Annotated in this window: 48 protein-coding genes and 6 pseudogenes (1 of these 54 running past the window's edge); 28 read left to right on the forward strand and 26 right to left on the reverse strand. The window is 70.1% G+C overall.

Annotated elements, in window-relative coordinates; genetic code table 11:
• Positions 1 to 98 precede the first annotated feature (98 nt).
• The 7 genes and pseudogenes from ACIBG6_RS36130 to ACIBG6_RS36160 form a co-directional block, all read left to right on the forward strand.
• Positions 99 to 223: pseudogene (locus ACIBG6_RS36130) on the forward strand (IS5/IS1182 family transposase); the annotation flags it as partial.
• On the forward strand, positions 193 to 750 hold the full coding sequence (locus tag ACIBG6_RS36135; protein ID WP_399226986.1) for a multiprotein-bridging factor 1 family protein: 558 nt from the start codon (positions 193 to 195) through the stop codon (positions 748 to 750). The pseudogene ACIBG6_RS36130 and the gene ACIBG6_RS36135, both read left to right, overlap by 31 nt.
• Before the next feature lie 221 nt (positions 751 to 971).
• Positions 972 to 1,619 (forward strand): Mu transposase domain-containing protein, encoded by a 648-nt coding sequence (locus tag ACIBG6_RS36140; protein ID WP_399226987.1) that lies wholly within the window; start codon positions 972 to 974, stop codon positions 1,617 to 1,619.
• Between the two features lie 57 nt (positions 1,620 to 1,676).
• Positions 1,677 to 1,952 (forward strand): ATP-binding protein, encoded by a 276-nt coding sequence (locus ACIBG6_RS36145; RefSeq protein WP_399226988.1) that lies wholly within the window; start codon positions 1,677 to 1,679, stop codon positions 1,950 to 1,952.
• Between the two features lie 226 nt (positions 1,953 to 2,178).
• Positions 2,179 to 2,658: a hypothetical protein gene (locus ACIBG6_RS36150; protein ID WP_399226989.1), complete on the forward strand. Its 480-nt coding sequence runs from the start codon at positions 2,179 to 2,181 to the stop codon at positions 2,656 to 2,658.
• A 315-nt stretch (positions 2,659 to 2,973) separates the two neighbouring features.
• The gene (locus ACIBG6_RS36155; protein ID WP_399226990.1) at positions 2,974 to 3,276 is read left to right on the forward strand and encodes a hypothetical protein; all 303 of its coding nucleotides are present in this window, start codon (positions 2,974 to 2,976) and stop codon (positions 3,274 to 3,276) included.
• A 102-nt stretch (positions 3,277 to 3,378) separates the two neighbouring features.
• A complete protein-coding gene (locus ACIBG6_RS36160; protein ID WP_399226991.1) occupies positions 3,379 to 4,254 on the forward strand; it encodes an IS5 family transposase in 876 nt (291 codons plus the stop codon).
• On the opposite strand, the gene ACIBG6_RS36165 is transcribed toward ACIBG6_RS36160, so the two are convergent.
• Together ACIBG6_RS36165 and ACIBG6_RS36170 are read right to left on the reverse strand one after the other, a co-directional pair.
• Positions 4,249 to 4,707 (reverse strand): hypothetical protein, encoded by a 459-nt coding sequence (locus ACIBG6_RS36165; RefSeq protein WP_399226992.1) that lies wholly within the window; start codon positions 4,705 to 4,707, stop codon positions 4,249 to 4,251. The two genes, ACIBG6_RS36160 and ACIBG6_RS36165, sit on opposite strands and share 6 nt — an antisense overlap.
• Before the next feature lie 563 nt (positions 4,708 to 5,270).
• A complete protein-coding gene (locus ACIBG6_RS36170) occupies positions 5,271 to 6,251 on the reverse strand; it encodes a hypothetical protein (protein WP_399226994.1) in 981 nt (326 codons plus the stop codon).
• Between the two features lie 377 nt (positions 6,252 to 6,628).
• Here ACIBG6_RS36170 and ACIBG6_RS36175 point away from each other — a divergent pair, with 377 nt between their 5' ends.
• The 4 genes and pseudogenes from ACIBG6_RS36175 (at position 6,629) to ACIBG6_RS36190 (ending at position 9,580) form a co-directional block, all read left to right on the forward strand.
• Positions 6,629 to 6,775, forward strand: a complete 147-nt coding sequence (locus tag ACIBG6_RS36175) for a hypothetical protein (RefSeq protein WP_399226995.1) — start codon at positions 6,629 to 6,631, stop codon at positions 6,773 to 6,775.
• Between the two features lie 234 nt (positions 6,776 to 7,009).
• Positions 7,010 to 7,768: a hypothetical protein gene (locus tag ACIBG6_RS36180; protein ID WP_399227117.1), complete on the forward strand. Its 759-nt coding sequence runs from the start codon at positions 7,010 to 7,012 to the stop codon at positions 7,766 to 7,768.
• 320 nt (positions 7,769 to 8,088) lie between these two features.
• Positions 8,089 to 8,718 (forward strand): annotated as a pseudogene (locus tag ACIBG6_RS36185) (cation transporter); the annotation flags it as partial.
• 79 nt (positions 8,719 to 8,797) lie between these two features.
• A complete protein-coding gene (locus tag ACIBG6_RS36190) occupies positions 8,798 to 9,580 on the forward strand; it encodes a sulfite exporter TauE/SafE family protein (RefSeq protein WP_399226996.1) in 783 nt (260 codons plus the stop codon).
• A gap of 14 nt (positions 9,581 to 9,594) precedes the next feature.
• Here ACIBG6_RS36190 and ACIBG6_RS36195 read toward each other — a convergent pair.
• Positions 9,595 to 9,749: pseudogene (locus tag ACIBG6_RS36195) on the reverse strand (hypothetical protein); the annotation flags it as partial.
• Between the two features lie 133 nt (positions 9,750 to 9,882).
• On the opposite strand from ACIBG6_RS36195, the pseudogene ACIBG6_RS36200 reads away from it, so the two are divergent.
• A pseudogene (locus tag ACIBG6_RS36200) lies at positions 9,883 to 10,538 on the forward strand (IS5 family transposase).
• 76 nt (positions 10,539 to 10,614) lie between these two features.
• Positions 10,615 to 11,661, forward strand: coding sequence for a hypothetical protein (locus tag ACIBG6_RS36205; RefSeq protein WP_399226997.1), 1,047 nt, complete (start codon positions 10,615 to 10,617; stop codon positions 11,659 to 11,661).
• A 114-nt stretch (positions 11,662 to 11,775) separates the two neighbouring features.
• On the opposite strand, the gene ACIBG6_RS36210 is transcribed toward ACIBG6_RS36205, so the two are convergent.
• Positions 11,776 to 12,900 carry a DUF2461 family protein gene (locus ACIBG6_RS36210; protein WP_399226998.1) on the reverse strand — a complete coding sequence of 375 codons (1,125 nt, stop codon included), beginning with the start codon at positions 12,898 to 12,900 and terminating at the stop codon, positions 11,776 to 11,778.
• Between the two features lie 110 nt (positions 12,901 to 13,010).
• Here ACIBG6_RS36210 and ACIBG6_RS36215 point away from each other — a divergent pair, with 110 nt between their 5' ends.
• Complete coding sequence (locus tag ACIBG6_RS36215) at positions 13,011 to 13,583, forward strand: hypothetical protein (protein WP_399226999.1); 573 nt, start codon at positions 13,011 to 13,013, stop codon at positions 13,581 to 13,583.
• Positions 13,584 to 14,541: 958 nt separating this feature from the next.
• Here the strand turns inward: ACIBG6_RS36215 and ACIBG6_RS36220 are convergent.
• Positions 14,542 to 15,309: a MerR family transcriptional regulator gene (locus ACIBG6_RS36220; protein ID WP_399227001.1), complete on the reverse strand. Its 768-nt coding sequence runs from the start codon at positions 15,307 to 15,309 to the stop codon at positions 14,542 to 14,544.
• A 353-nt stretch (positions 15,310 to 15,662) separates the two neighbouring features.
• Between ACIBG6_RS36220 and ACIBG6_RS36225 the strand changes: the two genes are divergently transcribed.
• The 5 genes from ACIBG6_RS36225 (at position 15,663) to ACIBG6_RS36245 (ending at position 20,276) form a co-directional block, all read left to right on the forward strand.
• A complete protein-coding gene (locus ACIBG6_RS36225; protein ID WP_399227003.1) occupies positions 15,663 to 16,631 on the forward strand; it encodes a hypothetical protein in 969 nt (322 codons plus the stop codon).
• A 236-nt stretch (positions 16,632 to 16,867) separates the two neighbouring features.
• Positions 16,868 to 17,425, forward strand: a complete 558-nt coding sequence (locus tag ACIBG6_RS36230; RefSeq protein WP_399227004.1) for an IS630 family transposase — start codon at positions 16,868 to 16,870, stop codon at positions 17,423 to 17,425.
• A gap of 552 nt (positions 17,426 to 17,977) precedes the next feature.
• Positions 17,978 to 18,979 carry a DUF6192 family protein gene (locus ACIBG6_RS36235; RefSeq protein ID WP_399227005.1) on the forward strand — a complete coding sequence of 334 codons (1,002 nt, stop codon included), beginning with the start codon at positions 17,978 to 17,980 and terminating at the stop codon, positions 18,977 to 18,979.
• Positions 18,980 to 18,981: 2 nt separating this feature from the next.
• Positions 18,982 to 19,419, forward strand: a complete 438-nt coding sequence (locus ACIBG6_RS36240; protein ID WP_399227006.1) for a hypothetical protein — start codon at positions 18,982 to 18,984, stop codon at positions 19,417 to 19,419.
• Positions 19,419 to 20,276, forward strand: coding sequence for an IS5 family transposase (locus ACIBG6_RS36245; protein ID WP_399227007.1), 858 nt, complete (start codon positions 19,419 to 19,421; stop codon positions 20,274 to 20,276). The genes ACIBG6_RS36240 and ACIBG6_RS36245 overlap by 1 nt, the downstream gene beginning before the upstream one ends.
• An 85-nt stretch (positions 20,277 to 20,361) precedes the next feature.
• Here the strand turns inward: ACIBG6_RS36245 and ACIBG6_RS36250 are convergent, their stop codons facing one another.
• Complete coding sequence (locus ACIBG6_RS36250) at positions 20,362 to 20,937, reverse strand: hypothetical protein (protein ID WP_399227009.1); 576 nt, start codon at positions 20,935 to 20,937, stop codon at positions 20,362 to 20,364.
• Between the two features lie 92 nt (positions 20,938 to 21,029).
• Entirely contained in the window at positions 21,030 to 21,716 is a 687-nt protein-coding gene (locus tag ACIBG6_RS36255) for a hypothetical protein (RefSeq protein WP_399227010.1), read from the reverse strand.
• Between the two features lie 298 nt (positions 21,717 to 22,014).
• On the opposite strand from ACIBG6_RS36255, the gene ACIBG6_RS36260 reads away from it, so the two are divergent.
• Positions 22,015 to 22,554, forward strand: coding sequence for an SMI1/KNR4 family protein (locus tag ACIBG6_RS36260; protein ID WP_399227118.1), 540 nt, complete (start codon positions 22,015 to 22,017; stop codon positions 22,552 to 22,554).
• A gap of 66 nt (positions 22,555 to 22,620) precedes the next feature.
• On the opposite strand, the gene ACIBG6_RS36265 is transcribed toward ACIBG6_RS36260, so the two are convergent.
• From ACIBG6_RS36265 to ACIBG6_RS36280, 4 genes and pseudogenes are all read right to left on the reverse strand, one after another.
• Positions 22,621 to 23,313: a transposase family protein gene (locus ACIBG6_RS36265; protein ID WP_399227011.1), complete on the reverse strand. Its 693-nt coding sequence runs from the start codon at positions 23,311 to 23,313 to the stop codon at positions 22,621 to 22,623.
• Positions 23,314 to 23,700: 387 nt separating this feature from the next.
• Complete coding sequence (locus ACIBG6_RS36270; protein WP_399227012.1) at positions 23,701 to 25,314, reverse strand: GMC family oxidoreductase N-terminal domain-containing protein; 1,614 nt, start codon at positions 25,312 to 25,314, stop codon at positions 23,701 to 23,703.
• A pseudogene (locus tag ACIBG6_RS36275) lies at positions 25,311 to 25,610 on the reverse strand (DUF5987 family protein); the annotation flags it as partial. The gene ACIBG6_RS36270 and the pseudogene ACIBG6_RS36275, both read right to left, overlap by 4 nt.
• A 294-nt stretch (positions 25,611 to 25,904) precedes the next feature.
• Positions 25,905 to 26,186 (reverse strand): annotated as a pseudogene (locus tag ACIBG6_RS36280) (DUF5987 family protein); the annotation flags it as partial.
• A 293-nt stretch (positions 26,187 to 26,479) separates the two neighbouring features.
• On the opposite strand from ACIBG6_RS36280, the gene ACIBG6_RS36285 reads away from it, so the two are divergent.
• The gene (locus ACIBG6_RS36285) at positions 26,480 to 27,262 is read left to right on the forward strand and encodes a helix-turn-helix transcriptional regulator (protein WP_399227013.1); all 783 of its coding nucleotides are present in this window, start codon (positions 26,480 to 26,482) and stop codon (positions 27,260 to 27,262) included.
• Between the two features lie 1,126 nt (positions 27,263 to 28,388).
• Here the strand turns inward: ACIBG6_RS36285 and ACIBG6_RS36290 are convergent.
• The 3 genes from ACIBG6_RS36290 to ACIBG6_RS36300 all read right to left on the reverse strand — a co-directional run bounded on the left by ACIBG6_RS36290 (position 28,389) and on the right by ACIBG6_RS36300 (position 31,917).
• Positions 28,389 to 29,657: a cytochrome P450 gene (locus ACIBG6_RS36290; protein WP_399227119.1), complete on the reverse strand. Its 1,269-nt coding sequence runs from the start codon at positions 29,655 to 29,657 to the stop codon at positions 28,389 to 28,391.
• 95 nt (positions 29,658 to 29,752) lie between these two features.
• Positions 29,753 to 30,880 carry a DUF1702 family protein gene (locus ACIBG6_RS36295; protein WP_399227014.1) on the reverse strand — a complete coding sequence of 376 codons (1,128 nt, stop codon included), beginning with the start codon at positions 30,878 to 30,880 and terminating at the stop codon, positions 29,753 to 29,755.
• A 47-nt stretch (positions 30,881 to 30,927) separates the two neighbouring features.
• Positions 30,928 to 31,917, reverse strand: a complete 990-nt coding sequence (locus ACIBG6_RS36300) for a DUF1702 family protein (protein WP_399227015.1) — start codon at positions 31,915 to 31,917, stop codon at positions 30,928 to 30,930.
• A gap of 179 nt (positions 31,918 to 32,096) precedes the next feature.
• Between ACIBG6_RS36300 and ACIBG6_RS36305 the strand changes: the two genes are divergently transcribed.
• From ACIBG6_RS36305 to ACIBG6_RS36330, 6 genes are all read left to right on the forward strand, one after another.
• Positions 32,097 to 32,903: a TIGR03084 family metal-binding protein gene (locus ACIBG6_RS36305; RefSeq protein ID WP_399227016.1), complete on the forward strand. Its 807-nt coding sequence runs from the start codon at positions 32,097 to 32,099 to the stop codon at positions 32,901 to 32,903.
• Between the two features lie 1,151 nt (positions 32,904 to 34,054).
• Positions 34,055 to 35,989, forward strand: coding sequence for a CRTAC1 family protein (locus ACIBG6_RS36310; RefSeq protein WP_399227017.1), 1,935 nt, complete (start codon positions 34,055 to 34,057; stop codon positions 35,987 to 35,989).
• Entirely contained in the window at positions 35,986 to 36,993 is a 1,008-nt protein-coding gene (locus tag ACIBG6_RS36315) for a hypothetical protein (protein ID WP_399227018.1), read from the forward strand. The genes ACIBG6_RS36310 and ACIBG6_RS36315 overlap by 4 nt, the downstream gene beginning before the upstream one ends.
• Positions 36,990 to 42,935: a type I polyketide synthase gene (locus ACIBG6_RS36320; RefSeq protein ID WP_399227019.1), complete on the forward strand. Its 5,946-nt coding sequence runs from the start codon at positions 36,990 to 36,992 to the stop codon at positions 42,933 to 42,935. The genes ACIBG6_RS36315 and ACIBG6_RS36320 overlap by 4 nt, the downstream gene beginning before the upstream one ends.
• Positions 42,936 to 42,942: 7 nt before the next feature.
• Entirely contained in the window at positions 42,943 to 43,458 is a 516-nt protein-coding gene (locus ACIBG6_RS36325; protein ID WP_399227020.1) for an acyl-CoA thioesterase, read from the forward strand.
• 5 nt (positions 43,459 to 43,463) lie between these two features.
• Positions 43,464 to 44,024 carry a flavin reductase family protein gene (locus tag ACIBG6_RS36330; RefSeq protein WP_399227021.1) on the forward strand — a complete coding sequence of 187 codons (561 nt, stop codon included), beginning with the start codon at positions 43,464 to 43,466 and terminating at the stop codon, positions 44,022 to 44,024.
• Positions 44,025 to 44,273: 249 nt separating this feature from the next.
• Here the strand turns inward: ACIBG6_RS36330 and ACIBG6_RS36335 are convergent, their stop codons facing one another.
• Complete coding sequence (locus tag ACIBG6_RS36335) at positions 44,274 to 44,921, reverse strand: TetR/AcrR family transcriptional regulator (RefSeq protein WP_399227023.1); 648 nt, start codon at positions 44,919 to 44,921, stop codon at positions 44,274 to 44,276.
• Between the two features lie 79 nt (positions 44,922 to 45,000).
• On the opposite strand from ACIBG6_RS36335, the gene ACIBG6_RS36340 reads away from it, so the two are divergent.
• A complete protein-coding gene (locus ACIBG6_RS36340; protein ID WP_399227025.1) occupies positions 45,001 to 46,344 on the forward strand; it encodes a carotenoid oxygenase family protein in 1,344 nt (447 codons plus the stop codon).
• A 129-nt stretch (positions 46,345 to 46,473) separates the two neighbouring features.
• Here ACIBG6_RS36340 and ACIBG6_RS36345 read toward each other — a convergent pair whose 3' ends face one another.
• The 11 genes from ACIBG6_RS36345 to hppD all read right to left on the reverse strand — a co-directional run.
• A complete protein-coding gene (locus ACIBG6_RS36345; RefSeq protein WP_399227026.1) occupies positions 46,474 to 47,013 on the reverse strand; it encodes a carboxymuconolactone decarboxylase family protein in 540 nt (179 codons plus the stop codon).
• A 131-nt stretch (positions 47,014 to 47,144) separates the two neighbouring features.
• Positions 47,145 to 47,660: a hypothetical protein gene (locus tag ACIBG6_RS36350; RefSeq protein ID WP_399227028.1), complete on the reverse strand. Its 516-nt coding sequence runs from the start codon at positions 47,658 to 47,660 to the stop codon at positions 47,145 to 47,147.
• 74 nt (positions 47,661 to 47,734) lie between these two features.
• Positions 47,735 to 48,295 carry a hypothetical protein gene (locus tag ACIBG6_RS36355; protein ID WP_399227029.1) on the reverse strand — a complete coding sequence of 187 codons (561 nt, stop codon included), beginning with the start codon at positions 48,293 to 48,295 and terminating at the stop codon, positions 47,735 to 47,737.
• Between the two features lie 109 nt (positions 48,296 to 48,404).
• Entirely contained in the window at positions 48,405 to 49,556 is a 1,152-nt protein-coding gene (locus ACIBG6_RS36360; RefSeq protein WP_399227030.1) for a putative PEP-binding protein, read from the reverse strand.
• A 50-nt stretch (positions 49,557 to 49,606) separates the two neighbouring features.
• Positions 49,607 to 51,490, reverse strand: a complete 1,884-nt coding sequence (locus ACIBG6_RS36365) for an FAD/NAD(P)-binding protein (RefSeq protein WP_399227031.1) — start codon at positions 51,488 to 51,490, stop codon at positions 49,607 to 49,609.
• A 193-nt stretch (positions 51,491 to 51,683) separates the two neighbouring features.
• Positions 51,684 to 52,187, reverse strand: a complete 504-nt coding sequence (locus tag ACIBG6_RS36370) for a hypothetical protein (protein ID WP_399227032.1) — start codon at positions 52,185 to 52,187, stop codon at positions 51,684 to 51,686.
• Positions 52,188 to 53,038: 851 nt separating this feature from the next.
• On the reverse strand, positions 53,039 to 53,758 hold the full coding sequence (locus ACIBG6_RS36375; RefSeq protein ID WP_399227033.1) for a DUF2306 domain-containing protein: 720 nt from the start codon (positions 53,756 to 53,758) through the stop codon (positions 53,039 to 53,041).
• A 68-nt stretch (positions 53,759 to 53,826) separates the two neighbouring features.
• A complete protein-coding gene (locus tag ACIBG6_RS36380; protein ID WP_399227034.1) occupies positions 53,827 to 54,600 on the reverse strand; it encodes an SDR family oxidoreductase in 774 nt (257 codons plus the stop codon).
• A 22-nt stretch (positions 54,601 to 54,622) separates the two neighbouring features.
• A complete protein-coding gene (locus ACIBG6_RS36385) occupies positions 54,623 to 56,146 on the reverse strand; it encodes an FAD-binding protein (protein WP_399227035.1) in 1,524 nt (507 codons plus the stop codon).
• Positions 56,143 to 57,069 carry a class I SAM-dependent methyltransferase gene (locus ACIBG6_RS36390; RefSeq protein WP_399227036.1) on the reverse strand — a complete coding sequence of 309 codons (927 nt, stop codon included), beginning with the start codon at positions 57,067 to 57,069 and terminating at the stop codon, positions 56,143 to 56,145. Before ACIBG6_RS36390 ends, ACIBG6_RS36385 begins: the two co-directional genes overlap by 4 nt.
• Positions 57,059 to 57,671, reverse strand: partial view of a 4-hydroxyphenylpyruvate dioxygenase gene (hppD, locus tag ACIBG6_RS36395; protein ID WP_399227037.1) — the 3' portion only. Its footprint extends 515 nt past the window's final position; the window shows 613 of its 1,128 coding nt (coding positions 516-1,128); the start codon falls outside the window, past its right edge; the stop codon is at positions 57,059 to 57,061. Before hppD ends, ACIBG6_RS36390 begins: the two co-directional genes overlap by 11 nt.

The following is a 57,671-nucleotide window of genomic DNA, read 5'->3' on the forward strand; positions in this document are numbered from 1 at the left end:
GCCGGATGACTGGGAAACCGTCATGTCCGGTTCGGCGGGAGGCCGCGCGGAACAGGACTCGCTCACAGCGGGCACCTCACCGCGCGGCCGACCCAGCCGCCTGGCTGCACCAGTTCAAACGGCTCCGTATTTCCGATACGAGCGACGCGCCGATCTCCACCAGGGCCTGCTCGAACTGGCCTGCAGCCTCGTATGCCTCCGCCGCCTGCGAACCTCATTCTGAAACGATCAGTTAGTGAGGAAGAACTGCTCGCCGCCGCTGACGAGTTGCTGGCGGAGGTGCCGCAATTTCCGTCCCCGGCAGAGCGTGCCCGTCTGCGTGAGGCCGCCGGTATCACCCGGGCCCGACTCGCGGCCGCGCTGAAGACCACGACGCAGACGATCAAGAACTGGGAGAACGGCAGGAGTGAGCCGCGCTCACCGCGTCTGGAGGCGTACCAGCGGATTCTGAGCGGCTGGGCGGCAAAGCACCCCACACACGGCACACCGACCGCAGCGCCGGCCCCCGCCCCGGCACCACAGCCGCAGGCACCGGCCGCGTTCAGCGGACCCGCCACCCCTACCTCGCAAGCGGAGCCTGTCACACCGCTACCGGCTCCCGCCGTGGCGAGCGCACCCGAGCATCCGATCGAGTCCGGGCGTCCGGTCAGACGCTTCGCGCCATCGCGGCTGCCGACGGTGAACAAGGCCGCCCCCGCCCGCCACATCAAGGGCGACGGCCACGACGCCGTCATGGACGAAGGCGAGTAACCCCACGGCCACCATGGCACCGGCCCGCCCCGAACGTCGGCAGAGGCCACAACCTCCCACGCACCCGCCCACTATCAACCTCTCCCCAAGCACCCACCACAGCGCGCGTCTCACCGGCACCAGAGGCCCCACGGCCCAGGCAAGGCGCGCGACCTGACCCCGCTCACCAGCCCTGGGCCCGGACACCCCCGCCCCCAGCCCTCCGAGGGGAGCTCAACCAGATGACCGGAGAGATCGACGACGCCCTGGAGCGCGCCGACCAGGAGCACTTCACCAGAGAGCACCTGGTCCCGGTCCCCGACGTCGACACGCTGGCCGATCTGAACTTGCGGATCGAGCAGATCGAAGTGGATGAGGATGCCCGGCACATCGACAACCGGCCCACGTCGGTGGGCTTCGACTTCGACTACGAGGCCCCGCTCCTGGCGCCGTTGCCGGTCGAGGAGTTCGACGTCGGGCTGACGCTCACGCCGAAGGTCGACAAGACCTCGCGGATCACGGTCCGCCAGAACAAGTACTCGGTGCCGGCCCGGTTCCTCGGCCAGAACGTCCGCGTCTCGCTGCGGGCGGACGAGGTGTGGGTCTTCGAGCGGCACGACCTCGTCGTCCGTCACCCGAGGCCGGCCGGCCGCTACGGCTTCCGGGATCTGCTCGACCACTACCTGGAGACCTGCGGACCTAGCCCGGATTCGCGGGCCGCGGCCAGGCCGGTGGAGTTCTCCAGGGCGCGGTCTGTTCACCCCGGTCCACGACGCGTTCTGGGCGGCCGCCCGCGAGGCCAGAGGCCGGGCGGAAGGCACCCGGGCCCTGATCGACGTCCTCCTGAGCGGGCGCGTCCGCTACACGACCGCAGCGAACCTGGTGAATGAGCTGGCCGAGGCCGCCAGTGACAGCCGCTGGGCCGCACGATCACGAAGTACGGCCGGGTGGACCTGTTCTGCCTGGACGAGCTCGGCTACGTCAAGCTCGACCGGCACGGCGCCGAGCTGCTGTTCCAGATCTTCACCGAACGCGAGGAACGGCACGGGATCGTGATCGCCTCGAACAGGCCGTTCACCGAGTGGGACCAGACTTTCACCGACAAACGGCTCTGCCAGGCCAGCCTCGACCGGCTCACCTTCGAGGCCCACATCATCGAGACCGGCACCCATTCCTTCCGCCTCGCCAGCACCACCGCCAAGCGCAGAGCGGCCGCGGCCTGATCACGAGAACGGACCCCCGCCGGGCTTACCGGCCCTCGACCAGCTAGACCCCGCGAGAGGGCGGGCGGCCACTTCAGGTTCCCCACGTATGCAGCTAGAGCATTACGTTCCGTGACGATTTCTTGATCAAGATGTAGCCCATGCGGTAGATGGCAGACCGTAGCATTCTCGGCCTCCGCCACTGCCCGAACCGCGAAGGCAGTGCTACGTCTCAGGAGTTATCGCTGTGAGTTCCGCCGTGCCCGCCGACGGGCGATCCGACTTCGACTTCATCTTCGGCCGCTGGCAGGTACGCAACCGCAAGTTGGTCGACGTCACCGATCCGACCTGCGAGGAGTGGATCGAGTTCGATGCGACGGCTGCTGCAGAGCCGATCCTCGGTGGTCTGGGGCATGTCGACCGGATCTGGACCGATGGCTTCGAGGGGTTCACGCTGCGGCAGTTCGATCCGGAGGCCAAGGTGTGGCGGATCTGGTGGGCTTCCAGCGGCCGGCCTGGGCACCTGGACCCGTATGTCGAGGGCTCTTTTATCAACGGCGTCGGCCAGTTCACCTGCGAGGACTACCTGGGAGGGCACGAGGTCAAGGTCCGATTCCAGTGGACCACCCTTGATCTGGAGGCCCCACGGTGGGAGCAGGCGTTCTCATACGACGGCGGAACCACCTGGCGCACCAACTGGACCATGGATCTCACTCGGGTCTCGTAGGCAGCCCCTTCACACTCGGTAACCGTTGGCGGCCGGATAGCTCCCCGCTATCTGGCCGGCAACGGGGAATGCCAAACTGGCCGCTGACACGCGAGGCCCGAGTGGCTCACTGGGAGACTGCAACGAGTTGAGTCTCTCGGGTGGGGGCGGGATATGAACCGAAGACTGTTCGGTCTGGCATGCACGCTGATCCTGGCGGCATCGGCGAGTGCGACCGGCTGCGGCCGCTACTCCCCATGCCCGGGGGCGGGCCAGCGGCCGGAGGGAATCAGCACGCAGGACCTGGTCGGCACCTATCAAAGCGCTGTCGGACGCGTGACTCTCAGCAACGACGGGACGTTCACCACACTCGGGTGGCCCGCAAGTCTCGAAGAAGCCACCGGTGACCCGCAGAGCAGAACCGGAAGCGGAACCTGGAAGCTAACTCCCACCGACGACTCCGACTGGCCTGTCTCCTTCACCTTCCACAAGATCAGCGGCTACTGGGACAGCGCTGTCAACGGTGGGTACTACGGAGACGGTCTTTACGTCAGCGGCAGTCGAGAGAATCCACACCTTTACGGATACGTCGGCGACCCCGACAGCTGTGACCTCGACACCTTCACGCGCAACCACTGAGACACGCTTCCCACGGCCTCTGCCGATGAACCTGGGCGTCGTTCGCACGTGAGCTAGGCCGTGTATCGAAAGTGGATCTTGGGCCGTGAATGATCTGAGGGCATGGGGCGGGGAGATCTCACGGACGAGCAATGGGCGGTGCTGGAGCCATTGGTGCCGAAGGGTGCCAGGGCAGGGCGGCCGCCGGTCTGGCCTCGCCGGCGGCTGATCGACGGCATACGGTTCCGGGTCCGGACCGGTGTGCCGTGGCGGGACGTGCCTGCCGAGTATGGGCCGTGGGGCCGGGTCTATGACCTGTTCCGCAGATGGCAGCGGGATGGCACCTGGCATCGGATCTTTACCCGTCTTCAATCCCTGGCCGACGGGAAGGGCGCGATCACGTGGGACCTGAGCGTCGACTCCACTGTGTGCCGTGCCCATCAGCATGCGGCCGGGGCCCGCAAGCGGGGCGACTTGCAGAAGGAACCGCCGGGCGGCGTGTTTGCCGAGCCTGGTGATCACGGGCTGGGGCGCTCGCGCGGCGGGTTCACCACCAAGCTGCACCTGGCCGTCGAGCAGGGCCAAAAGCCCATGTCGATCGTGGTGACGGCCGGGCAGCGCGGGGACTCGCCGCAGTTCGAGCCCGTGCTGGAGAAGATTCGCGTGCCCCGCATCGGGCCGGGCCGGCCACGCGTCCGGCCCGATCGCGTGCGGGCTGACAAGGCGTACGCCTCCCGCAACAACCGGGCCTATCTGCGCCGCCGCGGAGTCCGCTGCACCATCCCGGACAAGGCCGATCAGGCCCGCAACCGCCAGAAGCTCGGCTCTCGCGGCGGCCGGCCGCCGCACTTCGACCTGGTCGACTACCGCGAGCGTCATGCGGTCGAGTGCGGGATCAACCGCCTCAAGAGGAACCGCGCTGTCGCCACGCGCTATGACAAGCTGGCGGTTCGCTACGAGGCGACTGTGCTGGTCGCAGCGATCAACAAGTGGCTATGAGCCTGTCTCGCGCGTCATCACGTAGGTGTTCCCGCGGTCGGAATCGCCGTAGAAGAAGAACAGCTTCAACTCGTCGTGCTGATCGCGGTCCACATAGAAGGACCACGCGTATGTCGATGGGGGTTCAGGAGTCGAGGTGTCGGTGGCCGTCGCGGGGGAACGGCTCTCCACTCGGGTCCGGGCTGCCAGCGAGAGCCGGACGACCTGTCCGCCTTCGTCGTCGGTCAGTTGCCAGGTTCCCGTGCCGGAGAGGCGCCAGCCGTCCTCGAAGTCGAAGTCTTGCCCGTCGAGCTTTTCGAGAAGAGCCGATCCGTCTTTACGAAGCACCACGCGGGTCCCCTCGACGTTTTCCCAGCTCCCAGCGACTTCGGCCGCCGTGGCGTCGTGGAGCCCTGTTCCCTCGTAGTGCTGATAGGGGCCGGCGCACGCCGTCAGAGCGGCCAAAACCACCATCAAGCCACCGAGGGCCGCCCCCCCCACGTGCGCAGCCTGCTTCCGCCCGCCATCAGGACCTCCCCCTCAGCCCGCATCGGCCAACCGATAGGAGTGGGCCGTGGAGAGACACCTTGCCAGACCTATTGAACGCGTTCAACTCTGTGATTGAAGAGGTGGCACGTATCCCCGCGGCTCGCGCATCCAGTGCTGCCCGCAGCCACCGATGAGCACCGCGAACAGCGTTTTCGATACACGACCTCGTCGGCCACACCCAACAAGGCACGCCCGCGAAACGTCACCCGATCGAGGGGTGGGGCGCCGCGGAGCAGCTTGCGCAAATCGCCATCAGCCAACGGCAGTCTGAGGGATCGTGAGAGTCCTGTCGGAAACTACAGAAACGATCCGCCACCCATCCGGCACGGCCTCCCTCGGTAGGCAGGGTGCAGGGATGGCCTGGAGGGGCCTGGCGGCGCGGCCCGAGGTGTCGAGGTCGGCGGTCCACCGGTCCTACAGGCGCGGCGCTGTATCGCCGTACGAAGGAGGCCGCCCTCGGCCGGTCGGCCTTCTCCGTACGGGGTCTGTCAGTCGTCGGTGGCGTGAGGGAGGCCGTCGTCGAGAACGATGCGGATGGTTTCGCCCTGGCCGGTTACGTCTGCGAGTTCGTCGGCGATCCGGTGGTAGGAGGTCGTGGCCAGCGCCCAGTCGGCTCCCAGGGGAGCGGCGGTGGAGCGGGTGTTCCACAGCTCGATCAGCAGGGCGATGAGGGAGCGTCCGGACAAGACGGTCTGGACGCGGCCGTCCTTGATGTCCTCGACGGCGGGCGGGGTGTGGAAGTGGCCATGGTCGGTGGCCAGGCCGGAGAGCCATTCCCAGGTGTCGCGGTGCGCGACGACTTCGACGGAGGCGACGCCGGCGGCCAGGAGCAGCAGGACTCCGTGCCTGACCTCGGTGTTCTCGGACTGGATTCCGGGTGCGTGCGGCACGGTGGGGGAGGAGACCGCGAGGGCGTCGCCACCGTGATAGGCGGCCTCGATCGCGTTCTTGAGGGCGAGGTCCTGGTCGTCGCCCGCGAGTACGGTCTGCGGCTGCTGTGCGGTGTGTTCCACGGTCCCCCTCTGCGCTTCGGTCTCGGCGTGCTGGTGTGATTCGGTGGCAGCGGTATCCGGCCCGGATCCGCGTCGGGCCAGCGGCCAGGGGTCGTCTGGCTGGGCGGGGCGCTCCGGCTCTTCCTCCGGTTTCAGATCGTCGGCCTGCTCCGGATTGCGGTCCGGGGAAGTGGTGAGGGTGCGCAGGGTGCCCGCGAGGTCGAGTAGCTCGCGGAGTTCGCTGCGGGTCTCGTGGAGGTCGTTGATCATCCGGTCTTGACGGCGGCGTACTTCCCGGTTCTCCTCGCGCAGTCCGGTGACGCCCGTCATGACAGCTTCCTGGAGCTTGAAGCGGCTCTGCGTGATCTCGCCGTGCAGCGCGGCGAGCCCGACGGTCGGGTCGGTGAGGACGTCCAGATGCTCCCGAACAGACGCAAGCTGTCTCAGTGCCTCATCGAACGACGACTTCCACCCCATGCAACCTCCTGGTTACTCTTGGTTGACGACCGCTCGTATCTCCCCACAAGAACTTCGTATGACGCGGCGGTTTTCAGCCCTTCCCCTGACCGAAGGCAAGCTCTGTCAGCGAGACGCCGGCGGGGTGCTCGCCATCCGAGGGCGGGGCCAGCGCCTGGCCGTTCCCCTGTTCGTTCATCGCACCCTTGGTCTGTACGGTGCCGCGTCGACGTCGTGAAGCGGGGCGTGGCCTCGTAGGCCGGCACGTCGGTCCTCCAGGAAGCACGACGCCCCCGGCATCTGCCGGGGCGATGGGTCTCTGCCTGGGGTGAAGGGAGTCGGTGACGGGACCTGGAAGCGGCGTCATCTGCCGTCGTGCGGGGGAGTGGTGCGTAGGCATGCGCGGACTGCTGGCGGTACTACGTGCGCGGGCCTTCGGGGACCGTCGTCGTCCGGTCGGCGTGTCGATGGAGGACGGCCAGGAGCAGGCCGGCCTCCCGCCCCGGGCCTGTGGATGGGGCGCGGTCTGGTCGCCCTCGGTCTGACTGCCGGGGAGATGGAGACGGAGTGGCAGATGCGGCTGCTGTACGGGCAGGGCCAGCACCTGGACGCCGACCGCATCGAGGACGAGCTCCTGGGCGAAGGAAGCTTCTCTGGGCGATCGCTAGCACTGCGGGGCGGGAGGTGGTCATTCTGATGGCAGCGGGAACCCTGACCAGGTAAATTAGTGATCTTCGGCTGGCGAAAGCTGCCGGAGTCCCCAAAGGCGAACGCCTGTGATGAACCTCGATCCACCCCCCGCGCGCCTTCGTCTCGATGCCGCGCTGGACGGCCTGGCCGTCACCTTCCGCGGGATGACCGCTCACCCCGACGAGTCCAACTGCGAGTGCCACTGGGGTAGCGCGGAAGACCTCGCGCGGCTCAAGGTGGCGGACGAGGAGCTGGACTTCGACCTCCTGCAGCGCACGTGGCAGGCCACCGACTGGACGGACAAGGCGTCCGTGCTGCGCCGGATTCTGCCTCAGTTCGCCTCGGCTCTCGTCAGCGGCCTCATCGAACCCCTCTTCGGCATGGAGAGCGTCGGGCTTGCGTTCGCTCTTGGCAACTGGCAGGAGTGGCCTGGCGAGCAGTCCGCCGCAGTGGAGGAGTTCCTACAGGCCTGGTGGGCGTACACGCTGACCGATCCGGATCCCTCCGTGCCAGCGCATGACCTCCTTGTCCTGAGTGCCGAGGCCTCGGGCACGCTCACCCCGTGGCTCGACACCTGGGAAGCGGCGAGTGACCCTGTTGCAGACGGACACCTGGCCGAAGCGGCAGACCAATGGGAGTACGACCTGCTCGGTGACCGACTTCCCTGGAGCGCTTGGGAAGACGAGGAAGAGATGCGCGTCGAGCTGGCTTCCTGGCTTGTCCGCCACGCGCCTGCCCGCCTCCGTGCCCATGGCGCACCGACGGACCTCCTCCACCGGATACGCCTCCTCGGCGTCACCGGCCCCGACCGCTGGGAGGACCCGCACTGGCCCGGCCACCGCTACTGACCCCACCAAACCGCACGGCGCTCCCTCTCCACCAGCCAGGCTGCGTCACAAGATCAGCGACAGAGCCCGTTCGCTCGTACTTCCTTGAGCACATTCCTGAGTACGCCGAGACGAGACCGACACGCGCTCGGGGACCTCCCACCGCACCTGGCCTGGCCTGGCTCTGGGTGATCACCGGTTGTCAGGGGTGTAGGCGGCCGGTCTTTTCGGGGTGGGCGGCTTGGACGTAGCGCATGGCGGTGGAGTCGGCGATGGCGAAGCGGCGGATGAGGCGGAGATGGGGTCGGCGCTGTGGCGGGCTTCGGCGAGAATCCGGTCCCATCGAGGCCGTCGTCGCGATCACCGCGGGCACGATGGCCTCCTCCACGGCGCTGATCGGCTTCGGCCTGGACTCCGTCATCGAGGTGTCCTCCGCCGCAGCGGTCGCCTGGCAGTTCTCTGCCCGCGACCACGCCGTGCGTGATGCCCGGGAGAAGACGACCCTGCGGATCATCGCTGTCTCCTTCTTCGCACTGGCCGCGTACGTGGGCATCGACGCCGTCCGGGCCCTGGCCGGCACCGGCGAGGCCGTCCGCTCCGTCCCCGGCATCGTCATCGCCGCCCTGTCCCTGGCGATCATGCCGTTCCTCTCCGCCGCCCAGCGCCGCGCGGGCCGCGAACTCGGCTCCGCCTCGGTCGTCGCAGACTCCAAGCAGACCCTCCTGTGTACCTACCTTTCCGCCGTCCTGCTGGTGGGGCTGGTCCTCAACGCCACCCAGGGCTGGTCCTGGGCCGACCCGATCGCCGCCCTGGTCATCGCCGCCATCGCGGTGAAGGAAGGCCGCGACGCCTGGCAGGGCAAGGGGTGCTGCGCACCCACCGCCCACGCGCCCACTCCGGCGCCCGCCGGGAGCACCACGTCCGGCACGGACGCGTGCGGCTGCAAGCCGGGCTGCACCTGCTGCTCGTGAACATCTCGTTGCCACTTCTCGATCCCGCCACCGGCCACGTCGATACTGACGGGGCGATCAAGGAGCAGCGGGGGCAGCGGTGGAGTGGACGATCTGGGCAGGGTTCGCGGCCGCCCTGCTCATCTCGACGGTGACCGCTCCGGTCGGGGTGTCCGGGGCGGTCTTCCTCCTGCCGGTCCAGCTCAGCGTCCTCGGAGTGCCGAGCCCCGCGGCCACCCCGACGAACCTGCTGTTCAATGTCGTGGCCGGGCCCGGCGCACTCTGGCGCTACCGCCGCGACGGCGCTCTGCGCGGCGGCTTGGCCCGGCGCCTCGTCGCCTGGACGCTGCCCGGCGTCATCGCCGGCGCGGCCATCCGCGTCTTCGCTCTCCCCGGCCCCGGCGTCTTCCGCGTCCTGGTCGCCGCCTTCCTGCTCCCGCTCGGCGCGTGGCTGTGCCTGCGCACCCTGCGCCCCGCCCGGCGGCGGCCGGACGCGGCCGAGCCGTCGGCGCGCGTGCTCGCCGCCGTCGCCCTCACCGTCGGGGTGATCGGCGGGATCTACGGCATCGGTGGCGGTTCCCTGCTCGGGCCCGTCCTCGCCGCGCGCGGCATGCCGATGACCCGCATCGCACCGGCCACCCTCGCCGCGACCTTCACCACTTCCGTCGCCGGGGCCGCCGCCTATGCCGTGCTGGCCCTGATGAGCCCCGGGCCCGTCGCGCCCGACTGGTGGCTGGGCCTGGCCTGCGGCCTGGGCGGGCTCGTCGGCGGCTACCTCGGAGCCCGCCTCCAGCCCCACCTGCCCGAGACCGCGCTCCGGCTACTGCTCGGCGTCCTCGCCGCCGCCCTCGGCGCGCTGTACGCCGCCCAGGCTCTGGACTGACCAGGCGCGGCCGGTCAGTGGCCACGCAGGGCGGCCTGATGACCGCCATCCCGGTGAGGCAGACCAGCGCACCGATGACGTCAAAGCGGTCGGGGCGGTAGCCGTCGGCGACCATGCCCCAGGTGATGGAGCCAGCGACGAAGATACCGCCGTACGCGGCGAGGATCCGGCAAGGCGGGATGCAGAGACGCGGTCAGGATGCCGGGGCGAACCGCGTCAACCTCGACGCCGCCCAGCCTGCGAGCTTCTCTCTGCGCTGGCGCCCACCTAGGCAGTTTCGTTTGGATCAGTGGGACGTTGATCTGAGCGTGTCGCTGACTGATGCCCAATGGGCTCGGATCGAGCCGCTACTTCCGGACCGGACGCCGAAGAGGGGTGGCCGTTGGCGGGACCACCGTGAGGTGATCGACGCGATCGCCTTTAAGTTTCGGACGGGAACACAACGGGTCCATCTGCCGGAGAAGTACGGGAACTGGCGAGGCGTCTACAACCGACTGCGGATGTGGGCCTTCGATGGCACCTGGGAGCGGGTGTTCACGGCGCTGATGGCCCAGGCCGACGCCGACAAGGAGCTTGACTGGGTCGTCTCGGTGGACTCCACAATTGTGCGCGCTCATCAGCACGCCGCTGGAGCCCGGGCGACGCACCCGCCTTCATGGACGTCATGGCCGGCCTGCGTGTACCGCGTCGCCGCGGACGGCCCCGGACCAGGCCGGACGTGGTCATGGCGGACAAGGCGTACTCCTCTCGCGCGATCCGCGATCACTTGAGTAAGCGAGGCATCCGTGCGGTGATCCCCGTGCCGGCAGATCAACGTTACAAGCAGCGCAACACCGTCGAACGGTGCATCAACCGCCTGAAGCAGTGGCGCGGCATCGCCACGCGCTACGAGAAGACCGCGACCATCTACCTGGCCGGACTCCGTGTTGCTGGGATCTTCCTTTGGTCTGCCTGCTGACTCAGGCAACCTGTCTGGTGTCAGCTGACGGGGATCGGTACACCCATTGTCAGCGGTGGCTGGCAGCATCACCGCTATGAGCGCCATATTCACCACCCAGCCGCGGCCGTTCGACGTCACCGCGCTCTTCCCTCAACTGGCCCCGCTGGCGCGGACGGCGACCCGGCTGCACCCGCGGCCGGGGGCGCCGACCGTGCAGGACAGCTCCGTCGGAGGGCCGCTCCTGTGGCCCGCCGACGAGCCGTGGCCGTACTGCGAAGAACCGCACGACAGGCATGCGGCGCTCAGGACTAACTCCCCGGACGACATCCGGCTCCAGCGCCGCATCCTCGCCGCAGCGGCCGAGCGCCTTCACCTCGATCCCGAAGCACCCGAGCGGACCCCCGAGGAACAGGAGACCTTGGATCTGATCAGGGCGGGCCGCCCATGGTTCGACGGCCCGATCCCTCTCGTGCCCGTCGCCCAGTTGTACGCCCGCGACATCCCCTTCCCCTGCCCGTCCGACGCGGACCTGCTCCAAGTCCTGTGGTGCCCCTTCGACCACGAGATGGCACACCCGAAGACCGCCCTCTTCTGGCGGTCCTCCGCCACCGTCACCGACGTCCTCGACGCACCGCCCGAGCCGCCGATCGTCCAGGACGGCTGGTACCTCCCGGAGCCGTGCCTGTTCTCACCGGAGCAGGTCACCGAGTTTCCCAACCCCCTGGAGCTGGACAACGAGGTTCGGGACCAGCTGGACGACAGGAGCGGCTGGGAGACGATCGACCCCGAGCAGTACAACTCGTACGCGTACGATCCGGGCGAGCTCTACCTGAACAACCTCTGCACCGCCCCCGGCTGGAAGACCGGCGGTTGGACCCGCTGGAGCCCCACCGATCCCGTCGACCGCGCCTGCCCGGATTGCGGCACCGAGGCGGTCCCGCTCCTCACCATCGCCTCATCGGAATGGGACGGCGGCAGTGCGACCTGGATCGCCGACGAGGACCGACCGACCCCGGGCCCGCCGCCCCTGGGCGCCCGGGACGGCAACTTCACCTTGATCGACATCACCGGAGGCAACAACCTGCAGCTCCATGTCTGCCCGTCTTCTCCGTACCACCCCCACTTCGAACTGCTCCAGTGAGCGCGTGCGGAAGTCCTCCCCGCCGACGCCTACCCCACAATCGACACCGCGATCGACTCTCCGGTCAGCGGCCTTGACCAACTATCGAAGATCCAAACGACGGGCCCTAGATGATCATGCCCAGGAGCAGCGTGGATAGGCTCCATCCCACATCTTTCGCATCTTGGTCTCCGGGGCACAGCAAGGCACAGCCCTCCCGGGCGGGCCGCGAATGCAGGTCGCCCCGGGCACTGTCCTGACGCGGCGCTCGGGTCCTGCATCCGGCCAGGGGACCGGTGAGCATCTCCAGGAGCAGACTGTCGGGCGCGAGGTGCGGGACAGTGTGACGGTCCGGTCGCCGTTTTCGAGGAAGAGTCCGATGCCGGCGCGGATGAAGCGGTCGAGCCAGTCGTCCGTGCGAGGAAGCCGGCGCGCGTTCCGCACGGAGTCGCAGCTCCATGTCGGTAATCGCCGGCGCCGCCGACCGGCGGCGACGGCGCGCCCCGCTGAACTGCGCTTCTCACGGTGCCTCACGCTGCTTGATCTGCGGTTGTCTCGGCTCGCGGTGCCTCCCCGTCGGGGTTGGCGACCCGAGCGTGGTTCCTCCCGTGCCGCGCGGCACCCGACGTCAGGGGCAGGCTTCACATGGCGGACCAGCCACATCAGCAGGGCGTCCAGGTCGGCGGCGGCCGAGAGGACCCGGTCGACTGCCTCGGGGGTGTGCAGCCACTCCTCGCAGCCGAGGGGACGGGCGGCGATCAGCGAACGGTGGCGCAGCAGGTTCGTACGGGAGTGGTTTGTCGGGTAGCCGCGTAGAGGGCGTTTCATCACGTCCCCCGAGATGTCATAGCCCTTCTCCCTCACGTCCTCGACGATGGCGGACAGTTCGCGGCCGCTCCCCTCGGAGGCCACGGCTTTGCGGAACATGTCCACCTGGCCGGGATCGGGGTACCACCAGGCGCCCTGGATCCGCAGGCCGTCCAGGCCGAACCGGAGACCGATCTCGATCTTGCGGCCGAGCCGGATCACCGCGCTCTGGTGCTGCCACCACCAGGAGTCGGTGCGGTAGTGCCAGACGGAGAAGTCCTCGTATCGCGGGTCGGTGTCCGCGACCTCGTTGAGCAGGGCGATCATCGGCTGCCGGACCAGGCGTTCGCGGTCCGCGCGATAGAGCTCGCGGATCGCGTGAGTCGGTTCGCCTTGGAGCTGCCACAACACGTCCATGGCCTGCTCCGGCCAGCCGGTGAACTGTCCGCGCATGCGGGCAGGTTAGCTCACGTACGATCCGCCCGCGGAGCCGCGCTCATCTTCCCCGTGGCACACTTCCTTCCCTCGTCACGGGGGTGCACGGCCCCTGTACGTTGAAGGGGATGCTGATGAACCGGGTGGGGTGGGCTGCCGCCGGCATGGTGGCAGTGATGCTTGGCGTCACCGGCTGTGGGGGCGCGGGTGGCACGCAGGAGAAGGGCGGAGTGTCCGCGACCTCCGCTGCCTCGGCCACGGCGCGGCCGGAGGACTCCGGGCCGATCACCAAGGCGAAGATGCGCATCGTGCTCGCCGACGTGACCGCCGATGTCGGGGCCCCGCCGAACGATCCAGACTGGGCACGCATGGACGCGAAGTTTCAGATCGGCACCCTGGGCGACTGCACCGTCAGTTACAAGGGGTTCGACACGGCCGCCGCCACGCTGGACGTAGCCCGCACCAACGCCCTGGCGGACGCGCTGACCGGACGAGGGTGGACGGAGGCCCGCAAGCGGAAGGAGCGCACAGCCGCGGACGGCACGGTCGACCTGGTCGAGGGGGTATTCAAGAAGCGCGGCTGGACCGTGGTCATGGAGTACCGGCTGTTCACCGATAATCGCTCGCTCGGTCTGACCGCCTTCGACGAGGCCTGCGTCAGGAAGGTCCGCGTGGCTGGGGGTGCCGTGCTCCCCGACTGATCACGCAAGGTCAGATCAGCCCTGCACCCGGGGCTGGCCGTTCCGCGTCCACGCCGCTCCGCGAACTCCAAGACCTCGGGCTCGACTTCGCTCCCCGGCGGGGGCCATCGACGCGTCAGACCACCTCGGCCCGCAGCGCCTCGACGGTCATTTCCAGCTCCTTGCCTGGGCGGCTCGGCTACGGCCGGTGTCTTTCGCATCGCCATCCTCCGGCAACGAGGCGTGCTGCCTGGCCACATCGAGGATCGCCAATCTCGCACTCTCTGGGCCGAGGCAACGGAATGACTGGGCGACGAGCCGCACCGGTTTGACTGGCTTCGGTCCGGCAGCGTCGGGATCCTGCCTTGGGCGGTCGACGGTGATCGAGAGCTTTGCACGGCCACGCCGCTGCAGCGGGGCACCGGACAGCCCGGGCCCGCCCGCCCAGAAACGGGGCTTCACGTGACCCCACACATCCTGACCGAGGCTCGGTGGGCGTTCCCTGGAGCGTGTTCGTGTGAGGCGGTCGGCGGGTGGGGGAGTCCGGGACGGGCCGGGGTGGCGGGGAGATCAGGTTCGGACTCTGGCGTCTGGAGGCACGGCGTGGCTGTTCGTCCCGGACACGCCGGTGAGGTGCCCGGGGTGCGTTGAGCGTGCGAGCGCCGGGGCCGGTGGGTGTCCAGCCGTGCGACGGAGCTCGATGGGGGAGGCCACCGCCGCGTCCGGCTTGGTCTGTTCGGGGGCGCAGTCGAAGTGCCGGCGTCTTCGGGACCCGTGCCGGCGTTGAAGCGACATCCACCCCCTCGTGCCGCGGCGGCCGGTACTCCTGGCGGAAGCGGGACGTTCCCGTTGTGGTGGGGACGCGGTTTGTGGTGTGGCGTTGTCTTTGCGTGTGGTTCGCGGACGTGTTGTCGAGTGGCCCTGGATCCGGTTCTGTGGGGCTTTCTGGTGGTTGTCGCGGTGCGCGGGCTAGGGCGAGTCATTCGGTGTTTTGGAGTGGCTCGAGGTCGCTGTGTGGGGTGTTGTGTGGTGTCTGTCGGGGTGTTCGTAGGGGCGTGGTGCTGTGTGTGGTTTCCTCTGTGTCGCTGATCGTGTGGTGTCGGCGGGTTCCTTGGGGGTGTTCGTTGTGGGTTTCGGGCTGGTTGGTGTGGTGGTGCTGATGTGCCATTCGGCGTAGGGCTATTAGGGCTGGCTCGAGGAGGATGGTGAGGAGGAGTGCGTGTTCTGCGTGTTCCTGAGGGTTGCTGAGGTCTGTGAGTTGTTCGAGGTCCGTGGTTGCGGTTTGTTCGGCGAGCTTGGCGTAGGTCAGGAGTGTTTGATGGTTCAGGGGTATGCCGAGTCTGTGTAGTGCTGTGAGGGTGTCGGCGAGAGCGGTGCGTGCGGGAGCTGTGTTGTGGATGTGCCAGCCCAGGTCTTGGATGAGCGCGTCGACTTCGGCGAATTGTGCGGTGTCGGGGGTCGGTTGGTGGGGGTGGCGGATCGCGTCGAGGGCGATGGTCATGGTGTGGCCGGATTGCGCGCTCTCGTTGTCGGTCAGCGCGAGGATCACTTCTTTGGTGGTGTTTACCGAAAGTCCGCATGTGGCGATCAGGGCACGTATGAGGTGCAGTCGGCGGAGGTGTTGGTTGTCGTATGCGGCCTGTGTGGTTGCGGTCGGTGTGCCTGGGGGCAGTAGTCCCTCTCGGATGTAGTACTTGATGGTCGCGACGGTGACTCCGCCGTGCCGGCTGAGTTCGGAGATGCGCATCTGGCCGCGGTTCAGGCGTTGGTGGCGTGGTGGTGTGGTGAGTGTTCCGCTGCCGGTTCGTCCCCCGGTGTCAGGCGGTTGAGGGTGGGGGACGACGGGTTCCAATTCGGCATGAAAGTGCCTCTCTTCGGCGTCGATCTTCGACTGCTTGGCGGCCGAAGGGCCGTCATGTTCGCACCGCTGTTGATGGGTTGACATCTTTCGGTGTGCGGTGTTTGCCGGGCGGGGGTGCGTTGTCGCGCGTACTTGCTAGCTGTTTGGAGCAGGGCAAGGGGGAAGTGGTTTTTGCTGTGGTGGTCGTCCACACTCGGCTGGCGTGATGTCGGTGCGCCGGGCTTGAGGAGGGTATTCGCGTGAGAGAGACGGCCGCGGAGTCGGTGTCTGTTGGGTTACGTCCTACGTCGTTGTTCGTTTCGGGCAGTTTCCCGCGGAGGCGGGGGCTGATCGTCCTCCTCAGCCTGATCGGTGGCGTCCTTATCGCCTATGCGTGGTCTGCCAAGTTCGTTGATCATGAAATAGGGTTCAGGACCGCTGACACGCTGTTGGGGCACAACCCCGAGACGACGCCGATCGCGGGTGTGGCTGCGGGGGTGGTGTTCGCGTTCGTTACTGGCTTGGCCGGTACGTTCACGGCCTGCAATATCGCGGTCTTCGGGGCTGTAGGGCCGTTGGTCGGGCGGAGCGCGTCGCGACGGAGCCGGTTTCTTCATACGGTCAGGCCGTTGGGGTGGATGGCTGTCGGGATGATTCCTGTCTCGGCTGTGTACGGGGTGATCGTGGGGTTGGCCGGGACAGGTATGCCGCAGTTTTCGACTTCCGGGGGCGTCGCCGGCGGGATTTCTCCTCGGATCGTTCAGGCGATGATCACTTTCGGTGTGATCGGGCTGATCATGACGGTTCTGGGTCTGGCGGCTTTGGGTGTGGTCAGCGATCCGCTGGCTTCTGTTTCCCGGCGGTTTCGGAACGCACCTTTGGTGTTGACCGGCGCACTGGCCGGCGCGTTCCTTATCGGGCGGCCGTATCCCTTGTTCCGGAGTCTGTTCCGGCACGCCGCCGTCACCCATGATCCGCTGTACGGGGCGGTCGCCTTCTCTCTGCAGTCCATCGGCAACGTGCTGGTGATGGCGGTGTTGTTCCTCGTCCTGTCCTACGGTGTGGGCGGGCGGCTTCAGCGCTGGCTCGCGGCAAAGCCCGGCAGGGCTGCGACGTTGACCGGTTCGGCATTCCTGGTCGCCGGTGTCTTCACCTTCGTCTATTGGACTCTGCGTATCCTCGGCAGGTTCGAGTACATCTGGTTCCCGACCGCGCCGTGGAACGGATGACGGCGGTTCTATTTGTGTGGGTATCGGTGGGTGTTATTGATCCGAAAGGCGTTGAGTTCAGGCTCGTTGACGGTGCGTGAGTGATCTGGCGGGGGACGCGCGGACCTGGTCGCCGGACGCGCAGGAGGCGGCCGTGCGGTTGCTGGCGGTGTCAGCGCTGACGGAGGCCGGGACCGGGTGGAGGTTGCCGCCCTGTTCAGGATGTCGGTCAAGGCCGTGGACAACTGGTGGGCGAGATGGCAGGCCGGCGGCCGGGACTCGCCGACCAGGTAGGCATCGGGCCCGACCAGGTCACCGGCCGCACCTGGGGCGCCAAGGGGCAGACTCCGATCGTCCGCCGTACCGGAACCCGGTTCTCTGTGAACGCGATGTCCGCGATCAGCACCCGTGGCCGGATGCACCTCATGGTCTTCACCGAGTTGTTCGACGCGAAGGTCATGTGCCGGTTCTTCGCCCGGATCGTCGGGCACTTCGACCGAAAGGTCCACCTGGTCGTCGACCGGCAGTCGGCCCACCGCTCGAAGGCCGTCCAGTCATGGCTCGCCGAGCACGTCGACGAGATCGAGCTGCCCTTCCTGCCCTCGTACTCACCCGAGCTGAACCCGGACGAGCTGGTCAACGCCGACCTCAAACGCAGTCTGTCCCACACCCACCGGGCCAGGAACCAGGCCGAACCCGCCGCCGGAACCTGCAGGTTCTTCCGCCGCCGACAACGCCAGCCCCACATCCGCGGCTACTTCGGCGGCCCCACGTCCCCTACGCGACGTTCGACCGTTCTCAGTAGGTGTTTTTGAACTCTGGTCGTGGGGTGTGTACGGCTGGATGATCTGGCTTGTGGCGTCTGGCGGGGTGGGCCGGCGGTACTGCCGGGAGTGTGGTGATCCGCTTGCGTCGTCGATGGCGGCGGAGGCGGTGTTCTGTTCGGGTCGGTGCAGGTCGCGCCGGTGGCGAAGGCTTGAGCGGGCCCGGCAGCGGGTGGTCGCGATGCGGCGGGGCGAGCAGGCGGAGTGTCCGGTTTGCGGGCGAGGTTGGACGGTGGGGGTCGAGCGGTCGCGGTCTGCCGTCTACTGTTCGTCGCGGTGCCGGGTGCGAGCATGCCGTTAGCGGGCGGCGTCACGGAACGACGTTGCGGAAACGCCGTAGCCGAACGCCTCGCCGCCACCACCGGCCACGGCCGTTGTTCACCGGCTTCCGGCAGCTGTTGATGGTGGCTTCAAGCGCCCCCGTTTCACGCTCTGCCCCGTCGTGCCGGGGCCCGTCACGGTGGAGTGACCTGGGCCGGAGCCTCCCCAATATCGGTCAGTGCCAGTGATCGAGCCCGGCCCGGAGGTGAGGTGGTGGTCATCGTGTCGGAGCGGGTAGGGAACGTCACCAGGTCGCGTTACGAACAGCTCGTCGCCGAAGCGCGGGAGCTGATCGCGCAGGTTTCGAGGGCCCAGTTCTCGTTGGGCGACAAGGCGCTGGAGATCGAGCCGATACGGCCGGTGGGTGGGTCGATGCCGAACGGCACGGATGACCTGTTCACGGTCGAGGAGTCGCTCGCGCTGTTCGCCGACGACATCGGGGTCGCGAAGTCGACGGTGGAGGACTGGCGGTGGACCGCATCTCGCTGGCCGGTGGTGAAGAGGAAGGACGACGTGTCGTTCACGGTCCACCGGATCCTGGCGTCGGTCTCGGACGAGTCCGAGCGGTGGGCGGCGATCGAGGACGCGCCGTTCAATCAGCGGACCGGTCGGCGCGGGTGGACCCCGGACGCCGCGAAGCGCCTGGTGGGACAGCGGGTCGAGCGGCCGGTCACGGTCGAGGAGAAGGTCCGGGCCGCCGCCGACCTGACCAGGGACGAGGAGGTTGCCGCGATCGTCTCGGCCGATCTGCTGCGCAGGCCGACGGCCACGGCCCAGCTCCCGCCGGCCGAGCGTGTCCGTGTGGTCCAGGAGCTGACCCGGGATGACGAGGTCGCCAAGACGGTGACTACGGATCTGCTGCGGCGGCCGACGGTCGCACGGGAGACGATGCGGGACGACACGGCCCGGTTCCTGGTCAACCGGGCCCAGTTCGACAACTCCGCGCAGGTCAGGGAAACGATCCGCGAACGCACCCCGGCCGTCCGCAAGATCGAGCACACCATCGAGTACCTGGACCTGGTCGGCTCCTGCCACCAGTACGTCGCCACGCTCGGGCGGCTGGTTCCGCGACTTCGGGGTCAGGAGTTCACCGAGGATGAGCGGGAGACCGTCCGCCGCGGGATCGAGAAGGTGAGAGCGGCGGCTGAGTGGCTGGAGGCGGCGGTCGACAACGGCGAGTTCACCCTGGACGAGCAGCTCGCCAAGCTCCTCAAGGGCGAGTAGCCGTGGCCCGCCAGACCCGGCCGCTCGCCGAGCACTACGGCGACCTGGTCCGCGTCTCCCTCATGGAAGCCCGCCCCGCCGGCCTCCAGACCAGACAGCTCGTCTCCGCGACACGCTTGACGAAGTCGCAGGTCGCGCGAGGGGTCCGGCACCTGCGGGACGTCGGTGCAGCCGAGCACCTGACCCCGATCATCTGGCGCCGCCGGGACGGCTACATGTTCTCCGAGGACCCGGCGGACTGGATCGAGTATGAGAAGAAGCAGTTCCAGCAGATCCTGAGCCGGCTCACCCGGATGATCACGGGACGCTCGACCCGCACCTGGCCCGCTACCCCGACGACGAGTGGGCCCAGCTCGCCGCCGCCCAGCTCACTGGCGTCCGCGCGACGCTGGCCCAGCTCACCCGGTAGCCCGACCTCAAACTCCTTGACGAGCCCGTGATGCCCGCTTCCTCGCGCCGCCGCAGCCGCTATCCCTCCGACACCACGATCGCCGAGTGGGCCCTGATCGAGCCCCTGCTACCGGTGCCGGCCTGCCAGACGAGGACGGGCGGGCACCCGGAGAAGTGGCCGCGGCGGGACATCGTCGACGCGATCCGCTACATCGTCGACAACGGCGCGAAGTGGCGGGCCCTGCCGGCGGACTTCCCGCCGTGGGAGACGTGTTACGGGTTCTTCTGGCGGTGGAACCGGGTCGGGGTGGTGGCCTTCATCCGTGATCAGCTGCGGCGGCGGATCCGTACGGTCAAGGGCCGCTGCCCGCACCCGGTCACGCTCATCGTCGACTCCCAGAGCGTGAAGGGCGCCGCGACTGTCGGCAGCAAGACCCGCGGCTACGACGCCGGGAAGAAGATCAACGGTCGCAAGAGACACATCGCCGTCGACACCCTCGGCCTGCCCGTGATGATCACGGTGACGCCCGCCAGCATGACCGACCGCGACGCCGCCCGCGAACTCCTCTGGCGCCTGCGCCTCACCCAGCCGCAGATCACCCAGGTCTGGGCCGACTCCGCATACGCCGGCCAGCTCGTGAACTGGGCCGACGACCGTCTCTGGATAACCCTGCGAACCGTCTCCCGCCCCCGCGGCGCGAAGGGCTTCGTCGTCCTGCCCCGCCGCTGGAAAGTCGAACGCACCATCGGATGGGTCATGAACGCCCGCCGTAACGTCCGCGACTACGAGCGCCTCCCACAGCACTCTGAAGCCCACCTGAACTGGGCACTCATCACCGTCATGACCCGTCGCCTCACCCGCAAAGGGCCCACAGCCGGATGGACGAGGAAGCCCCGGCCCGTCTGATCCAATCCGCTCGTCGCCCTTCGGGCCGTCGTCGTTCTTCTTCCCTGATCGGTCGGGCCAACGGGTGACGTACGTTTCTGGCTGCTCAGTCCTCACCGATTACTTGCAGCGCTTCGTCCCAGACGTTGCCTCCGTCTGCCCAGGTCCAGAGCCAGTGGCGCAGCGAGGACGCCGCGTAACGCAGGCCGTCGTGAGGTTCCTGTCCCCAGTCCGGCTCCCAGCCGTCGGCGTCGTAGAGCAGTACGGGCTGGTCGACCGCTATCAGCGAGACGTACCACTCCATGGTGCAGCCGCCGCCCGTAAGGTAGAGCCACGACCTCGGCGGTGCCCAGCCGGGGCGCTGGTCGTGGACGGTCAGCGCACAATGCCAGTCCGCCAGATACCCGGGCGGTCGGCGGCCCTCTGTCAGCGACGCGAGGCCGCCTTCTGGTCCAAATCCGCCGTCACCGATCTCGGTGTAGATGCGCCGGAGCAGGTCGGGCAGGCGATACCCAATCTTCCGTTCCGCGCGCTCGACGTCGGCCGCAGCAAGCGGTGGGAAGGGCCCCTTCGGCATGACGGTGGGGTACGGGACCACACCTCCGGCACCCCATGCAAGGGCGTGAAGCCTCTCCAGCAGCGCGTCGTCATCCGCGGCAGTGCGGTGGGTGGGATGGGTCACGCAGCGGGAGTTTAGTGCGAGGCACTGCCAGCAAAGCGGCGGTAGGCCTGATCCAGGACAACAGCGTCTTCCGCATCAGAGCAGGACCAGGTTCAAAAACACCTACTCAGCGAAGTTTGACCGGTGCCGATATCGGGCTCGGCCTGAGGTTCAGGCGCGCTAGAGGATCCGGCCCCACCAGGGCTGCTGTGCAGGGGCGCCGGGGTCTCGGCGCTGACGGGGCCGAGGCCGCTCTCGATCGGGGTGTCCCACTCGATCCGGGCGCCAGGGAACCAGGTGACTGGCTTGGTGTCTCCACGAGTGTTCGCCCAGGCGGCGCTTCGTAGGGCAGCCCGCCGGTCGGGCAGCAGACCGCGTTCATCGGTATCCACTCCGAGGTGGAGCCTGCCCTCCTCGTACAGGCCGTTGCAGAGCCAGGTGTGGAGCAGGCCAAAGTCGTAGCCGAGTACCTCCCAGCCGAGCTTGTGCCCGTCCTCGGCCACCTCCTGGGCGGCCTCGCCGGCGCCCTGACTGTCGAGGTGGGAGAGCAGCACCGGCTCGTCCGTCCCGGCCGCGCGGATGTCGGCGACGAATCCGCCGACATGTTCGGAGGGCACCAGCAGGGCGTACAAGCGTGCCTCCACGGGCAACTGGAGAGGCAGGCAGGCCGCGAGTGCCTCCTGCGCCGTGCCGAACCAGCAGCCATCATCCGGAAACCGATCGATCAGGCAGTCGGACGCCGACGTCAGCCGCTCAGTACGGGGCAACCCCGAGACCGTGAGCGTTTTCAGCTTCGCCACCCCAGGGTGACGCCGTGGCCCTCGCTTGATCCGGGAAGCTCCTCGGCTGGGCCCGCCGGGCACAGTGGGTTGTCTGTGAAAAGTCGAGGGCGGTCACTTCGCTGAGGGGCCGACCCTGCGCTTCGGGCCGGAAGATGATCGTGGGGAGGGATGGAACACACGCTCGAAGTACCATCCCTGCAAGGTTCTCCGGCCGATACTTCCCAACCTCCACAGTGGCGTAGTCGGACGGAGACATCCCTGTAGAGAGGACAGAGGGCAGAGGGCGATGAGTGTGACTGAGAGTTGGTCGCGTGTGATGAGTCTTCTTCGGGAGCACGCGCCGGCCGATCACGCAGATCTGCCAGGGCCCGCTACGGAGCAGATGCTCGCGGCAGCCGAGGAACGGATGGGGATCTCCCTGCATGGGGACCTGCGGACGTGGCTGTTGCAGAACAATCTGGATCTGCTAGAGGGAGACGTCGACGACGAAGTGGCATGCTGCGGCTTCGACGGGTTCCCCGACGAGGGGAGCTTCTTTCTGGGCATCCGGGCGATGGAGAGGCTCTACGCGAACCGCTCCACGTCCTGCGGATTCGACCCTCCGGACCAGCCGGACTACCCGTTCTGGCGGAATGAGTGGATCCCGTTCCTGTCGGACCAGGACGGCTGGATGGGAAAGTTCATCGATGTGCGGGACGGGCGCGTCGGCAGCTGGTTCGTGGGTGCCCCCACGGTCACGGGCGAGTACGAATCGATGGCCCAGTATTTCGACTCCGTGGCGGAGACGCTGACGAGGATCGCCGATGGAAGCTCACCGGTCTGTCGGTTCACCGAAGGTCGACTTGTCTGGTCGTGAGACGGCTCCCAACTGGATGACGGCCATTGCCAATCCGTCCTCACCCTGGAACGGCAATGAGATTCATCAGCGTTGACGTGCCAGGGTGAGGATGGCTGCGGCGATGACGGTCATCCGGTTGGGGCTGCAGCGGGCCCGGCGGAGGATCTGCCCGGACTTGAGTCGCGCGATGCTTCGTTCGACCGGTGCTCGTGCCGCTGACAGGGCTCGGTTGATCGCCCGCTGGGTTGTGGTGAGGTCTTGGCCGGGAAGCCGTCTGATGAGCGTGGTCACCCAGGGGCCGGCCCCGATGTAGGCGCGGTCGGCGAGCACGGGAACGCCCTGGCGTTCGCAGATCCGGATGATGCGGTGGGTGCGGGCCGCGGTCAGGTCGTGGGTGCGGCCGGGCAGGGCGGGTGAGATCCACAGCAGCTTGCCGGTGGGATCGGCCACAACCTGCACGTTCACGCCGTGACGGCGGTGCTTCTGGGAGAATTCGGCCCGGCTGTCGCCGACCCGGTCGCACTCGGCGAGCGTCCCGTCGAGCAGGACGTGATCAGGATCCGTCTCGCGCAGGACCCGCAGCAGACCGGGTGCCCGGCGGGACAGGTGATCGACGACGGCCGTGACGTAGGCGTGGGCGGTCCCGACGGATATGCCGAAGCCGGCGGCGATCTGCGTGAGCGTGTCGTGCCGGCGCAGGTAGACCAGGCCGACGAGGGCGCGCTGGTGGGGCGGGAGCTTGCAGCGTCGGTCACCCTCACGGGTGACGATGAGCATCGATACCCACTCGACCAGAGCATGAGGCAGGTCGAGTGCGGCAGGACGGGACCAACGGGGCTCCTGTGCTGTTGAGTTGAGACGTCGAGTCTCTCTCAACGGCACGGGAACCTCGTGGGTTGCGGGACGCTGGCCCGTCACCCGATCAGTGGCCACTCTGAAAGAGCTCCGTGAGCCGCTCGGGCACCACAGCGAAGGAGCCAGCGAGCAGCATCTCGCCGGGCACGTCAACGTCGGAAGGAAGACCCTCAATCATGCCCGCACCGTACGTGACCTGCGACGTCAAGGTCCGATGAGACGAATGCCGGGTGGTCAAACTCCAATGAGTCTCGTCAAACTCCGGTGACACGGGGCAACCCTCAACGAATGAACCAAATGCGTTTCTGATCAATAGGTGGGTGTGGGTGCGCCGTAGGTGGTGGGGGTGCCTTGGTTGGTGAGGGTTTGGGTGATGTGGGGGATGGCGCGTTCGGCGAGGGCGCTGATGGTGAGGGCGGGGTTGACGGTGAGGGCGGCGGGGATGGCGGAGCCGTCGGTGACGTAGATGCCGGGGTGGCCGCGTAGTTCGTGTTGGTCGTTGAGGGCGCTGGTGTGGGGGTCGTCGCCGATGCGGCAGGAGGCGAGGGGGTGGACGGTGTAGGCGCCGACGACGTCGTTGGTCCAGGGGGTGACTTGGGCGAGGCCGTCGCGTTCGAGGATGTTTTTGACGACGGCGTCGGATTCGGTCCAGCCGCGGAGGGTGTTGGCGGTGGGGCGGTAGTGGATGGGGCCGTGGCCGAGCATTTGTTGGGAGATGCGGTGGGCGTTGCCGGTGGGGGGTGGGGGTCCGAAGGTGCCTTCGTTGTCGTCTTCGACCATGGTGAAGATGGTGAGCCAGGATTGCCATTGGCGGACGAGTTCGGTTTTTTGTGTGCCGAACCAGGTGGGTGCGCCGTTTGTGTTGTGGGCTTGGGCGAGGATGGTGCCGAAGCCGGGGGGGAAGTAGAGCTGTTCGAGGGAGAAGCGGGAGTGTTCGGGGAGGTTGCCGTCGAGGTTGTCCCAGCTGGCGACGACGGGGCCTTTGCCGATTTGGTTGGCGTGGTAGGCGGTGTTGTTGCCGCGGTCGAGGCCGAGGAGGTCGCGGGCGCGTTCTTCGTTGATGACGGCGGTGTTGAGGCGTTCGCCGTTGCCGGAGAAGTAGCGGCCGACGGCGTGGGGCATGGGGCCGAGGTCGGGTTCGGAGCGTTGGAGGATGACGGGGGTGGCGCCGGCGCCGGCGGCGAGGATGACGATTTTGGCGTCGATGGTGTGGTTGGTGGTGTGTTTGCGGTAGTCGGTGTCGTCGATGATGTTGTAGTGGACGCGGTAGCGGCCGTTGTCGGTGCGGCTGAGTTTTTGTACTTCGTGCAGGGGGCGTATCTCGGCGCCGTGGGCGGTTGCGGCGGGGAGGTAGTTGAGCAGGAGTGAGCGTTTGGCGTCGAAGCGGCAGCCGGCCATCATCCAGTTGCAGTTGGTGCATTTGGCGCGGTCGACGGCGGTGGGGACGGGGTTGGCGGTGCGTCCGGCGTGGTTGCAGGCGGCGGCGAAGAGGCCTCCGGCGTAGGTGACGTCGTCCCAGGTCTGGGTGGTGACGGGGAGGGATTCGCTGACTCTGTCGTACCAGGGGTCGAGGGTGTCGCGGGTGATGGAGGCGGGCCACATGCGTCGTCCGATGCTGCCGGTGCGTTCGAAGACGAAGCGTGGGGCGCGGGGCATGGCGGCGAAGTAGACGACGCTGCCGCCGCCGACGCAGTTGCCGCCGAGCAGGCTCATGCCGTCGCCGACGACGAAGTCGAAGATGCGGGTGTAGGAGGAGCCGAGGAGGAAGTCGTGTTCGAAGTCGGTGGATTCCAGCCAGGGGCCTCGTTCGAGGACGGTGACTTTCGCGCCGCCGGCGGCGAGGTGGTAGGCGGGGATGGCTCCGCCGAAGCCGCTTCCGACGATGACGACGTCGGTTTGTTCGGTGCGTTCGGTGGGGCTCATGCAAGGCTCCCGTTGTGCGTGGTGTCGGGGTGGAGGCGGGCGAGGGGCCGGCCGTAGGAGAAGGCGTCGAAGCGCCACAGTCCGTCGGCGCCGGGTGGGGCGAAGCCCATGGCGGCCAGGCCCGGGTGTCCGGCGGCGATCGCCTCGGTGGTGTGCAGGTGGGCGCCGGTGTCGAAGGCCATGTTGCTGAACAGGGCGAGGCTGACCCAGATGTCGCGCTCGGGATGGCCCGGCGCGGTCAGCACCGTCACCAGGCGGGTCCGCTCGGTGTAGGACAGGGCCACGAACGGCGGCAGCCCCGAACCGGCTTCGGAGCCGGGACCGGAACCGGTGTCCGGGCTGGTGCCGGGGCTGGTGTCGGCGGTGCCGGGGCCGATGTCGGTGCCCGGGCCAGTGCCTGTGCCTGTGCCAGTGCCTGTGCCAGTGCCAGTGCCAGTGCCAGTGTCGGTGCCCGGGCCAGTGCCTGTGCCTGTGCCCGGGCCAGTGCCTGTGCCTGTGCCGGAGGCCGGGCGGTCGGCGCCAGGGCCAGTGCCTGTGCCGGTGTTGGGGCTGGTGCCCGGGCTGGGGCTGGTGGTGGGGTGGAGTGCGTTTTGGTCGGTGTGGGCCTGGGCGTGGGCGTTGAGGGCGCGGGCGAACTCGTCCAGGGATTCGGACAGGCCGGTGGCCGGGTTCTGCAGGAGCTCAAGCGCGCCGGCCGCTACGGCGCCGGGGCCGTCTGTGGCGCCCGCGATCGCGAAGTCGTCCGGATTTCGCTTCTCGCCGGGGACTATCGTGTCGGCGAACGCCTCCAGAGTGCTGATTGTGTCCTGTTTAGGGCCTGGTTGATCCCGTCGCATCGCTGCTCCTTTTCGGCCTGCGGGACGCAAAAGCATCCATGGGCTGGTCGGAGGGGGAGGGAATGTTCATTGGGTGCTACTGATGTCGATTATCGACTGCCCGGGCGGCCCGCAGCATCTTTGTCATTGCGGTCGCAACGCCCCTGGCGGAATCCTGATGTATTCCCGCGGTGTGTATGCGGCAAACATGACGGGTACGCTTGATCGGAGCGTAGAGTGCCGTTAATAATACATTCGGCGAAGCTACTTCCGTTTGAGTGAGATGGTCGCTGCATGCGCCACGGCCCACGTTCTGGTACTCGGATTCTGGTCTCGACTACGGAGGAAGAATGGGTAGTGAAGGGTGTGCGGTCGCCGGCATCGAGAAGGCGGTGGAGCGGTCGATCGAGGAGATGAAACGAAGGCTCTCCGAGTCTCTGAGCATCGATGACATGGCACGCGTTGCCATGTACAGCAAGTTTCACTTCTCTCGGGAGTTCCACCGGATCACGGGCATCTCGCCTCGGCGGTTTCTCTCCGCTCTGCGGATCCAGGAAGCGAAGCGTCTCCTCCTTACCACCAGCATGACCGTCACCGAAATCAGCTGCACCGTCGGCTACAGCAGTGTCGGGACTTTCAGCTCGCGTTTCGCGAGCAGTGTCGGACTGTCGCCTTCGGTGTACCGCAGGGTGGGTGGTTTCGTGCGCAGGGTGGATGCCGCGAAAAAGGGTGAGACCGGTGGAGCGGTATGCGGTTCGGTGGGCGCTCCGGTCGCCTCCTATCCGGGCCTCATATTCCTTGGCTTGTTTCCCACTCGAATTCCCGAGGGGAAGCCCGTCAGCTGTGCGGTCTTAACCTGTCCCGGTCCTTTCGAATTACGGGACGTGCCCGTGGGGACGTGGTATCTCCTGGGGCACTCGGTGCCGGCCGTGGCGCATGAGGCGCTCACCGACAGCAGCCAGGCCGTTCATGTCGGGTCCGTCGGCCCGCTGGAGATCGCTCCCCGGGCGGCCCGTGTCCCGGTCGACTTCCGGCTGCGGGGGGCGAGCCCTCTCGACCCGCCCGTGCTGCTGGCCTTGCAGCGGGTACGGTCGGCCGCCTTCGAGGAAGGCCTCGTGCCGGCCGTCCGCTGACCGCACCGGGTGCGACGGGCCACCCACCCCGCCGCACCCGGCACCGCACCGCGCCCGGTACCGCACTGCACCCGGTTCCGCACTGCATCCGGTACCGCATCGCGCCCGGTTCCGCACTGCATCCGGTACCGCATCGCGCCCGGTACCGCATCGCGCCCGGTTCCGCATCGCATCCGGTTCCGCATCGCGCCCGGTTCCGCACTGCACCCGGCACTGCACCGCATCCGGTACCGCGCCCGACTCGGTACGGCATCGCGCCGCGCCCGGTACCGCGCCCGACTCGGTACGGCATCGCACCGCGCCCGGTACCGCACTGCATCGCACGCGGCACTGCACCCGACCCGGCACTGCATCGCAGTGCACTGCACCGCACCCGAGCCGGTACCGCACTGCACCCGGTACTACGCCCGGCACCCGGCACTGCACCGCATCCGGTACCGCGCCCGACCCGGTACGGCATCGCGCCGCGCCCGGTACCGCGCCCGACTCGGTACGGCATCGCACCGCGCCCGGTGCCGCATGGCACTGCATCCGGTACCGCAACCCGGGCGGGCGCCGCTCACCGTACGACTCCGCGGGTGAGGGCGTACCGGTGGCCTTCGCCGCGCGGACCGTCACCGTGCCGGCCAGGACCCGGGCCGACGTGCCGTTCGCCGTGACCGTCACCGCGGACACCCCACCCGGCGACCACCGGGGCACCGCGCGCGCCACGGCCGCCGGACGCGAGCTGCGCCCGGTACCGCGCCCGACCCGGTACCGCGCCCGACCCGGTACCGCGCCCGGCATCGCATCGCACGCGGCACCGCACTCCGCACTGCACGCGGCACCGCACCCCGCACTGCACTGCACGCGGCACTGCACCCGACCCGGCACCGCATCGCACCCGGCACTGCACCGCGCCCGGTACCGCACTCGACCCGGTACTGCACCGCACGCGGCACTGCACCCGGTACCGCACCGCGCCCGGTACCGCACTGCACCCGGTACCGCACCGCGCCCGGTACCGCACCCGACCCGGCACCGCGCCCGGTACCGCACGGCGCGGCACTGCATGCGGCACTGCATTTGCATCCGGTATCGCATCGCGCTGCGCTGCGTTGCGCGGCATGTCATCGCATCCCGCTGTTCATCGCAGCGTGCGGACGGTCACTTCGAGTCCGCCGCGCACCCCCAGTGACAGCATCGGTTCCGGGACGACTCGTTGCCCGGCTACCTTCTCCAAGGACACCTCCCGGCACAGCAGTGCCACGGCGAACACGGCTTCCATCAGTCCCAGGCTGCTGCCGACGCATACCCGTGGGCCCGCGCCGAAGGGGATGTGGGCGTACCGTGGGCGCTCGCCGCGTTGTCCGGGTGCGAACCGTTCGGGGATGAACTGCCCGGGCGCGTCCCAGAATTCGGGGTGACGGTGGAGGGTGTAGGGGCAGATCAGGACGTCCGCGCCGGCCGGGACGCGGTAGCCGCCGATCTCGTCGGCGGCCTGTGCCTGGCGGGGCAGGATCCACACCGGCGGATACAGCCGCATGACTTCCTCGACGACCATGGCCGTGTACGTCAGGCGGCGCAGGTCCTCGTACTGCGGGAGCCGGTCCTCGCCCAGGACCTCCAGCGCTTCCTTGCGTAGTTTTTCGCGGACTTCGGGGTGGCGGTCGATCAGGTAGCAGGTCCAGCCGAGTGTGGACGCGGTCGTCTCATGGCCGGCCAGCAGCAGGGTGATCAGTTCGTCCCGTAGTCGCCGCCGGCCGGTTGCCGGGTCGGGCTCTTCGCGTACGGAGGTGATCAGCCGGGAGAGGGCGTCGTCGCCCTGGCCGGTCCGGCCGCGTGCGATGCGTTGTGCCGCGAGTTGTTCCACTACCCGTTGCAGGCGTACCCGGGCCCGCCGAAAGCGCATCTGGTGGGGCAGCGGGATCCACATCGGCACCACGCCCATGGAGATCATCTCGAACATGGCCTGTTCCTGGACGGCCTCGAAGGCGTGACCGAGATCGTCGGAATCCTCCAGGCCGGTGTCCAGCAGCGTCCGGCCCAGCACGCCCAGCGTCAGGCCCGTCAGCTCCCGCGTCAGGTTCACCGGCCCGCGCCCCTCGAAGGTCCGCAGCCGTTTCACCAGCGCGGCGGCTTCCTCGGCGACCGCTCCGGCCTGCGCGGCGATCCTTCGGTGCTGGAACGCGGGCTGGATCACCTTGCGCTGCCGGCGCCACAGTTCACCCTCGCTGGTCAGCAGACCGTCCCCGAGAGCCCGCCGGGCCTGGGCCAGACCGATGCCCTTGTGGTAGTTCGCGGCGTTGTCCACGAGCACGTGCTTGGCGTAATCGGGATGGTTGAAGAAGTACAGCGTCTTCGGGCCGAGCGGCAGCCGTACCGCGTCGCCGTATCCGGCGGCGGCCGTCATCATCGCCAGCCGGTCCCCGGCCAGCTGCCGCAGCAGTGACGGCGCGGCACGCAGCGGCGGCGAGGGGAACACCCGCGGCGCCGCCGCCGGTACGCCGCTCACCGGCGTTCCGTCCCGGCGGTGATCCGCTCCGCGATGCTTCGGCGCCACACCTCGTACGCCGGCACCGACCCCACCCCCACCCCCACCGAACCCACCGACCCTGTCCCGGCCGGCCCCGTTCCGCCCGGTCCTGTTCCGGCCGGTCCTGTCGCGCCCGGCCCCGTTCCGCCTGGTCCTGTCCCGGCCGGTCCTGTTCCGCCCGGTCCTGTCGTGCCCGTTGCCGCCGCTGTTGTGGGTGGGCGGAGGTCCTGGGTGAGGCGGGCGGCGTCCTCAGGTTCCATTGCGCACAGCACGCGTGTCGCCACCCCTGTGTGCGGGACCATCAGCCCGGCGCGGACCCTTGTCTCCGCGGCGAACGCACTGCCCTGGGCCAGCGCGCCCTGGTGAGGCCCCGCGTGTTTCCACAGCGCCGCGAGTTCTTCCTCGTCGCAGCCTCCCGCGTACGTGGCGGCCAGCCCCACACCGCTGTACAGATCGGAATGCCGCTCGCGGGGGAAATCCTCGATCGTCGCGGCGACGACACCGGGGTCCGTACCGCACACGAACCACAGCGCACGCCCGATGCCCTGGTCGATCGCCCTACCGGTGTACTGCGGGAAGTCATGCGCCGGCCACGCGACGTGCTCATCGCGGTACTTCTGGCGCACGTACCGGTCGGTGCGGAAGTACGCCTGATGGAAGCCGTACCCGTCCAGCACCAGCCAGCGCAGCAACGGGTCCAGTACGTCGACATCCGCCCACCAGCGCCGTGGCAGCCGGCCCATCGACCAGCCGATCCCGACGTACACCATGTAGACGTGCGCGCCGCCCAGACCGGCCAGCAGCCGCTCGACACCGCCCTTGCCCCCGCCCGGTATGGCGTCCAGGACGGCGTACGCCATGCCCGCGCCTTCGTAGGCGAAGCCGCGGAACCGTTCCGGTATCGCCTCCAGGTGTGCCTCGGCCTCGGTCGTGGTGCGGGCGGCCATGGCGTGGCCGTACCCCTGGAGGAACCGGCCGCCGATCGTCTCGAGCAGCTGTGTGGCCTCGGGGGTCTTGTCGTGGAAGCCGCGGGTGTGAAGCAGGGTCTGGCTCACGCTGGGCGTCAGCAACCGGCGCCGCAGCCTGCCCATGGTGCTTGGCATGTCTCTCCCCTTTCGTCGGCTGGCTTTCTGGCTTGCGACCGAGGTCGTCACCGGCTCATGGCCCCTTCGGGCCGGAAGTGGGCGTGGACCGCACGCCGCCACTGCTCATAGGCCGGCACCGGCCCCGCGGCGTCATCGGTGACGGCGCTGTCGTCGGCGAGCTTGACCGCGGCCTGGACCGAAAGACCCGTCAGCGTACTCGCGGCGACGGCCGTGTGCCCGGGCACGTACCCGGCCAGATCGCGGGCGCGGATCGCGAACACCGCCCCCTGGGCCAGGTCGGGGGCATGGGCGCCGGCCAGGCGCCGCAGCGTGTCGAACTCCTGCGCCCCGCAGCCGCCGGCGAACGCGGCGGCGAGCCCCGCACCGCTCCACAGATCCGGCCGCCGGTGCCCGGCGAAGGAACGGATCGCCGCCTCCACCCGCTCGGGCCGGGCGCCGTGGATGAACCACAGGGCGCGGCCGATGCCCTGGTCGACAGCGCGGGGAAAGTAGTCGGGCGCGCCCTGCCAGGGGTAACTCGCCGGTACCCGCTGCTCGTCCACCCAGCGGCGGGTGTGGAAGAAGGCCAGGTCGAAGCCGTAGCCGTCCACCGCGAGCCAGCTCATCACCGGATGGAAAGGCTGCCCGGTCAGATCGGGCAGGACTTTCTTCCACAGGACGCGCGGCAGGCGCGCCATGGCGAAGCCGATACCGATGTAGGCGAGCAGGATGTGCGGGCGTCCGGGGCCGTCCAGCAGTTCCCGGGTGCGCTGCCCGCGGCCCATCACGTCCGTGATGGTGAACGCCATCGTGGCGCCCTCGTAGCCGAAGCCGCGCTGCTCGGCGTCCAGCAGCTCCAGCCGGTCGGCGACCTCCCGGGTGCCGCTCGCCTCCATGGCCCATTCGAAGCCGCACACCACGGCGCGCGGGACGTCCTGAAGACGGGCGGCGGCATGGCCGGTGGGCAGCGGGGCGAAGCCGCGCCGCGCGAACGACACCTCGGCCAGGTCGGGCGCCAGCACGATGCGCCTCAGCGATCTCAGAGCCTTCGCCACAATCGCCTCCACGAACGACCCGATGGTCGCACCATCATCGCCACCCTCGAAGGCCCATGGCTTCTCTGTGGTTGCGCCAGGGGCGGGCGGGACGCCGACAGCACGGGCAAAGAAGTAGCCCACGCCCCCCGCGCCGCAGACTGGGCCCGCGACAAGCCGCCCGGAGAGAGGAACGAGGCATGACACAGCACAACGATGTCCTCAGCGATCTGGTGGAAGAGGGCAACGCCCTGGACTCCTTGCTCGTGGATGCCGACGAGAGCCAGTGGGCGCGGCCGACACCGGCCGGGGGATGGACCATCCGGCACCAGATCGGCCACCTGGCCATGGTGTTCGCCATGGCCGAGAAAGCGGCGGCCGACCCCGCCGGGTTCACGGCGTTCACCGCCGCCATCACCAATTTCGACGAGGCCGTCAACAACGGCCTGAAGCCCTATCTGGCCCTGGACGGCCGACGGCTCCTGGACACCTGGCAGACCCAGCGCACCGCCACCGAACGCGCCCTTCACGCCGTGCCCCTGGAGCAGCTGGTGCCATGGCTGGTCCGCCCGATACCGGCGGCGGTGCTGGCGAAGGCGGGCATGATGGAAATGTTCGCGCACGGCCAGGACGTCGCCGACACCCTCCAACAAAAGCGCCAGTACACCGACCGGATCCGGCACGTCGCCGAATTCACCGCCCTCACCTGGGAGTTCGGCTACGAATCCCACGGCCTGCCGCAGCCCGGCAAGGGGTTCCGCTTCGACCTGACCGCCCCCTCCGGCGCCGTATGGACACTCGGCGATCCCGACGCCGAGCAGCGGATCACCGGCCCCGCCGTCGACCTGTGCCTGCTCGCGACCCGCCGCCGGCACCGCGACGACCTCGCGCTCACCGCGACCGGACCGGACGCCGACCAGTGGCTCGACATCGCCCAGGCCTACCGGGGCCCGTCCGGTCCCGGACGCAAGCCCGGCCAGTTCGCCCAGGCCGCGCACCGACCCTGACCCTGCCCGCAAACCGGCCGGTCCGTGGCACCCGAACACCAGCGCCACGAACCGGCCGCCCCCCGGCCAGTCGCCCCCTGGCTGGCCGACCCCCGGGGCGGCCGACCCTCGGGCCGACCGCCCCGGGGGTCGCCCCCTGGCTGGCCGACCCCCGGGGCGGCCGACCCTCGGGCCGACCGCCCCGCGGCACACAGCCGCCCGCCCCCACACCACGCCGCGCACAACCCGCCGGCCACCATCCCGGTGACCCCGGACCCCGGACCCCGGACCCCGGACCCCGGACCCCGGACCCCGGACCCCTAACCTCCCGGCACCCGGGGGAGGGGGCAGCCAGGCCAGGCACCGGACGGATTCCGGGCAACGCCCGGACACCGAAAACAACACACCCCGCCCCCAGGGATCCTCCTGCCGCAGCCGCAGCCGCAGCCGCAGCCGCAGCCGCAGCCGCAGCCGCAGCCGCAGCCGCGTTGCCACGCCGCACCGACAATCCGCCGCCGAGCTGCCACGCCCCGCCCCGGGGATTCTCCCGCCGCCGCCACACCGACGCGCCGCACCGGCCCCGGGGATCCTCCCGCCGCCACACCGCCGCGCCGCACCGCCAATCCGCCGCCGCCACGCCGCCGAGCTGCCGCGCCCGCCGCACAGTCGATCCGCTGCCGCACCGCCCCGCCACTCCGCCGCCGAGCCGCCACGCCACTCCGCCGCGCTGCCATGCCACACCGCCGCCGTACCGCCGCCCCGCCCGTTTCGAAAGCGGTGAGTTCCGTGAGCGGCCGGCCGTATTCGCCCGGCGCCCGGAAGAATCGTGTTCCGTCACCACCCGCGGCATCTCGCCCATAAGCGGCCCGCGTCAGCGAAAAGAAACGTGCCCGCGGCGGGCCCGAGCGTGAGCACCCAGCACTGGCCGAACGCTTTCCCGGCCACGCGCCCGCGGTGTCGTCCCGGCCTCGCCGGCTCTCCTGAAGTGCGAAGACCCCGGCTAGCAAGCCGGGAGATGCCCCTCGCCCGGCGAACCCGGATCGTATCCGTAGAACAATCCCGTGATTTGCACGCCGACCCTGACTTCCACAAGAGAGAGAGGGGGGAGCAGCATCGTGGCATACAGCCAGAAGATTCGCAGACTAGTGCCGGGACTGGTGACGGTTCTCGTCGTGACGTCGCTGTTCTTCGCGACCCAGGCATCAGTCGCTGTTCCTGACGGCACAAAGGTGGCCGCCGCCTACCGGTTCAAGGAAATGCCCATCGCCATGCCCCCGGGCTACGACCAACTGCCCAAGCGCACCGTGCGTACCGTCAACCCGGCCTACGAGAAGATCCGTTCCTGGATCTCGTCGGTGGGCGCGAGCATCGCGATCAACGACGTCGCCGGCAACGGCAGGGCGTCGGGGATGTGCATCGTCGACACCCGCACCGACGAGGTGACGGTCACGTACACGCCCACGGCGCACCCGGCCGACCGGTTCACGCCGTTCCTCCTCGACGCCTCGCCGCTGCCCGTGGACGACACCATGGCGCCCACCGGCTGCACCTTCGGGGACTTCAACGCCGACGGCCGCATGGACATCCTGGTCTCCTACTGGGGCCGCACCCCGATCCTCTTCCTGGCCCGCTCCGACGCCCGCACACCGGCGCTGAAGGCGTACGTGCCGCAGGAGTTGGTGCCCTCGCAGTCGCAGGACGGCCTCTACCACGGGCCGCGCTGGAACACCGACACGGTGCACGTGAGCGACCTGGACGGCGACGGCCACCCGGACATCGTCATCGGCAACTACTTCCCCGACTCCGACGTCCTGGACCCCCACGGCCTGAAGAACGTCGTGATGAACGACTCGCTGTCCCGGGCGAAGAACGCCGGCGGCGACCACGTGCTGCGCTGGACCTCGGCCACCACCGGCACCCGGCCCACCGCCACCTACACCGCCGAACCCAAGGCCATCCCGTACAACGCCGCGACCGGCTGGACCCTGGCCATCGCCGGCGCCGACCTGACCGGGGACGTGCTCCCGGAGCTGTACATCGCCAACGACTTCGGCAACGACCACCTGCTGTACAACCGCTCCCGCCCCGGCCAGATCCGCTTCACCGAGGCCCTCGGCAAGCGCACCGCCACCGCGCCGAAGTCGTTCGTGCTCGGCAGGGGATCGTTCAAGGGCATGGGCGTCGACTTCGGCGACCTGGACCGCACCGGCCGCTTCGACATGGTCGTCAGCAACATCACCTCCGCCTGGGGCCTGGAGGAGTCGAACTTCGTCTGGAAGAACCAGAGCCCCGACGAAGCGGACATGGACCGTCAACTCTCCGATGGTGTCGCCCCGTTCACGCAGGAGGCCCGCAAGTACGGGCTGGCGTGGACCGGCTGGAACTGGGACGTCAAGCTGGGCGACTTCACCAACTCCGGCCGCCAGGACGTCGTCCAGACCGACGGCTTCGTCAAGGGCAGCATCGACCGCTGGCCGTGGCTCCAGGAAATGGCCATGGCCAACGACGTCCTGCTGTCCAACCCCGACATGTGGCCCAACGTCCAGCCGGGCGACGACATCGCCGGCGACGACACCCTGGCCTTCTACGCCCGCACCGCCGACGGCACCTACGCCAACATCAGCGACACACTCGGCCTCGCCGTGCCCATTCCCACCCGGGCCATCGCCACCGGCGACACCACCGGGACCGGGGCCCTGGACTTCGCCGTCGCCCGCCAGTGGGGACCGCCCGTCTTCTACGCCAACACCGCCCCCCAGCGCGGCAACCACCTCACCCTGTCACTGCTGCGCCCCACCACAGCGGGGCAGGACACAGGCGGTCCCGGCGGTTCGCTGGCCGGCGCGGGCAGCCCCGCCTACAACGCCTCCGTGCGGGCCACCACACCCGACGGCACGGAGATCGCCCAGCTCGACGGCGGCAGCGGCCACGCCGGCTACCGCAGCTTCGACGTCCGCTTCGGCCTGGGCACCTACGACGGCCCCGTGACCGTGGAGCTGCGCTGGCGCGACGCGGACGGCACCGTCCACCAGCAGCAACGCCGCCTCGATCCCGGCTCCCACACCCTCATGCTCACCGGCGACGCCCAGGAGGTGCCGAGCACATGACCACCTCGGCCGCTCACCCCACCGCGCAACAACCAACACCGCACCCCGGTGCAGCGCCCCCGGCCAAAGCCAAACCGGACCCGCGCTACCTCGCCCTGCGCAACTTCGCCATCTCCATCAGCGTCTTCAACATCTTCGGCTACACCCTCCTCGGCTTCGAACAGCCCTGGCTCTGGCCCATCCTGGCCGTGCTCTGCGGATACACCACCGAGCTCACCCTGGAAATGATCAGCGCCTGGGCCTACAAGCGGGCCCCCCGCTTCCGCGGCCGGGGCGTGCGCGGCGTGTACGAGTTCCTGCTGCCCGCCCACATCACCTCGCTGGCCGTCTCCATGCTCACCTACGGCAACGACCTGTTCCTGCCGATCCTGTTCGGCGTGGTCGTCGGCGTCGGCGGCAAGCACGTCTTCCAGGCACCGATCGCCGGCCGCATGCGCCACTACATGAACCCGTCGAACTTCGGCATCACCGTCTCGCTGCTCTGCTTCGGCACCTGGTTCAGCATCGCCCCGCCGTACCAGTTCACCGAGCACGCCAACAACTTCTTCCGCGTCGCGATCCCGCTGATCATCGCCACCGCGGGAACCGTCATCAACGCCCTGCTGACCAAGCGCGTCGCGCTGATCGTCGGCTGGCTCGGCGGCTTCGCGATCCAGGGCGTGATCCGCCACTTCGTCTGGGACGTCGCGGTGTACTCCGCCGTCGGCGTCATGAGCGGCGTGGCGTTCGTCCTCTTCACCAACTACATGATCAGCGATCCGGGAACGACGCCGACCAAGGCACGCAACCAGTTCATGTTCGGCGCATCGGTCGCGATGGTCTACGGGGTGCTCATGGTCTTCAACGTCGTCTACACACTGTTCTTCGCCGTCACCATCGTCTGCGGCCTGCGCGGCGCCGGCTGGTGGGTGGCCCACCTGATCAAACGCCGACGCGAACAGGCCGCCGCCCAGACGCCGGCCGCGACGGGCGCCGCCACCGTGTCCGAGGCGGTGGCGGCATGAGCGGCCCACGCACCCGCATCGCCGTCGTCGGCATGGCCTGCCGCTACCCCGACGCCGACACCCCCGAACAGCTGTGGCAGAACGTCCTGGCCGGACGGCGCGCCTTCCGGCGCCTGCCCGACGAACGCATGCGCCACGAGGACTACTACTCGCCCGACCCCACCGCCCCCGACCGCCACTACGCACGCAAGGCCGCGGTCCTGGAAGGCTTCGAGTTCGACCGCGTCAGACACCGCATCGCCGGCAGCACCTTCCGCGCCACCGACATGACGCACTGGCTGGCCCTGGACACCGTCGCCGCCGCCCTCGACGACGCGGGATTCCCCGACGGCAGCGGACTGCCCGCCCCCACCACCGGCGCCGTCCTGGGCAACAGCCTCACCGGCGAGTTCAGCCGCGCCAACCTCATGCGGCTGCGCTGGCCCTACGTACGGCGCACCGTCGGCGCCGCACTGCGCGAGCAGGGCTGGGCCGATACGGAACTGGCCGAATTCCTCACCGGCCTGGAGCAGCGCTACAAGCAGCCCTTCCCGCCGATCGACGAGGACACCCTGGCCGGCGGCCTGGCCAACACCATCGCCGGACGCATCTGCAACCACTTCGACCTGGGCGGCGGCGGATTCACCGTCGACGGCGCCTGCTCCTCCTCCCTGCTGTCCGTCGCCACCGCCTGCAACGCGCTGACCTCCGGGCAGTGGGACGTGGCCATCGCCGGCGGCGTGGACCTGAGCATCGACCCCTTCGAAGTGATCGGCTTCGCCAAGACCGGCGCCCTGGCCACCGCGGACATGCGCGTCTACGACCGCGGCTCCAACGGATTCTGGCCCGGCGAGGGCTGCGGCGCCGTCGTCCTGATGCGCGACGACGACGCCCGCGCGCAGGGACGTTTCCGCTACGCGACCATCGCCGGCTGGGGCTGGTCCTCCGACGGCCGCGGCGGCATCACCCGACCCGAGGCGTCCGGCCACCGCCTCGCCCTGGAGCGGGCCTACGACACCGCCGGCTTCGGCCTGGACACCGTCGCCTACCTCGAGGGCCACGGCACCGGCACCGCCGTCGGCGACGCCACCGAACTGCGCGCCCTGTCCGAGGCCCGCCGCGCCGCCGACCCCACCGCACCGCCCGCAGCCCTCGGCACCATCAAGGGCAACATGGGACACACCAAGGCCGCGGCCGGCATCGCCGGACTCCTCAAAGCAGCGCTCGTGGTGCGCCACCAGATCATTCCCCCGGCCACCGGCCACCACGATCCCCACCCCGAACTCCTCGGCGACAACCCCGCCCTGCGCATCCCGCGAGAAGCCGAAGCATGGCCCGAGGGCGCCGCCCGGCGGGCCGGGGTCTCCTCGATGGGCTTCGGCGGCATCAACGCGCACATCGTCCTCGAGCACGCCGACGGAGTACGCCGCACCGCCCTGCCACGCTCCACCGTCCGCCTGGTCCGCTCCCGCCAGGACTGCGAACTCCTCCTCATCGACGCCGACACCACCACCGCCCTGCGCGACCGCCTGGCCCCGCTCGCCGACCTCGCCGGACACCTGTCCTACGCCGAACTCGGCGACCTGGCCGCCCAACTGGAAAGCGAACTCGACGGCGGCCAGGTCCGCGCCGCGATCGTCGCCTCCTCCCCGGAACAGGCCCAACAGCGCCTCACCGACCTCGCGGCCCGCCTCGACGACGGCGCCCGCACCCTCATGGACGTGGCCGCCGGACTCTTCCTCGGCCGCCGCGGCAGCGCACCGCCCCGGATCGGGTTCCTCTTCCCCGGCCAGGGAGCCGGCCGCCGCGGCGACGGAGGCGCCCTGCGCGCCCGCTTCGCCGCCGTCGACGAGCTCTACCGCGCCCAGGACCTGCCCGCCGGCGGCGACCAGGTCGCCACCGAAATCGCCCAGCCCAGGATCGTCACCGCCTCGGTCGCCGGACTGCGCGTCCTTGCCACCCTCGGCATCACGGCCACCTCCGCCGCCGGCCACAGCCTCGGCGAACTGACGGCCCTGCACTGGGCCGGCGCGATGGACGAGGCCGCACTCCTGCGCACCGCGGCGGCACGCGGCCGGGTGATGGCGGCGGCGAGCGACGGCGGAGGCGCGATGGCGAGCATCACCGCCCCGCCGGCGAGCGTCGAACCGCTCCTCGACGACGAACCCGTGGTGATCGCCGGCTACAACAGCCCCCACCAGACCGTGGTCTCCGGGCCCGCCGACGCGGTCGACCGGGTGAGCGCACGCGCCCTCGCCCAGGGCCTCGGCACGCAGCGCATCAACGTCAGCCACGCCTTCCACTCACCCGCCGTCGCCCCCGCCGCCCAGGCCTTCGCCGTACACCTGGCGCAGGAGAACCTCACGCCCCTCGAGCGGCGCGTGGTCTCGACGGTCACGGGCACAGTGCTGGCCCCCGACACCGACGTGGCGCGGCTGCTGACCCGGCAGGTCCTGGACCCCGTGCGGTTCACCCAGGCCGTCGCCGGGGTGGCCGCCGAGAGCGACCTGCTCCTCGAGGTCGGGCCCGGCCGCACCCTGTCCGGGCTCGCCGCGCAGACGGTGGACGTCCCGGTCATCGCGCTGGACACCGACAGCACCTCCCTGGCCGGCCTTTTCCACTCGGTCGCGGCGGCCTGGGTGCTCGGCGCCCCGGTGCGCCGAGCCGAACTCTTCCGCGACCGCTTCACCCGCCCCCTGCCGCTGACCAAGCAGTTCCGGTTCCTGGCCAGCCCGTGCGAGTCCGCGCCCGAGGAAGACCTGCCGGCGACGACGCACGTCCCCACCGCAACCGACCTCGCACGGCCGGCCATGGCGGGGCAGTACGCCGGCGGGGCGCCGGCCCCCGCCGACGGCGGCGCCACCAGCCTCGACATCCTGATGCGGCTCGCCGCGGCCCGCGCCGAACTGCCGCCCTCGGCCATCTCACCGGACACCAACCCGCTGGACGAGCTGCACCTCAGCTCGATCACCGTCGGCCAGATCATGAACGACGCCGCCCGCGAACTGGGCGTCGACGCCGTCGCCACCACCTCCGCGTTCGCCACCTCCACCCTCGCCGAACTGGCGGGCCTGCTCGACGAACTGTCCGGCACCGCCCTGCCCACCGACACCGACCGCCCCAGGGCCGCGGCCGGCGTCGCACCCTGGGTCCGCGCCTTCCGCCTCGACCTGACCGAGACCCCACAACCCCAGGCCCACCAGACCCAGGCCCAGGCCCAGGCCCACCAGACCCAGGCCCACCAGGCCGAGACGCACCGGGTCGGGGCGGACCGGGCGGCCGGCGCGCCCTGGGCGGTGTTCGCTCCCGACGGCCATCCGCTCGCCGCGCCGCTCGCGGCGGCCCTGGAGGAGGCGGGCCTCGGCACGGGTGTCCTGCTCTGCCTGCCCGCCGACTGCGACGACGAGCATGCCGCGCTGATGCTCGCCGCCGCCCGCGCCGCCCTGCACCCCACCGCGCCCGCCGCCCGGTTCGTCGCCGTCGGCGACCGGCGCGGAGCCGCCGCCCTGGCCAAGACACTCCACCTGGAGGCGCCCGCCACCGCCACCACCACCGTCACCCTCCCGCTCAACAGCCTGCCGCCGCTGGGCGAGCTGACCCGCCGCATCGTCGCCGACATCGCGGCCACCACCGGCTTCAGCGAGGTCCACTACGACGCCGCCGGCATCCGCCGGACCCCCGTCCTCACCCCCCTGCCACCCGCACCGCCCACCACCGCCCCCTCCCCGCTCAGTGCCGCCGACGTCCTGGTGGTCACCGGCGGAGGCAAGGGCATCACCGCCGAATGCGCCCTGTCCCTGGCCAGGGAATCGGGCTGCGCCATCGGCCTGATCGGCCGCTCCGACCCCGAGACCGACCGCGAACTGGCCGCCAACCTCGGCCGGATGGCCGCCTCCGGCATCCGCTTCCACTACGCCCGCGCCGACGTCACCTCGGCCGGCGACACCAAGGCCGCCGTCAACGAGATACGCGGACGCCTCGGCCCCGTCACCGCCGTCCTGCACGGCGCGGGACGCAACGAACCACGCGCGCTGGCCGACCTCGACGAGGCATCCTTCCGCCGCACCCTGGCCGTCAAGATCGCCGGCCTGGAAGCGGTCCTGGCCGCCGTCGACCCCGCGGACCTGCGCCTGGTCGTCGCCTTCGGCAGCATCATCGGCCGCGCCGGACTGCGCGGCGAGGCCGACTACGCCACCGCCAACGACTGGCTGACCGAGCGGATCGCACGGCTGCGCACCGACCTGCCGGGCTGCCGGTGCATCGCACTGGAGTGGTCGGTATGGTCCGGCGCCGGCATGGGCGAACGGCTCGGCGTCCTCGAATCCCTGATCAGGGAGGGCATCGAACCGATCCCCGCCGACGAGGGCGTCGCCATGCTCCGCCGCGTACTGGCCGACCCCGACCTGCCCGACACCCTGATCGTCATGGGCCGCGCCGGCGGCCTGCCCACCCTCACCCTCCAGGAGAGCGAACTGCCGCTGCTGCGGTTCGTCGACCGTGTCCAGGCCCACACCGGCGGCATCGAACTCGTCACCGACACCGACCTGTCCGCCGCCACCGACCCCTACCTCGCCGACCACCTCCTGGACGGCACCCTGCTCCTGCCCGCCGTGCTCGGCATGGAGGCCATGGCCCAGGCCGCCGCCGCCCTGACCGGACGCACGGGAAGCGACGCGGTCCCCGTCCTTGAGGACGCCGAGTTCCTGCGCCCCGTCGCGGTCCCGCCCGACGGCACGACCACCGTACGGGTGGCGGCCTTGGCCACCGGCCCCGACACCGTCGAAGCGGTCGTCCGCAGCAGCGAGACGGACTTCCGCGCCGACCACTTCCGCGCCGTCCTGCGCTACGGACCCCACCCCCGACCGCCACAGGGTCCGACACCACCCGAAGGCGTCGCCCCCGCACTGGACCCGGCGCGCGACCTGTACGGGCCGGTGCTCTTCCAGGGCGCCCGCTTCCAGCGCCTGACCGGCTACCGGCACCTGGCCGCCACCGCATGCGTCGCCGACATCTCCACCGCCCCGACCCAACCCTGGTTCGCCGGCTACCTGCCGCCCGACCTGGTCCTGGCCGACCCGGGCACCCGCGACGCCCTGATGCACTCCATCCAGGCCTGCGTACCGGACGCGACCCTGCTGCCGGTGGGCATCGAGCGCCTCCACCTCGCCGACCCGACCGCCGCCGACCGCACCGGCCCGGTCGTCCTGCACGCCGTCGAACGCTCCCGCGACGGCGACACCTACGTCTACGACCTCGACATCCGCGACGAACACGGCACGCTCACCGAGCGCTGGACAGGCCTGACCCTGCGCGCCGTACGCAAACTGGACGGCACCGGCCCCTGGGAACCCGCCCTGCTCGGCCCCTACCTCGAACGCCGCCTTGACGCGCTCCTGCCCGTCCCCGTACGCATCGCCGTCCACCCCGACCCCGACGGCGCCGACGGCGACGGCGACGGTGACGGCGCCAGGGACGTACGCCGTGCCCGCACCGCCCACGCCCTCGGCCAGGCACTCGGCCACCCCGTGACACTGCGGCACCGCCCCGACGGGCGGCCCGAGGTGGACGGCGGCCCGTACGTCTCCGCCTCCCACGGCGCCGCAGTGACCCTCGCGGTCGCGGGGGAGTGGCCGCTTGCCTGCGACGTGCAGCACGTCGAGGACCGCGGCCCCGAGGACTGGGAGGCACTGCTGGGCGCCGGCGGCCTCGCGCTCGCCCTGCTGATCGCCGCCGAACACGGCGAACAGCTCTCGCTCGCCGCGACCCGGGTATGGGGCGCCGTGGAATGCCTGCGCAAACGCGGCCGGGCACACGTCGAGCTGACCCTGGACAGCAGCGCCAAGACCCCCGACCGGTGGGTGGTACTGCGCTCCGGCACGGCCCAGATCGCCACCGCGGCGGCCCTGCTGCGCACCGCGCCGCACACGGCGGTGTTCGCCGTGCTGACAGAGAAGGAGGGGTGAGGCACCGATGGGCGAACAACGCCCCTACTACGAACTGCGCCACCTGGTCGGCTTCGAGGAGACCAACCTGGTGGGCAACGTCTACTACGTCAACTACGTACGCTGGCAGGGACGGTGCAGGGAGATGTTCCTCCACGACCGGGCCCCCGAGGTCCTCGACGACATCCGCGACGACCTGAAACTGTTCACCCTCTCGGTGGGCTGCGAGTTCTTCGCCGAGATCACCGCGTTCGACCGGCTCTCCATCCGCATGCGCCTGGAAGACCTGACACAGACCCAGATCGGCTTCACCTTCGACTACGTGCGACTGCGCGACGCACCGGACGGCGGCGACGGCCGGCCGGTCGCCGAGGACCTCGTCGCCCGCGGCCGCCAGCGAGTGGTCTGCATGCGCGGACCCAACACCGACACCCGGCCCGCCCGGGTACCTGAGGCGCTGCGCCGCGCGCTCGAACCGTACGCGCTCCCGGCCTCCGGCAACGCGCCCCCCGGGCCGCTCGCGGCGGCGGCGGGCGGGGGGTGAGGTCCATGGCCGACGGCTCCCCGGACGGCCGCCCGCACTCCGCCGGCGCCGACCAGACGCCCGCGCCACGGGCGGAGGACCGACGCGAACTGCGCGGCGTGCTCGGGTCCTTCGCGACCGGCATCACCGTCTTGACGGCCGGCCGGGAACTGCCGCGGGGCATGACGGCGAACTCCTTCACCTCCGTCTCCCTGGACCCCCCGCTCGTCCTGGTGTGCGTCGTGCGCACAGCGGCGCTGCACGACCTCGTCCTGGACGAGAAGGCCTTCGCCGTCTCCGTCCTGTCCGCCGACCAGGAGCACCTCGCGCGCCGGTTCGCCGACCGCGGACGACCGCGCGGCGCGCGGGAGTTCGAAGCGGTGGACACCGAGCCGGGCCGCCGTACCGGCGCCCCGATCCTGTCGGGCGCCGTGGCCTGGCTGGAATGCTCCCTGGAGGCGGTGTACGACGGCGGGGACCACTCGATCCTGCTCGGCTCCGTCCTCGACGCGGGCGGCGACCCGGGCACCGACGCCCTGCTGTTCTACCGGGGCGGATTCCACCGCCTGGCCCCCTCCACCGTCTGAGCCGACCCCCAGCACGACCAGCCGGGCCGCGGCCGCCGATCCAGGGCGACCGCGGCCCGGCCCGCGTGTCTCACCAGGCCCCGGCCGGCCCCGGCCCGGCCCGCGTGTCTCACCGGGCCCCGGCCGGCCCCGGCCCGGCCCGCGTGTCTCACCGGGCCCCTGGACCGCCGACGCCCCCTGGACCGCCGACGCTCCCTGGACCGCCCGGCCCTGGACCGCCCGGGCCCTCTGGATCGCCCGGCCCTGGGATCACCCGCCGTCGACGGGCGTGCCGATGCTCTCCAGTGAGCGCCGGGCCGCCGCCGGATCGTCTCCCGCGCCCACCAGCAGCCCGTGCACCTGGGCGGCGAAGCAGCGCTGCGCGTCGTAGGGCGCGATGAGGAAGCCGCCCAGTTCCAGCGTCACCAGCCCGTGCAGCGCGATCCACATCTGATGGGCCACCAGCCGCGGATCGCCCTCCTGGAAGCGGCCCGCCTCCATCGCCGCCTCCACCGCCCGGGCCACCGGTTCGAGGGTGTAGCGGCCGTGCTGCCGGTCCTCCTCGGTCAGGCTGAACCCGCCGAACCCCACCCCGCCGAACATCACCCCGTACAGGTGCGGGTGCTCCAGCGCGTTGCCGTGGTAGGCGAGTCCCAGCGCCGCGATGTCGGCCACCGGGTCACCGCTCGCACGGACCTCGCCCATCCGCCGGTCGAGCCGGGCGAACCCCTCGTGGACCATCGCCCGCACGAGGTCTTCCATCCCGCCGAAGTGGGTGTAGACGGCGGTCGTCGACGCGCCCACCGCGGAGGCGAGCCGGCGGGTCGTCAGTGCCTGCGGCCCCTCTTCGGCCAGCAGCCGTGCGGCGGCCTCGACGAGATCGGCCCTGAGCCTCGGATTCGCTTGACGCGGACTCACTCTTGACGCCCCTTCGGTCGTCCCCCACCATATACCAAAACGATGTTACGTAACAGTGATACGTCATGGGGGCGCAACGATGATCGCAGCGACAGCCGAACCGGCCGGCCTCTGCGCCGTCCCCCCCGTCACACGGGAGACCACCGTCCCCGCACCCGGCGTCCTCGGCACCCTCCCGACGGAACTGGACGGCACCTTCCTCACCATCGGCCCCAACCCGCTGCACCGGCCCCCCGGCGAGCACCCCTTCGCGGGCGACGGCATGGTCCACGCCCTACGGCTGCAAGGCGGCCGCGCCCACTGGTACCGCAACCGCTGGCTGCGCACCGACCGCGCCGCCCGCATCCTGGGCGAACTGCCCGCCCCCGGCCCCCGCTACGGCCTGAACGACAACGCCAACGCCAACCTCGTCCACCACGCCGGGCGCACCCTCGCCCTCGGCGACGGCGGCCCGCGCCCGCTGCAGATCGACCAGGCCCTCGACACCGTCGCCCGCATCGACTTCGACGGCACGCTGCCCGGCGGGTTCGCCGCACACCCGCAGCACGACCCCCTCACCGGCGAACTCCACGCGATCGCCACCTCCCACGAGGCGCCCTACGCCACCTACCTCGTCGTCGACGTCCACGGCCGGGTACGCCGCCGGGTCCCCGTGCCGCTCAAGCGGCCCGTGATGATGCACGCCTTCTCCCTGACCGAGCACTACGCGCTCGTCTACGACCTCCCCGTCGTCTTCAGCCCCGCCGCCGCCGCGGCCGGCTCCCGCGTCCCCTACGCCTGGGACGACGGCCACGGCGCCCGCCTGGGGCTGCTGCCGCGCAACGGCGGACCCGACGACATCCTCTGGGTCGAACTGCCGCCGTGCTTCGTCTTCCACCCCGTCAACGCCTACGAGACGCACCGCCACATCGTCGTCGACGTCATCCGCCACCCGCGCGTCTTCGACCGCGACCCCCACCGCCCCGGCGAGACGCCCTCCACCCTGACCCGCTGGACCGTGGACACGGCCGCCGGCACGGTCGTCGAGGAACAGCTCTCCGGCCTCCTCCAGGAATCCCCGGTCATCGACGACAGGATCCGCGGCACCCGGCACCGCTACGCCTTCGCCACCGCCCTGGATCCCTCCGGCCGCGAACTGCTCGGCGGGCCGGCACTGCTGCGCCACGACCTGGCCACCGGACTCACCGACACCCACCGCCTGCCCCCGGGCCGCACGAGCGGCGAGGCCGTCTTCGTCCCGCGCGAGGCGCGCGCCCCCGAAGCCGACGGCTGGCTGCTGAGCATGGTCACCGACGAGCGGACCGGCCGCGGCGAACTGATGGTCCTGGACACCGCCGACTTCACCGGCCCCCCGGCCGCCGTGGTGCCCCTGCCGGTCCCGGTGCCGCACGGCTTCCACGCGGCCTGGGTGGACGGCGGCTGACCACGACGCACGCGGCCGCACGGACGCACGCGGACGCACGCGGGCGGGCCCGGGCGGACGCGGGCGGACGCGGACGGGCCCGGCCCGTCCGCGTCCGCCCCTGCCCGCCCGCGAGCCGCGTCAGACGCGTCAGCTCCCCGAGACGTACCCCTCCGACGTGATCCGCTTCGCCCCCTGCTCGAAGTACTCCGCATCCTCGGGCAGTTCGGTGTCCAGCCCGGTCACATACCGGTTGTACATGCAGAACGCGGCGGCGATCAGCACCGTGTCGTGGATCTGCGCGTCATCGGCGCCCGCCGCCCGCGCGGCGGCGACCGTGGCGGGCTCCAGCGACCGCACCGGCCCCCGGATCTCGGCCGCGATCCGCAGCAGCGCCCGCAGCCGCGGCGTGATGGGCGCACTGTCGGGATCCGCGAGCACCGCGTCGACGACCTCACGCCCTCCCTCCAGCTGCGCGGCGGCGAACGCCCCGTGCGAGCCGGAACAGAAGGGCGTGGTGTTGAGGTGCGAGGTGTAGGCCGCGATCAGCTCCCGCTCCCCGCGCGAGAGCGACAGGGGCGAACGCAGCAGCGTCTCGGCCAGCAGGCTCAGCGGAGCCGCGGTATCGGGCCGGTGGGTCATCAGCCCGCGAATACCAGGCTGGTCGTTGTGGAGGTCGATGTGGACCACGGTGGGTGTCCTCTCCCGAACACGACGGTACGGCCGTGATCTGCGGCCGTTTCATGCTCCGCCTCCGGCGGGGGAGCGGGCCACTCCCGACGTGCGCAGCGCCCGCACACCTCCCGCCGCAGCCGGACGTTCTACGACGGCCCGCCAGACGGCCCGCCCGCCCCGCCCCCGCGACCGGCCGCCACGGCGCGGTCCGCCACGGCGCGGCCCGCCGCCGGCCCGCGGCCGGCCGCCGCACGGCCACCGCGCGCACCCGTACGCGGCGGCGGCATCAGATGCCGCCTGGCCAGCAGCACGACGATCCCGTAGCCGCCGACGAGCAGCACACCCGTGAAGATCCACTCATGGGATCCCCCGGGACTGTAGACCCGCCCGGCGGCCCCGATGTCGACCGCCCGGGCCTCCTGCCCGACCGTCAGCGCCTCACGGCCCCGCCCGTACATCTTGACCGGCTCGCGCACCACCATCCCGTCGGCGGAACGAAACGAGCCGACCCACTCGCACGTCTCGTGTCCCGGATGCCGCACACACGCCAACTGCCGGGCGGTGAAAACCCCCGCCACCCCGTCGGCCGTCGCCGCGCGCATCACATGGCCCAGATTGGTCAGCGAGACCGCCAGCAGCGCGCACCCCGTCACCAGCAGCACGGCGGACACGAAGCCCGACGGCCGCCTGGCCCGCGCGCCGCTCACCACCCCCGCCCCCGCCTTCGTTTCCGCGGTCAATCCTGCGCCGCGCACGTACAGCGCGCCGCCGCGTTGTCCGCCCGCTCCGCCCGGGCGTGCACGACCATGGCGATCACCATGGGAAGGGTGACGAGCGCGTTGTAGAACAGGTGGAGCTCCACCCGCGGCGCGATCAGCTGGATGATGCTCGTCGGCACGGCACGGCCGGCGATGTAGGCCCCGGCCAGCGCCTGGACCAGCAGCAGCAGGTGCTCGAAGTGGTGCCAGATCTGGACGCCGAGGGTGACGTTCCACCACGTGCGCGAGGTGCCCGTGAACCCCGGACGCAGCACTACGAAGCCGACCAGCATGACCAGGGCGTAGCCGTAGTGCATCCACTCCGAGGTCACCAGCCAGGGGAACGGGATCCCCAGGACGCCCTTGGCCTCGGGCACCGGCCAGCCCAGCACGTAGATCTGGACCGCCTGGGCGAGGTGCTCGGCCCAGTGGGCGATGACGATGACCGCGAAGATTCTTAACCCGGTCTTGTGGAGTCTGCTGTTGAGGAGGTCCATACCGGTGCGGATCCGGTACGGCGATGCGGTATCGGCTGACATGGGAAGCCTTCCTGGTCCGATTCGAGGGGCACCACCCCGGCAGTCTGCCCAGCGCCAAACCCTTTATCTGCAACCGCAGTCGGGTTCCGTGCCGGCCCTTTTTGCGGGGTCAGGCCGGCGACTGAAGGAGCACCTGGCGGAGCTCGGCGGTGCACATCATGTAGCCGTCGGGCGACGGCAGGCGCTCCAGGTAGTGGGCGAGGTCCGCGCCCAGCGCGAACACCCTCACCGGGGTACGCGCGGCGCGCGCGGCCTGGACCACCCTGAGCGCTCCGTCCAGGACGGCCGGGTGCCGGGTCTGGTAGGTGTCGGCCACCAGGTGGTTGCTGCGGTCCGCGGCGAGATAGAACTGCACCAGGTCCTTCATGCCGACGAACAGCTCCGCCGCGCCCGCGGCGCAGATCGCCGTGGTGGCGTGCACCGCCGCGGGCGTCTCGATGAACGCGGACAACGGCATGCCGGCCGGCAGTTCCAGGTGTGACCTGAGCTGGGTGAACTCCTTCTCGTCGTTGAGGAACGGAGCCGACAGGTGGACGCGGCCGGCCTCCTCGCCCAGCCGTTCGCGCAAGCAGGCGAGTACGGCGTGCAGTGCGTCGCGGTACGCGGTCGAACCCAGCAGCCAGCGTGCGCCGTGCAGGCCCAGCTCGGGGTTGGGTTCGACCGGGACCGCGGCCAGTTCGGTGACGTCGGCGGCGTGGTCGGAGCGCAGGTCGAGAAGTCTCAGGACGAGCCGCTGGCCGGGCAGCAGCGCCTCGGCGAACGCGCACAGCCGCTCCGCGACGGCCCGCCCGTAGGCGGTGATGCCGCCGGGGCCGCCGTCCAGGGCGTCGAGCGGGTGCAGGCCCGCCGCCAGGCAGAGGAACTCCTCGCGGATGAAGAAGGACTCGACCCGCTTGGCGTTCGGCCCGCACGCGTTGATCGTGCGGATGTCCTGCAGGTCCGCGATGACCGCGCAGGCCGACCCGAGATCCTCCGGTGTGGGCAGGGCCGCGCTCGTGCCCGACCCGATGAGGACCGACTGGCTCTCCAGGTCCAGCGTCACCTCGCCGACCAGGCCGGCGAGATCGGCCTGGTCGACGCGGAGCACGGGGATTCCCCTGCCGCGGCAGATGGACTGCATGTGACCGGTCAGCCCACCCGAACCGCAGACCACCGCACGCGCCGCCACGATCGCCTCGTACAGACCCGCTTCGAGGGAGGGGGTGACGAGGATCGATCCCTCCAAGGGTCTTCTCGTGCGGTTGCAGATCCCTCGCAGCACACCCTGTGTGCCACCGGTCAGGAGAGATCCCTGAACCCGCCGCCCGTCCACTAGTCCTCCAGAGCTTCGGCGTTCTCTAACCTCAATTGCCGGCGCAGCTGCCGTGGCGTCACGGAGACGTCGGTGAGCCGTCCGACGGCGACCCGGTTGACGACCGCCCTCGTCAGGCGTTCGCGGCGGGACGTTTCCACCGCGAGGACCGAAATCCCGTCCATGGACCGGATGCAGGCGTCCAGCCGGGAATCGAGCAGTTCCCGCTCACGACGCGTGCTCGCGGCCAACCTCCTCACCTCCAGGACGACAGCCTCCCCGAACCGGATCCGGTCCGCTTCCTCTATGTTGCTCACGTGGCCGCGGAATTGGGCTTCGATATCGGCCACCACGTCTTTTTCCGATTCCAGCTGCTCGAGTGCGCGCGCGGCGACCGTGATGGACTGGTTCTTGATGGCGGCGAGATTGAAGGCGAACGCGCCGGTCCGCCCGTTCCGCACGATCTCATCGCCTTCTCTGAGCACACCGACCGCCGAGATCGGGCCGGCCGGCCGGCCGTCAGGGCCCAGCAGCGTCCCGTGGTCGTCGACTTTCAGACCGCGCCCGGTGCGCTCATGGGGCACCGCGATGCCTCTGCGCAGGAGGTTCTCCCAGAGCGAGTGGCCGACCTTGCGGTAGTCCCACTCCCGGCCGAAACCGGACACCACCAGGTCGGCCTCGATCGTCTGTTTCTCCTCGGGGGACACCACCGAGACGGCCAGCCGCCCGCCCTGCGCCGGGGTGATCCGCTCCACCGCGCCGACGACCAGCTTCACCACCCCGTCCGCCGACCGCATCGCCCGCTCGATGATTGCCATCGTGTACTCCACGGCGCCGACCCGCAGCGCGGCGATCGCGGTGCTGAACTCGTCCAGCAGGCTGCGCAGTTCCGCCGAGGGAATCTGCTCGACGGCCTGCGGAAGATGCGGCTCCCACGCCTTGGCCACCCGCTCGGCGACCACCGCCTGCTCGATCCCGGGGTACTCCCTGGCGACCGTCGAGCAGGCGCGCTCCCACTCGGTGCGGACCCGGGCGAGGAACTCCTCGCGGTCGCGGTACGGCTCCAGCAGCGTTCTGGGGCAGGGCAGTTGCAGCACACCGTGTTCGTGGTCGCCGGGGTAGGTGCGAAACAGCGTCCCGCTCCTGGAGATCAGGTGGATCGTGCCGGTGTGCCCCTGACGCAGCAGAAGGCCCGCCGAGTCGTACGCGCTCAGCACGGATCCGACGATCGCGACCCTCGCCTCGGGCGCCAGGCCCGCGAGCTTGGCGACGCCGTCCGCGCTGTAGGCGTTGCGCACGAACGCCGGGTGGTCGAGGACCTCGGAGGCGAACGGCGGCTGCCTGAGTTCGAGGCCGGTCGCGAGAACGACGTGCTCGGCGCGGATCACGGCCTGCTCCCTGTCCCGCCCGGCCCGCCGGCCGTCCGCGGCCGCCTGCCGCACCGTCACCTCGACCCCGCCGGGCAGCACCTCCATGTCGACGGCCTCGCCGTCCGCTTCGACGAGCACGACGCCCGGACAGGCTTCCCCTCTCGCCTGGGCGAGCCGGTCGGTCAGGTAGTCCTGGAAGATCCGGCGGGGCGCCGGGCCCTGCTCGGTGAACTCCAGCTCGGCCCAGGGCGCCGGCCAGTCGCGGCGGTCTGCCTCGGAGTTGGCCCAGCGCACGAAGTCGAGGACGTCCTCCCGGAACACCGACATCCGGCCCGCCTGGATGTTGAACACATGGTCCCAGGGATTGCCCTGGCGGTGATAGGCGACGCCGGCCGAGCGGTACTCCGAACGCCGCTCGAGCAGGACGATCTCCAGCGGCCTGCGCGCGAAGCGAAGCAGCCGGATCGCCGTGGCGGTGCCGGCCAGACCGGCACCGACTAAGACGACGCGCGGAGGTGTGCCTGTTCGACTCATGGCGAAACTCCCGGTGAGTGAGGGAAACCCGGCGCCGCTGTCCCGCGCCGGGCACAAGGGCCGTCGACGGAGTATCCCTCCGGACCAAACCCCTGCGGCCCGGACCGACCGGATCCGCTGTCACCGACGCGATCGGCCGTCACCGGGGGGCGCCGCGCCCGGCGGCGCTCCCCGGCGCTGTGCTGAATCGTGGTCAGGCCAGCGCCGCGCGATCGTCCGTCACCGTGCGGCACTGCCCCGGATCCGGGGCGCGGAAGACCGGCAGGACGGCGACGCCGTCCGCGGCGGCGCGCTCGGCGAACTGCCAGTAGTCCTGCTCGAAGGCGCGCGTCGCCGACATGATCACGATCATTCCGGAGCCCTGGGCGGCCATTTGCTCGACGGCCGTTTCGGCGGCCGTCAGCTGGGCGCCGGCATCCTCGCCTCCGATCGCCACGACGGCGACGTCGATGCCGCCGGTCCACTCCACCAGCTCGGCCGTGTACTCCTGGAGTCGGCCGCGGTCGAAAAGGTCGACCTCGGCCGCTTCGGCAACTCCGCCGGCATCAATTATCCGGCGGGCCGCCGCATCGGCGTTATCGCGTGAAGAATCAGCTAAGAAAATCAGTGCGCGCTGACTGGCGAACGCTCTGACCAGCACAGCGCTGTGCGGGGCCGTGACACCGTACACGACCACCGTTTTGTCCTCGAGGAGCACGAAACACTTCCTATCCACGTTCTGCAGTTACGGGATCTGCATCACCCCGGCGACGAGGGCGACGGCTGCTTTCCCATGAGGCGCCGCGGGCAAGTTCCTTTCCGGACGGCTCGATACGCCGATCGTATGAGAATAATCGCCGAAAGCAAATTCGAAGAGCATTCGAACATTTGCGCCGAAAGTCGGGATATGTTGATCGCGGGCGGCTGTGTCAGCGTCGAGTGCGGCTGGTTCAGCGGGGCGGCATATGCGCGGCGGGCCGGGGCGCGGCGGGCTGGAGGCCGAATCGGCCCCCGGCGAATCGGGGATCTGCCGTGAATCCGGGCCGCGAATCCGGGCCGCGCAGGAGATCCTGGGCACCGTCGGCGTTATGGGGAGAAAATCGGACGAGCCGCTCAACTGGAATGCGGTGGCCGGCGTCGCGGGATGGTGTGCGTACTTTTTCTCCCGCATGTTCCCGTCGGTTGCCGGAGTGTCGCCTCGTGGATTCCTCCCGGCGGCGCTGCCGGAAGAGCCGGAGAAACTCCGGCCGGCCGTGAACGGGGCCGTCGCGGACAGGGGAGCGGGCCTCGCATTCAATAGCGCCGGAGCATTCGGCGCGCGCTGCGGCCGGCGCGCGGGGCCGTCCCCGACGAGCTGCCGGCGACCGAGCGGCTTCGCACCGTGCACCCATGGTGCAAAACCTTACGTCCCTGCCTCGCCCGGGGTGCGGGCCGGGGGCACGGTCCCGGCGCGGGGCACGGCTGCCGGCCGGGGGCCCGGGACACAGCGAAGCTCCGGTCGACGGGCGGCCGGGGAGGGCCGCCCCGTCAACCGGAGCTCCGTCGTCGTGCGGCTGGGTGTCGGGCCGGCTACCGCGCCAGCAGGGCCGCCCGGGGGGCCGTGCGCTCCAGCCACCAGTGGGCGATCAGGAGATTGATCACCCAGCTGGTCCAGGTGGAGAGTTCCACGGCGAAGGAGATGCTGACCTGGAGTCCGGGGAAGGCCAGGATCATCTCGGTCAGCACCCGGCCCCAGGTGGTGCCGAGGGAGATGGCGAAGCTGTAGATCATCCAGCGGCGGTGGTCGACGAACCGGCGCTGGCGGACCGCCCGGTAGCCCAGCAGCGTGGTGACGATCCACAGCACCCCCGACAGGGCCAGCCCGGACGCGCCGAAGGGGGCCAGACTGAAGGGCAGGAGGGCGAACGCCAGCAGGGTCGTGGGCAGCATCGCGACGAAGATGTAGACCCGGCCGCTCACCCGGTGCACCTTCGGGTGGTGACGGCGTATCCAGGGCAGGACCTGGAGGAAGACCGTCACCAGTGCGAGGTTGCCGAGGACGGCGTGCACCACCACGACCAGGTGGTGCTGCGGGAAGTCGGGATCCAGCGCGATCCGGGACTGCTGCGGATCCCCGCTCAGGTAGCGGGGCAGGGCGTACAGCAGGTTGAACACCACGATGACGGCCAGCGCGGCCACCCATGGGCTGTGCCGCCAGCTGGGTGCCGGGCCGGGCGCGCGCCGGGTGCCCGGTCCGCGGTGCCCGGCTCTGGCGGCGGGGGCACCGGTTCCCTCCGTGTTCTGTGTCACCGCGGGGCCTCAACTTTTCTCTAAGGGCGGGGAGTCGGTCAGGGCGGTTCGGTCGGGGCGTGAGCGGTTCAGTGGTGGTATTCGCCGGCGTTGGCGTCCAGACAGTGGCCGGTGACGGCGCGGGCCATGTCGGAGGCGAGGAAGAGCACCACGTCGGCGATCTCGTCCGGTTCGGGCAGCCGGCCGAGGTCGAGGGTGGCCGCGATCTCGTCGTAGATGTCCTGGACGGTGACGCCGCGCTCGCGCGCCCAGTGGCCGAAGCCTTCGCGCAGGGCGTCCGCCCAGATGTAGCCGGGGGCGACGGTGTTGACCCGGATGCCCTGGGGGCCGAGTTCGGTGGCCAGGCTCTGGGCGAGGGACAGCAGGGCGGTCTTGCTCATCTTGTAGGTGCCGAAGAGCCGCTTGGAGTGGTGCAGCACCGCGGAGTTGATCATCACGACCGATCCGCGGCTCTCGGCCAGCGCGGGCGTGAACAGCCGGGTGAGCCGCAGCGCGGCGTACACGTTGGTCTCGAAGCCGGCCCGTACGTCGGCCAGGTCGACGTCGACGAGGTCGGTCAGCGGGGGAACGGCGAAGGCGTTGTTGACCAGGGTGTCGACGCGGCCGAAGGTGTCCGTCACCGCCGTGGCCAGGGCGGCGGCCGACGTCTCGTCGGTGATGTCGGTCGGCACGATGAGCGCCCGGCGGCCGGTCTGCTCGATCTCGGCGGCGATCTGCTTCAGCCGGGACTCGGTGCGGGCGGCCAGGACGACGTCCGCCCCCGACCGTGCCGCCCGAAGGGCTATCGCCCGGCCGAGACCCGGCCCGACACCGGAGACGACGACGACCTTGTTCTCAAGCACGGTGATCCTCCGGAAAGTGGATTCATTGGGGCGGGAGTGCGATCGACAGCGAGTGCCGGAAGACATCGCGGGGGTCGTAGGCCCGCTTGACCTGCTGCAGGCGCGGGTGGTTGTCGCCGTAGTAGATCCGCGGCCAGTCCACCCCCGAGGAGTTGAACGCCGGGTCGGCCAGGTCGGCGTCGGGATACCCGATGTACGCGCCGGAGCTGACGTCGCCGGGGACGGGCACCCCACCGCTCTCCGCGTACACCTCGCGGTAGAAGCGGCGCAGCCACGCGATGTTGGCCTCGTCCTCGTCCTTCGACTGCCAGACCCCGCAGCTGTAGACGACCTTGAGGATCGAGTCGCGCTGGACGGTGGCCGTGGCCTGGGGGGAGACGGTGTTGACCTTCCCGCCGTAGCCCGCGATCACGACGCACGTCGTCGGATTGGACCGGCCGGGATCGGTGAGGTAGCGGTACAGGACCCTTCGCTGCCGCTCGGTGAACCCCTTGCGAAGGTTTCCCGACTTGTCCTTGTAGCGGCCCTTGGGGTCGTTCGGGAAGGTGTACGAGGGCATCCAGGAGCTGAACCAGGGCACGACCTCCCGGGTGTGCACCACCGGTTCGACTCCGACACCCTTGACGACCGCCTCGTACTGCTCGGTGAACACCGCCTCGGCGTCCGGCCCGTCATGGTCGATCACCACCGTCATGCCGAACATCCCCGACGCCCGGTGGGTGGCGACCAGATTGCTCCACAGCCCCGCCGCCGGGCTGCCGGCGTCGTCGTTGTTCTCGTACCAGGCGCAGTAGTTGTCCAGCAGCGTGCCGAAGGCGTCCTCGCTCATGCCGTCCCAGGGCCACATCACCGTGCGCTTGAACACCCGGGCCGGCGCCTTGGGCAGCAGCGCCCCCGGGTCGTCGGATTCGACCCCCGGTGTACGCAGCCAATACCGGGTCACCACACCGAAGTTGCCGCCGCCACCGCCGGTGTGCGCCCACCACAGCTCGCGGTGCGGGTCGTCGTCGGCGGCGGTGGCGACAACGGCCCGGGCCCGGCCGCTCTCGTCGACGACGACCACCTCGACGGCGTACAGGTGGTCGACCACCAGACCGTCACGGCGCGAGAGATGGCCGTATCCGCCGCCCATGACGTGCCCGCCGGCACCGACGTCGAAGCAGGTCCCGCCGGGAATGGTCACCCCCCAGCGCTTGAACAGGGTGCGGTAGACCTCGCCCAGGGTGGCCCCCGCCCCGATCTCGATGGCCCGGCGCCGCGGATCGTGCGCGATGGTGTTCAGCTGGGACAGGTCCAGCAGCACCTCGATGTCCGGCGAGGCGGTGAAGTCCTCGAAGCAGTGCCCGCCGCTGCGGACCGCGATCCGCTTGCCGGCGGCCACCGCGTCCCCGACCGCCGCCACCACCTCATCGGTGCCCACGGGCAGGCACACCCGTTCGGGCCGGCCCGTGAAGCGGTGGTTGTAGCCCTGGACGAGGTTCTCGTAGCGGGCGTCCCCCGGCTCGATCGCCAGCGGGGAGACCGATTCAACTCCCTTGCCTGTCATGCCTGTTCGCGCCTTCCTGTGCCCGGTGTCGCAAGCGACGCTCGCACCTCGCCGCCCGGGGCGGCATCTCGCGGATTGCGCTCTTCCTCCAACAACCCGAGGGACTTCGCCAGCGCTTCGGTGTCCACGCGCACCCGGGGCCCCAGCCGCGGCCGCTGGCCGGCGTCGGAGTACTTCCTGGGCGTGGCGCCACTGGTACGGCGCAGCACGGTCATGCTGTTCTGGCGCAGCTTGTGGTTCTCCAGCAGGCTCAGCACCTCGAACTCGCCGGGCCGCAGCCGCTGGCTCTCGGCGATGTACTTCAGGATCGCCTCACCCTCCGGGTAGGTCATCAGGTAGTGCATGACCACGATCCCGCCGTCGGGGTCGATCAGATCCCAGCAGTTCTCGAAGAAGTACAGGCAGTCCCAGGCATCCACCCAGGCGAAGTCGATGGGCCGAAACTCCGCGGGCAGATGCTTCATCGCGCCGCGCATGTCGGAGTTGACCACCGTGACCCGGTCGGCCAGGCCGAGTTCGGCCAAAGCCTCGGTCACCTGAGGCGCGGACGACGACGCGTCGGAGAGATCGTCGATCGCGACGAACTCGGGCCGGTAGGGCCGAAGGTAACGCGACGGCACCAGCAGCGCCGGCTCGGCCTCCACCCACTCCTCGTCCAGCTCCCGGCCGTCCCTGAGATACGGCAGGGTCTTGCGGGCCAGTCCCTCGGCCTCGGCCTCGGCCAGCGCCTCGACCTCGGCCAGCGCCCGCGCCAGGAACGGCGTGGTGTGCCCCATGCCGATCTCCAGCACCCGGCGCGGCCGCACCAGGTGGATCAGCGAGGACAGCAGCGGCGCCACCACCTCGGTTCCCATGCCGGGCATCCGCAGCCGCTCGACCACGGCCCGAAACCGCCCCTCGTCGGCCGGCACCTCAGGAGACATCGCCGGCCCCCCTGCCCTGCTCGTACTCGACGGCCTGGTACAGCGCCTTGATGTTGCCGCTGCCGAACGAGCGCGCCCCCATCCGCTCGATGACCTCCAGGAAGAGCGTCCCCCGCGGGTGCACGGACCGGGTGAAGATCTGGAACAGCTGCCCGTCGTGATCCTCGTCGATCAGGATGTTCAGCCGCTCCAGCTCGCCGACCGAATGCCCCAGCGGCGTCAGCCGCTCCAGCAGCAGCCGGTAGTACGCCTCCGGAGTGGGCAGGAAGTCCACCCCCCGGGAGGCGAGCGAACCCACCGAGCGCACGATGTCGTCCGTGGCGAAGGCGATGTGCTGCACCCCGGGCCCGTTGTGGCTCTTCAAGAACTCGTCCAGATGACCGGTGGCCTTGCTCTGATCCGGCTCGATCAGGGTGAGGGTGACCGCACGGGAGCGGCTCTGCACCACCTTGGTGATCATGACCTGGGCGTCGACCTCGATCCGCTCGGTGAAGACCAGCTCGAAATCGAGGACCGTCCGGTAGAACAGGACCGTCGCGTCGATCTGCCCGGGCTCGACGCAGATCGCGAAGTGGTCGATCTCCGTCAGCCCACAGCCGGCG

The organism is Streptomyces sp. NPDC050842, assembly GCF_044456565.1.
Classification (GTDB): domain Bacteria; phylum Actinomycetota; class Actinomycetes; order Streptomycetales; family Streptomycetaceae; genus Streptomyces.

Coding starts and splice junctions, on each gene's coding strand:
- ACIBG6_RS36390 (WP_399227036.1), bottom strand. CDS start 57,069: ATGTCTCCTGAGGTGCCGGCCGACGAGGGGCGGTTTCGGGCCGTGGTC.
- ACIBG6_RS36175 (WP_399226995.1), top strand. CDS start 6,629: ATGCGCGGACTGCTGGCGGTACTACGTGCGCGGGCCTTCGGGGACCGT.
- ACIBG6_RS36205 (WP_399226997.1), top strand. CDS start 10,615: ATGAGCGCCATATTCACCACCCAGCCGCGGCCGTTCGACGTCACCGCG.
- ACIBG6_RS36270 (WP_399227012.1), bottom strand. CDS start 25,314: ATGAGCCCCACCGAACGCACCGAACAAACCGACGTCGTCATCGTCGGA.
- ACIBG6_RS36305 (WP_399227016.1), top strand. CDS start 32,097: ATGACACAGCACAACGATGTCCTCAGCGATCTGGTGGAAGAGGGCAAC.
- ACIBG6_RS36320 (WP_399227019.1), top strand. CDS start 36,990: ATGAGCGGCCCACGCACCCGCATCGCCGTCGTCGGCATGGCCTGCCGC.
- ACIBG6_RS36165 (WP_399226992.1), bottom strand. CDS start 4,707: ATGGTGGTTTTGGCCGCTCTGACGGCGTGCGCCGGCCCCTATCAGCAC.
- ACIBG6_RS36325 (WP_399227020.1), top strand. CDS start 42,943: ATGGGCGAACAACGCCCCTACTACGAACTGCGCCACCTGGTCGGCTTC.
- ACIBG6_RS36135 (WP_399226986.1), top strand. CDS start 193: ATGCCTCCGCCGCCTGCGAACCTCATTCTGAAACGATCAGTTAGTGAG.
- ACIBG6_RS36230 (WP_399227004.1), top strand. CDS start 16,868: ATGGCAGGCCGGCGGCCGGGACTCGCCGACCAGGTAGGCATCGGGCCC.
- ACIBG6_RS36170 (WP_399226994.1), bottom strand. CDS start 6,251: ATGGGGTGGAAGTCGTCGTTCGATGAGGCACTGAGACAGCTTGCGTCT.
- ACIBG6_RS36160 (WP_399226991.1), top strand. CDS start 3,379: ATGGGGCGGGGAGATCTCACGGACGAGCAATGGGCGGTGCTGGAGCCA.
- ACIBG6_RS36340 (WP_399227025.1), top strand. CDS start 45,001: ATGATCGCAGCGACAGCCGAACCGGCCGGCCTCTGCGCCGTCCCCCCC.
- ACIBG6_RS36180 (WP_399227117.1), top strand. CDS start 7,010: ATGAACCTCGATCCACCCCCCGCGCGCCTTCGTCTCGATGCCGCGCTG.
- ACIBG6_RS36285 (WP_399227013.1), top strand. CDS start 26,480: ATGGGTAGTGAAGGGTGTGCGGTCGCCGGCATCGAGAAGGCGGTGGAG.
- ACIBG6_RS36140 (WP_399226987.1), top strand. CDS start 972: ATGACCGGAGAGATCGACGACGCCCTGGAGCGCGCCGACCAGGAGCAC.
- ACIBG6_RS36355 (WP_399227029.1), bottom strand. CDS start 48,295: ATGTCAGCCGATACCGCATCGCCGTACCGGATCCGCACCGGTATGGAC.
- ACIBG6_RS36215 (WP_399226999.1), top strand. CDS start 13,011: ATGCTGATGAACCGGGTGGGGTGGGCTGCCGCCGGCATGGTGGCAGTG.
- ACIBG6_RS36245 (WP_399227007.1), top strand. CDS start 19,419: ATGCCCGCTTCCTCGCGCCGCCGCAGCCGCTATCCCTCCGACACCACG.
- ACIBG6_RS36365 (WP_399227031.1), bottom strand. CDS start 51,490: ATGAGTCGAACAGGCACACCTCCGCGCGTCGTCTTAGTCGGTGCCGGT.
- ACIBG6_RS36385 (WP_399227035.1), bottom strand. CDS start 56,146: ATGACAGGCAAGGGAGTTGAATCGGTCTCCCCGCTGGCGATCGAGCCG.
- ACIBG6_RS36315 (WP_399227018.1), top strand. CDS start 35,986: ATGACCACCTCGGCCGCTCACCCCACCGCGCAACAACCAACACCGCAC.
- ACIBG6_RS36295 (WP_399227014.1), bottom strand. CDS start 30,880: ATGCCAAGCACCATGGGCAGGCTGCGGCGCCGGTTGCTGACGCCCAGC.
- ACIBG6_RS36220 (WP_399227001.1), bottom strand. CDS start 15,309: ATGCGCATCTCCGAACTCAGCCGGCACGGCGGAGTCACCGTCGCGACC.
- ACIBG6_RS36330 (WP_399227021.1), top strand. CDS start 43,464: ATGGCCGACGGCTCCCCGGACGGCCGCCCGCACTCCGCCGGCGCCGAC.
- ACIBG6_RS36290 (WP_399227119.1), bottom strand. CDS start 29,657: ATGATGACGGCCGCCGCCGGATACGGCGACGCGGTACGGCTGCCGCTC.
- ACIBG6_RS36210 (WP_399226998.1), bottom strand. CDS start 12,900: ATGCGCGGACAGTTCACCGGCTGGCCGGAGCAGGCCATGGACGTGTTG.
- ACIBG6_RS36260 (WP_399227118.1), top strand. CDS start 22,015: ATGAGTCTTCTTCGGGAGCACGCGCCGGCCGATCACGCAGATCTGCCA.
- ACIBG6_RS36265 (WP_399227011.1), bottom strand. CDS start 23,313: ATGCTCATCGTCACCCGTGAGGGTGACCGACGCTGCAAGCTCCCGCCC.